Source organism: Flavobacterium sp., from assembly GCF_043773265.1.
Lineage (GTDB): Bacteria > Bacteroidota > Bacteroidia > Flavobacteriales > Flavobacteriaceae > Flavobacterium.
This window is the reverse complement of the sequence record NZ_JAYVFH010000015.1, coordinates 1-47383: the sequence shown is the minus strand read 5'-3', so window position 1 is coordinate 47383 and position 47383 is coordinate 1. Positions and strand designations below refer to the sequence as shown.

The window sequence follows — 47383 nt, the reverse complement described above, 5'->3', positions numbered from 1 at the left end:
CAAGAATATTTTATGGCAGTCGCAATGGCAAAAGTGTCAACATCTGCTTATGAAGCTTTCGATTTAGGGATTCTTCAAAAAGGAAAAGATGTAGTAGTAGTCAACAAAGACAGACAAATTGCAGAAGCTAAAAAACACGCTTTGTTAATGGCAGAAGCTGGCTACACACAACCAGTTCAAAGAAAAGATGTAAAAGTTTTAGGAAAACAAGCATTGGGAATGTTTTTAGTAGGAACTAACCAAATGGTTGCTGGAAAATACATTTCAGAACACGATTTAAAAATTGCCAATAAACTAGCATATGTTATGGCTGGAGGCGATTTATCAGAACCAACTTTAGTTAGTGAACAATATTTATTGGATATTGAAAGAGAAGCGTTTTTATCACTTTGTACTGAAAGAAAAACATTGGAGAGAATTCAGTTTATGTTGACTAAAGGGAAACCATTGAGGAATTAGTATTAAGACTGGAGTATTAAGAATTAAGACTTTAAAAAGATTTCAGATTTTGGTATTAAGTATTAAGACTTTTTATAATACCACAAAATAAAAATTTAATTATATTAATGTAAAACTTGATTGGGTGTCTTAATACTTAATACAACAATCTTAATACAATAAAGATTATGCACAATTTTGAAAAATTAAAAATTTGGCAAAAAGCAATGGACATAGCTGTTTCGGTTTATGAAGTTTCCTTGTTATTGCCGAATGATGAAAAATTTAATTTAATTCATCAAATAAAAAAATGTGCAGTTTCTATACCTTCTAATATAGCTGAAGGTTCAGGCCGAAATCATAATAAAGAATTTGTCCAATTTTTAGGAATAGCAAATGGATCTACTTTCGAATTGATAACGCAATTAATTTTGGCTAAAAGATTAAAACTTATAAATGAAGAAATAGTTCAACCAATAATAAGTCAATTAGTAGAAGTTTCAAATATGAATTTCTCCTTTCAAAAAACATTAAAAGTATAATCAAACGATTGGTAAGTCTTAATACTTGATACTCCAATCTTAATACAATAAATATGAAAACAGCATATATAGTATCCGGATTTAGAACAGCAGTTGGAAAAGCACCAAAAGGAGTTTTTCGTTTTAAACGTCCCGATGAATTAGCAGCAGAAACCATTGAACATCTAATGTCTCAATTTCCAGATTTCGACAAAAAAAGAATTGACGACGTAATGGTTGGAAACGCAATGCCAGAAGCCGAACAAGGTCTAAACGTAGGTCGTTTAATTTCCTTAATGGGATTAAAAGTAACCGATGTTCCAGGTGTAACAGTAAATAGATATTGCGCTTCTGGACTAGAAACTATCGGAATGGCAACAGCCAAAATTCAAAGCGGAATGGCAGATTGTATTATCGCTGGTGGTGCCGAAAGTATGAGTTTTATTCCAATGGGTGGTTATAAACCAACACCTGATTATGCTGTCGCAAAAGAAGGAAACGAAGATTACTATTGGGGAATGGGTTTAACGGCAGAAGCTGTTGCCAAACAATTTAATATTTCTCGAGAAGATCAAGATGAGTTTGCTTTCCATTCGCATCAAAAAGCATTAAAAGCACAAGCCGAAGGTAAATTTGACAAACAAATTGTTCCTATTACTGTTGAGCAAACGTATATCAATGAAAATGGTAAAAAGGAAACAAAATCATACGTTGTAAGTAAAGACGAAGGTCCAAGAGCTGATACTAATATTGCTGCTTTAAATAAATTACGACCAGTTTTCGCCGCAGATGGAAGTGTAACTGCTGGAAATTCGTCTCAAATGAGTGATGGTGCAGCGTTTGTTTTAATTATGAGTGAAGAATTAGTAAAAGAATTAAACATTACTCCTATTGCTCGATTAGTAAATTTTGCATCAGCTGGTGTTGAACCAAGAATTATGGGAATTGGACCAGTTAAAGCAATTCCGAAAGCATTAAAACAAGCTGGATTGACTTTAAATGAAATAGGATTAATAGAATTGAACGAAGCTTTTGCAAGTCAAGCATTGGCGGTAACTCGTGAATTAAATTTAAATCCAGAAATCATCAACGTAAATGGTGGTGCTATTGCATTGGGTCATCCATTAGGTTGTACTGGAGCAAAATTATCCGTACAATTATTTGACGAAATGAAACGTCGTGGCGATAAATACGGAATTGTTAGTATGTGTGTTGGAACAGGACAAGGTTCTGCTGGTGTATTTGAACTTTTATAACAAATAAAAATATTAAGAACACAGATTTGAGAAATTTGAAAAATCTAAGAAATGATTAAAATTTCTCTAATTTCTTAAATCTGCGTTCAAAAAACTATTAAAAATAAAAAAATAAATTATGGAAGATATAACAAGAGGTGGACAATTTTTGGTAAAAGAAACCAAATGTGAAAATGTCTTTACTCCAGAAGATTTCTCAGAAGAGCAAATAATGATGCGTGATTCGGTTAAAGAATTTGTTGACAAAGAAATTTGGCCTAACAAAAACCGCTTTGAAGCCAAAGATTACAAATTTACAGAAGAAGTAATGCGTAAAGCTGGCGATATGGGCTTTTTGAGCGTTGCTGTTCCTGAAAATTATGGTGGAATGGGAATGGGATTTGTAGATACTTGTTTAGTTTGCGACTATATTTCGGGTGCAACTGGATCGTTTTCAACAGCTTTTGGTGCTCATACCGGAATTGGAACAATGCCAATAACTCTATACGGAACCGAAGAACAAAAAATAAAATATGTACCAAAATTAGCTTCTGGCGAATGGTTTGGTGCGTATTGTTTAACAGAACCAGGTGCAGGAAGTGACGCCAATTCTGGAAAAACAAAAGCGGTTTTATCCGAAGATGGAAAAACCTATTCTATTACTGGACAAAAAATGTGGATTTCCAATGCTGGATTTTGTTCGGTATTCATCGTTTTTGCTCGAATTGGTGATGATAAAAACATTACAGGTTTCATAGTTGAAAATGATCCTTCAAATGGAATTACAATGAATGAAGAAGAACATAAATTAGGAATTCGTGCTTCTTCAACTCGTCAAGTTTTCTTTAATGAAACCAAAGTTCCAGTAGAAAATATGCTTTCTGAAAGAGGAAACGGATTTAAAATTGCAATGAATTCACTAAACGTTGGACGTATAAAATTGGCAGCAGCTTGTTTAGATGCACAACGTAGAGTAACTTCTGGAGCTATAAAATATGCTAACGAGAGAATTCAATTTGATGTGCCAATTTCAAGTTTTGGTGCAATAAGATACAAATTAGCAGAAATGGCAACTTCTGCTTATGCTGGCGAAAGTGCTACTTACAGAGCAGCAAAAGATATTGAAAACCGAATTAAATTGCGTGAAGAAGAAGGAAATTCGCATCAAGAAGCTGAATTAAAAGGAGTCGAAGAATTTGCTATTGAATGTTCGATTTTAAAAGTAGCAGTTTCTGAAGATATTCAAAATTGTGCCGATGAAGGTATTCAAATTTTTGGTGGAATGGGATTTTCAGAAGATACACCAATGGAAAGCGCTTGGCGTGATGCAAGAATTGCTCGTATTTATGAAGGTACCAACGAAATTAACCGAATGTTATCTGTAGGAATGTTGATTAAAAAAGCAATGAAAGGTCACGTTGATTTACTTGGACCAGCTTCAAAAGTGCAAGAAGAGTTAATGGGAATTCCATCATTTGAAACTCCAGATTATTCTGAATTATTTGCAGAAGAAAAAGAATTAATTGGAAAACTGAAAAAAGCTTTCCTTATGGTTGCTGGTGGTGCAGTTCAAAAATTTGGTCCAGATTTAGAAGGTCACCAACAGTTATTAATAGCTGCAGCCGATATGTTAATCGAAATTTACATGGCAGAAAGCACGATTTTACGCACTGAAAAATTAGTGAATTTAAAAGGTAAAGATGCAGTGAAAGAACAAGTTGCAATGGCTGAATTATACTTATACAAAGCTGTTGACATTATTGCTCTAAGAGGAAAAGAAAGTATAATTTCTTTTGCCGAAGGCGATGAACAACGTATGATGCTCATGGGTTTACGCCGTTTTACAAAATATACCAACATGCCAAACATTGTTGGATTGAGAGAAACTATTACTGCCAAATTAATTGCCGAAAACGAATATTGTTATTAAGATTTTTAGTTAAGTTAAATGTTAGGAAAAGCCACTTGAGAAATTGAGTGGTTTTTTTTATATTTTAGCAACAATTAAAAGCAATACTATATATGAATATCAAACTTCTCACTATTGGCAAAACAGACAATAAAAACCTTCAATTGTTGATTGACGAATACAGCAAGCGATTATCATTTTATATAAAATTTGATTTAGAAATAATTCCTGATATCAAAAATGTAAAAAATCTTTCTGAAAACCAACAAAAAGAAAAAGAAGGTGAATTAATTTTATCAAAACTAGCAACAACTGATCAATTAATTTTATTAGATGAAAATGGAAATGCCTTTTCAAGCATAGGATTTTCTGATTATTTACAAAAAAAAATGAATGCCGGAATAAAAACTCTTGTCTTTGTTATTGGTGGACCATATGGTTTTAGTGAAGAAATTTATAAAAAAGCAAACGGAAAAATTTCTTTATCCGAAATGACTTTTTCGCATCAAATGGTTAGATTATTTGTAATTGAACAAATTTATCGTGGATTTACTATATTAAAAAATGAACCATATCATCATCAATAGTTGTTAATTTTCAATCAATTTTTGATACAATTTTACACATTCAACAGCTTCTTTTACATCGTGAACTCTAAGTATTTTAGTCCCTTTCATTAATGCAATTGTATTTAAAGAAGTTGTTCCGTTTAGAGAATTTTCTATATCAGTTTCTAATGTATTATAAATCATTGATTTTCTAGAAACACCTGTTAATATTCGTAATTCTAACATTTGAAACAATTGTAATTTATTTAAAACTTCAAAATTTTGTTCTTTTGTCTTGGCAAATCCAAAGCCAGCATCTATAATTAAATCATTTATTCCTAAACTTCTTGCAAGTGCAACTTTTTCTGAAAAATAAAATAACATTTCTTTTATAATATTTTCATATTGAGCTAAAGTTTGCATAGTGTTAGAATTTCCTTTCATGTGCATCATAATGTATGGAACTTGAAGATTTGCAACTGTTTCCATCATCAATTTATCTAACATTCCTGCAGAAATATCATTAACAATTGAAGCGCCATTTTCTACACTTTGTTTCGCAACATTACTTCTAAAAGTATCAATTGAAATAATTGCTTCAGGAAATTGATTTACAACGATTTGAATAATTGGAATTACTCTTTTTAATTCTTCATCTTCAGATACAAACTCTGAATTTGGCTTACTCGAATAACCACCAATATCAATAAAAGTTGCACCTTCAAGAATCATTTTTTCAACTTGATTTAGTAACGCAACATCTGAATTAAATTTTCCTCCGTCAAAAAAAGAGTTTGGAGTACAATTTAAAATTCCCATAACTTTTGGGTTAGATAAATCGACTAATTTTCCGTTGCAATTGATTGTCATATAAAAGTTTATAGTATGTTATTGGCAGATTATAGATTGCTAACTTTGAACTTCAATCTTAATTCTTTACTTTTGAAAAAAATTCATACAAATATACATTTAATGAAGAAAACTTCGCAAGAATATGACAAAGTAATTGGTATTTGCCGAGAATTATTTGTCAAAAAAATGACAGATTACGGAAGTGCTTGGCGCATTTTACGTTTACCATCGCTTACAGACCAAATATTTATAAAAGCACAACGAATTCGTAGTTTACAAGAAAATGAAATAAGAAAAGTAGACGAAGATGAAACTGGAGAATTCATTGGAATAATCAATTATTGCATCATGGCTTTGATTCAAATAGATCATGGAATTGCAGACCAACCAGATTTTAATGTTACAGAAGCAACACGTTTTTATGATGAAAAGATCACTTTGACTAAACAGTTGATGGAAGATAAAAATCATGATTATGGCGAAGCTTGGCGCGAAATGAGAGTGAGTTCATTAACCGATTTAATTCTTCAAAAACTGCTTAGAGTAAAACAAATTGAAGATAATAAAGGAAAAACTTTAGTGTCTGAAGGAATTGATGCCAATTATCAAGACATGATAAATTATTCGGTATTTGCATTAATATTAATGAAATTTGGTCAATAACAATTCATTAACAACAACCATTTTATTGATTTTTTACCTTTGAAAAAAATAAAACTATGAAAAACAAAATCACACAGTTCTCGAGAATATTCGTTGGAATACTATTTATTATTTCTGGATTAATAAAATTGAATGATCCAGTTGGATTTTCATACAAACTAGCAGAATATTTTAGCGAACCAGTTTTTAATATGCCTTTTTTTATTCCTTTTTCATTAGCTTTTGCTATATTTTTGGTACTATTAGAAGTGGTTTTAGGAGTTATGTTGTTAATTGGCTATAAATCTAAATTTACAATTTGGAGTTTACTTATTCTTATAGTTTTATTCACTTTTCTTACCTTTTATTCGGCCTATTTTAATGTAGTAAAAGATTGTGGATGCTTTGGTGACGCCTTAAAACTAAAACCTTGGGAATCATTTACTAAAGATATAATTCTATTGTTTTTTATTTTGATTTTATTTTTCAACATGAAATTAGTAAGACCACTATTTAATACTAAAATTCAAAATATTTTGGCTTTAGCTAGTATTGGATTATCGGCATTTATGGGATATTGGGTATTAAATCACTTACCAATAAAAGATTTTAGACCATATAAAGTTGGAAATAATATTCAAAAAGGAATGGAAATTCCTGCAAATGCAGAAAAAAGCATTGTTGATATGATTTTTATTTATAAAATAAAAGGTGTGCCAACAGAATTTTTGGAAGCAGATGTTATGGCAGGAAAAATTCCAGCTGATGCAGAATTTGTTGAAAGAAAAGATAAAGTTATTAAAGAAGGTTTTGTGCCACCAATACACGATTTTGCATTAGAATTAGACGGTTCTGATTATAAAGATGAATTATTATTAGAGCCAAAACTTATGATTTTCACTACATATGATTTAGACAAATCGGATGCTGATGGCTTAAAAAAATTAGAAAAACTAAATCAAGAAGCTAAAACAAAAGGATATAAAGTAATTGGATTAACAGCTTCTGTGAAAGAAAAAAGTAATGCAATAAAAAAGCAATATGGTCAAACATTTGATTATTATTTCTGTGATGCAATTGCTATTAAAACTATTGAAAGAGCAAATCCGAGTATCATTATTCTTGAAAAAGGTACAATCAAACAAAAAGTACATTTTAATGATATTGACAAGTTAAAATTATAATATTTTTTAAAATTAATACAATTTTAGGAGCCAATTAATTTTATAAAAATTAAATTTGTTAAAAATAACATTAATATTATGAAAAAAATAATTTCAATTATTTCAGTAATAGCAACTACAATATCTTGCAGTAATGCTCAACAAACAGAATTTTCTAAAGAAACATTAGAATATCAATTAACTACAAAAGATAATAATAAAGTTTCTTTTAATTCTATTTTAGAAAAAAACAAAGGCAAAAAAATTGTTATAGAAATTTGGGCTGGTTGGTGTAGTGATTGTGTAAAAGCAATGCCAAAAGTAAAAGAAATGCAAGCAACAAACCCAAATGTTGCATATGTTTTTATTTCAATGGATAAGCAATTTGACAAATGGAATACTGCTATAGAAAAACATGAAATAATAGGAGAACATTATTGGGTAAATGATGAAAAAATGATGAAAGGTGAATTTGGAAAATCATTAGATATTGATTGGATACCACGATATATTGTAGTTAATAAGTTAGGTAAAATTGAATTATATAGAGCAATTGAAACCGATTTTGAAAAAATAGATAAAGTACTAAAAACTAAATAATGAGAAAAAAAATTGTTGCAGGAAACTGGAAAATGAATAAAAATGCAGAAGAAACAGAAGATTTAATCAATGAATTAATTGAAAAATTGCCTGACGATATTGAAGCCGAAATAATCATTGCTCCAACATTTGTAAATTTAGCTTCGGCAGTTGACCATGTAGAATTTACAAATATTACAATTGCTGCACAAAACATGCACAATGCAGAAAATGGTGCTTTTACTGGCGAAATTTCGGCTGATATGCTTCAAAGTATTGGTGTAGAAACTGTAATTCTTGGTCATTCTGAAAGAAGAGCATATTTTCATGAAACCGATTCTCAATTAGCATTTAAAGTTGACACTGCAATAAAACATAATATGAAAGTTATTTTTTGCTTTGGCGAAGAATTAAAAGATAGACAAGACAAACAACATTTTAATGTTGTCGAAAACCAACTTCGTGATGGATTATTTCATATAAATAATGAAGCTTGGGAAAATATAATTTTGGCATACGAACCAGTTTGGGCGATTGGTACAGGCGAAACTGCAACTCCAGATCAAGCTCAAGAAATGCACGAATTTATTAGAGAAACAGTAAGAACAAGATTTGGAACAATTGCAGACGATGTTTCAATTCTTTATGGAGGAAGTGTAAAACCTGATAATGCCAAAGAAATTTTTGGAAAACCAGACGTTGATGGTGGATTAATTGGTGGCGCAGCATTAAAAGCTGATGATTTTGTTGCGATTGTAAATGGTTTAAAATAAAATTATTTTTATAAAAATATTAATCCTCAACTTGTAAAATAGTTGAGGATTTTTTTAAAAATTTTATAAAAAATTATTTATTAAAACTATATTCTCTTTCTATTAAAGCAATTCTAACTGTATAGTTTTCATACCAAGTGCTAATTCCTTTAGTTTGAGCTTCAAGATGATCTAAGTTTTGCTTCCAGTTTTTTATTGATTCTAAATCTTTCCAATATGAAACTGTAATTCCAATTTCATTTCTTGCAGATTCAACACCTAGAAATCCGTCTTGTAATTTGGCTAAATTTTCCATTTTAGTTGCCATAATTGCATAATCATCATCAATATTAGTTCTAATCGAAGTGAAGATTACTGCATAATATGGTGGTTTCATAATTATTCTTTTTTATTCAAAAATAAATAATATACTGGAATTCCTAATCCAACAATAAACAATCCTAAACTAGTACTTTTTGTGTCATATATCAATAATGTAATACAAATTAATGCAGTAACAATTATGTAAAGCATTGGAATTATTGGATAACCAAAAGCTTTGTAAGGTCGTTCTGCATTTGGTTCTTTTTTTCTTAAAATAAAAATTCCATAAATAGTTAAAATATAAAATAATAAGGATGCAAAAGTAGCATAGGTCAATAAATCTCCATATCTACCAGAAATACAAAGTATACAAGCCCAAAAACATTGCAACCAAAGTGCTTTTGCAGGAACATCATTATTATTTAAATCTTGAGCTTCTTTAAAAAACAATTTATCCTTTGCCATGGCATAAAATAATCTTCCACCAGACAAAATTAATCCGCTATTGCAACCAAATGTTGATACCATTATTAATCCAGCCATTACAAAAACTCCAATATTTCCCATGATAACATTGGCAGCTGCAGCTCCGACTCTATCTTGATTGGCAAACATGATTCCGTTATCAATTACTGAAGTTGCAGTTGGTGATCCTTGTATTGGAAGCAAAGCTAAATAGGCAATGTTTGCCAAAATATAAATTATTGTAACTATTAATGTTCCAAGAAATAAACTTCTCGGAATATTTTTCTTTGGTTCTTTAATTTCTCCTGCAATAAAAGTTACATTGTTCCATGCATCACTAGAAAATAAAGAATTTATTATTGTTGCGCCCATTGCTCCAAGCAAAGCTATTCCTGCCAGTTTTGTTACAGTTATGCTACCATCTGGGTTTAAAACAGTTTTAGATGCATCCCACATATTGGCAAAATTATTAGATAAAACATCTGTTTTTAAACCAACATATAATCCTAAAATTATTATTGCAAAGAGTGCAATAAGTTTTGTTGAAGTAAAAAACAATTGAATAGATTTTCCTGTTTTTACACCTTTAGTATTAATGTAAGTTAGTAAAACAATACTTGCCATTGCAAGAATTTGTTTATTAGTAAAGATAAAACTATCTCCTATTTTAATTAATTCTGTGTCTAAAACCGGAAAAAAAACTGCTGCATATTTAGCAAAAGCTACTGCAACTGCGGCAATAACTCCTGTTTGAATTACAGTAAAAACAGTCCAACCATAAAGAAAAGAAGCTAGTTTTCCGTAAGCACGCTGAATATAAACAAATTGTCCACCAGCATTGGGCATCATTCCAGCCAATTCGCCATAACTTAATGCTGCTGACATTGTTAATAATCCTGTTACTAACCAAATTACTAAAAGCCATGCTGCCGAACCAACATCTTTTGCCATTTGAGCAGTAACAATAAATATTCCTGAGCCAATCATTGAACCTGCAACTATACTTGTAGCATCAATTAATCCTAATGAGCGTTTTAATTCGTGTTTTTCTTCCATTTTTTTGGTTTGTGGTTTTTCAAATATAGTTAATTTTTGATAAAATATTTTTCGTTTTCTTTTTGGATAAAAATTACAATTTCTTAGCTTCTTCCCAAAAAACATCCATTTCTGCTAGTGTCATATCCATTAATGGTTTTCCGAGTTCACCAGCTTTACTCTCAAGATATTGAAATCGTTTAATGAATTTTTTATTGGTTCGTTCTAATGCGTCTTCTGGATTAACGTTTAAAAATCGTGCATAATTTATCATCGAGAATAAAACATCTCCAAATTCGGCTTCAATTTTATCTTGATTTCCAGCTTTAACTTCAACCTGCAATTCTAGTATTTCTTCTTGAACTTTATCCCAAACTTGATGTGATTCTTCCCAATCAAATCCAACTCCTTTTACTTTATCTTGTATTCTACTTGCTTTGACCAATGCAGGCAATCCTTTTGGAACTCCTTCTAAAACTGATTTTTTTCCTTCTTTAAGTTTTAACTTTTCCCAATTTTGTTTTACTTCTTCTTCATCTGTAACCGTAACATCACCATAAATATGAGGATGACGATGTATTAATTTTTCGCAAATTTCATTACATACATCAGCTATATCAAAACCTTTAGTGAGTGATGTCGAACTGTCTTGTGTTTCACTTCCAATTTTGGCATAAAAAACAATATGCAATAATAAATCTCCAAGTTCTTTTTTAATTTCTTGCAAATCATTATTTAATATTGCGTCACCTAATTCATAGGTTTCTTCGATGGTTAAATGTCTTAGGGATTCTAGAGTTTGCTTTTTATCCCACGGACATTTTTCACGCAATTCGTCCATTATATCTAGTAATCTGCTAAACGCATCAAGTTGTTGTTGGCGAGAATTCATGTTTTTTTTTGATTTATGTAAAATTAAAAAATCCTATTACATTACTAATGCAATAGGATTTATTTTTATAAAAAAGTAATTAACTATTTTTTAGCTTTTGCTTTTGGCTTTTGCTCTTTTTCATCTTTTTTATTTACTTTTTCTATTTTAGCTTCTTTCTTTGCTTTAACTTCTTTTACAACTTCTTCCTTAACCACTTCGGCATCAGCAACTTTTGGTTCTTCTTTAGAAACCATTCCTTTTTGTTGAAGCATATTGTACCAATTTAATACTTTTTTAATATCTGATGGATAAACTCTATCTTCATCATAATCTGGTAAAACTTCTTTAAAATAAGCAATCAGTTTTGCATTATCTTCTTTGTGTGAAATTGCTTGACCTTCGTTTTCTTTTACTGCAATTGCACGCATAATATCTACTAAAGGTTTTTCTTCAGTATAAGTATACATAGATATTTCAGATAATAAACTCACGTTACTTCGCAAACTTACAGTAATTTTTTTTCCATCTATCATTGATTCTGCAACAAATCCAGAACGTGTTTGAACTTTTAATTCATATAATCCAGGTTTTCCCGAAATGGCTAATATTTTTTCTACAGTCATTTATTTGAAATTTTTATATTTTTAAAATTATTTTTTAATATTGTTTTTTGATTTGAAAACTATCTTCCTTTTTTATTGGCAAATCTCATTCTATAATCTGGCTTGGCTTTTCCATCCATTATATTTTGTAACTTTTTCTTTATTAACGTCTTTTTTAGTGTAGATATTTTATCTGTAAATAAAATTCCTTCAATATGATCATATTCATGTTGTATTACTCTAGCAATCAAGCCATCATAAACTTCAGTTTTTTTATTAAAATTCTCATCATAATATTCAATTGTAATTTTTTCGTTGCGATAAACATCTTCACGAACATCCGGAATACTCAAGCAACCTTCATTAAAACTCCATTCTTCTCCTTCTTCTTTCAACATATTGGCGTTGATAAAAGTTTGTTTAAAACCTTTTAATTGTTCTTGTTCTTCTTTAGTTAAATCTTCACTATCACTAAATGGCTCAGTGTCAATAACAAATATACGAATTGCAACACCAACTTGTGGCGCAGCTAATCCAACACCATAAGCATTATACATTGTGTCATACATATTAGTTAAAACTTCTTTTAGATTTGGATATTCTATTGAAATTTCATCGCAAATTATTCTTAAAACTGGATCGCCGTAGCCAACAATTGGTAATATCATTATAGTATAAAATTTTAGATTTCAAATGGTATATTTTGAAATCGAGATGCAAAAGTAAACAAAAAAATAAATTAGCGTTACAACTTTAAGTTTTTGCTTGTAATTTCTCTAATTTTTATTAATAATTCTAGATTAGAATTCAACGATTGACCAAAAGATGGAATCATTTTTATTAATTTTTCTTGCCAAATTATATCTGTCATTTTATCGTGAAAACATTTATTTAAAACATCAATCATAATAGAAACAGCAGTTGAAGCACCAGGAGAAGCGCCAAGAAGACAAGCCAAAGTTCCATCATTAGTGGTAATGATTTCTGTTCCAAATTCTAGTATTCCTCCTTCTTCTTCATCTTTTTTTATTACTTGAACTCTTTGTCCTGCATCAAGCAGCGCCCAATCTTCTTGTTTTGCATTAGGAAAATATTCTTGAAGAGCTTCTATTCTTTTTTCATCAGATTGCATTACTTGCTCAATTAAATATTTGGTTAACGGAAGGTTATTCCAACCTGCATATAGCATTGGTTTAATATTGTCAAATTCTAATGATTTTATTAAATCTAAGTAAGAACCATTCTTTAAAAACTTGGTAGAAAAACCAGCAAACGGACCAAAAAGTAATTCTTTTTTGCCGTTGATAATTCTTGTGTCGAGATGAGGAACAGACATTGGTGGTGAACCAACAGCAGCTTTTCCATAAACTTTGGCATGATGTTTTTTAATAACTTCTTGGTTATTACATTTTAGCCATTGACCTCCTACTGGAAAACCTCCATAACCTTCACCTTCTTTAATATTTGCTTTTTCTAATAGCAATAATGATGCTCCACCGGCACCAATAAAAACAAATTTTGCTTTAGATTTTATAGTTTTATCATTATTTAAATCATCAATTTTTAGTTTCCAGGAACTATCTTTTTTTTGTTTAATTTTTCTTACTTCGTGATTGTAAAAAATTGTTACACCTTTTTGGTTAGATAAATATTCGAGCATGTTTTTAGTTAACTCACCAAAATTTACATCTGTTCCTTCATTCATATAAGTCGCAGCAATTTTGTCTTCTCTGCTTCTGTTTTCCATAGTTAAAGGCATCCAAGATAACAGTTCGTCAAAATCGGTACTGAATTTCATTTGTAAAAAAAGTGGATTTTTAACTAATGCTTCGTGTCTTTTTTTAAGATAATTTACATTTTCATTTCCCCAAACAAAACTTAAATGTGGTATTGAATTTATAAAATTTTCTGGATTCGAAATTTTATTATTAGCGACCAAATAACTCCAAAACTGTCTTGATACTTGATAACTTTCGGCAATAGTTATGGCTTTTTTTACATCAATCGTTCCATCTTCATTTTGTGGTGTATAGTTCAATTCGCAAAAAGCGGAATGACCTGTTCCTGCATTATTCCATACATGAGAACTTTCTAGTGCCGGTTTGTCTAATCGTTCATAAATTTCGATAGTGATTTCTGGTTGCAATTCTTTAAGTAAAACGGCTAAAGTTGCACTCATAATTCCAGCACCAATAAGAAGTAAATCAGGATTATTATTTTCAGATTTCATAAAATAGTAAATTTATCAGCAAATAGATTTTCTTAATAAATAGTCTTGTAACATTATTGTTGCTGCAATTTCATCTACTAATGCTTTATTTTTTCTTTGATTTTTTTTCAATCCGCTGTCAATCATGGTTTGAAAAGCCATTTTAGAAGTGAATCTTTCGTCTGATCGTTCTACTTTTATTTCTGGAAATTCAGTTTTAAACTTTGAAACAAATTTTTCGATAACTTCTGTACTTTCAGATGGTTGACCATTCATTTGTTTTGGTTCGCCGATAAGAACTTTTATTACATTTTCTTTAGAAAAATAATCTTTAAGAAAACTAATAGCGGTTTCTGATGGAATTGTTGTTAAACCAGATGCAATTATTTGCAAATCGTCTGTAACAGCAATTCCAGTGCGCTTAATTCCGTAATCTATAGAAAGAATTCTTGGCATCTTATTTTTTAGTAAAGATATAAAATAACCTAACTTGTTTTATATTTGTAAAAAAATATTGATATAATGACCAATTTACAAACTACGATTGAAAATGCTTGGGATAACCGAGATTTATTGAAAGATGAAACTACTTTAAAAACTATTAGAGAAGTAATTGCTTTGCTTGACCAAGGAAAAATTCGTGTTGCAGAACCTACAGAAAAAGGTTGGCAAGTGAATGAATGGGTTAAAAAAGCAGTGGTAATGTATTTTCCTATTCAAAAAATGGAAACTTGGGAAAGTGGAATTTTTGAATATCATGATAAAATGTTATTGAAAACTGGTTATGCCGAAAAAGGAATTCGTGTTGTGCCACCAGCAGTTGCAAGATATGGTGCCTATATTAGTAAAGGTGTAATTTTAATGCCAAGTTATGTAAATATTGGTGCTTATGTAGATGAAGGAACGATGGTAGATACATGGGCAACTGTTGGAAGCTGCGCTCAAATTGGTAAAAATGTTCATCTAAGTGGTGGAGTTGGTATTGGTGGAGTTCTTGAACCGTTGCAAGCTGCGCCAGTTATTATTGAAGATGGTGCTTTTATTGGTTCTAGATGTATTGTTGTTGAAGGTGTTAGAGTTGAAAAAGAAGCTGTTCTTGGTGCCAATGTTTGCCTTACTGCTTCTACAAAAATTATTGATGTTACTGGTAATGAACCTATTGAATATAAAAGATTTGTACCTGCAAGAAGTGTTGTAATTCCGGGAAGTTATACTAAAAAGTTTGCTGCAGGAGATTTTCAAGTACCTTGTGCTTTGATTATTGGACAAAGAAAGCCAAGTACAGATTTAAAAACTTCTTTGAACGATGCACTTAGAGAATATGATGTTGCAGTTTAAAAATTTTATTTAAAAAATATAAAATAATAAATGAAAGTACTGGTAATTCAGAATAAAATGATTGGCGATGTGCTTGCCAGTACTGTTATTTGTGAAGCTTTGAAAAAGCAACACAACGATTGGGAAATTCATTATATGATTCAACCCAATACGTTGCCTGTAATTGAAAACAATAAGTTTATTGATAAAATTATTTTATTTGAAGCTAAAAAAAACAAAGGTTTTAGAAAATTAATTGAATATGGATTGGTTTTAAAAAAAGAAAAATATGATGCTGTTATTGATGCTTATGGCAAATGGCAAAGTAGTATTCCAAGTTATTTTAGTGGTGCAAAAATTAGAATTGGTTTTAAAAAATGGTATACTTCTTTTTTATATTCAGATACTGTTATTCCTAAAAAAAATGTTGATGGTGAAGCTATTTACCACAGATTACAATTGGCAAATGTTTTAAGCAAAGACATTGACAAAGAACTATTTCCTAAAATTTATCTCACGCTTGATGAAATTGAAATTGCCAAAAAAAGTATTTCTAAAAGTTTTAATTCTGCAATTCCAATGATAATGATTAGTGTTCTTGGTAGCGATTATAATAAAAGTTTTCCTGCGAAATATATGTCCCAAATTCTTGACAATATTGTAGAGCAAATGCAAGAAGTGCAATTACTTTTTAATTTTATGCCCAATCAAGAAGCTGAAGCAAGAGCAATTTATAACATTTGTAAACCAGAAACCCAAAAGAAAATTAGTATTGATTTTTATACTAAAAGTTTACGTAGTTTTTTAGCAGTTTTGTCTCAATGTGATGCTTTAATTGGTAATGAAGGTGGAGCAGTTAATATGTCTAAAGCATTAAATATTAATACGTTTACAATTTTTTCTCCTTGGATAAATAAATCATCTTGGAATATAAAAAATGATGATAAAAATCATGTTGCTGTTCATCTAGAAGATTATTTTCCTGAAATATACAATGGTAAACATCCAAAAAAGTTTAAAAAAGATGCTTTAAAATTATATGAAAAATTAAATCCAAATTTGTTTTTAGAAAAACTAAATTCTTTTATTTCAAGAATAAAAATCTAAACCGTTAGGTGTTTTTATAGTTTTATTTTGACGTGTATTTTTTCTTATTTCTAAGTTTTTGCTAAGCGCTTCTTGATTTACATATCCACGTTTATGATCAAGGTGAACACATATTGCATTGTATCTAATTTGCTTTGATTTTAATCCTAAATTAATTAAACGTTCACCAAATTCTCTATCTTCGCCACCATATTGCATTGAATTATTAAAACCATTTATTGCTAAAATATCTTCTTTAAAAGCAGATGAATTATGACCGTTCCAGCTTGCATTTGTTGGTGTTATAAAATTTAAAACCTTGGCTAAAAATCCATTAGATGTTAATTTTATATTTTTAATAGATTTTTTTAATCCGTTTTTTACTAACCATTTTTTAGAAAAACAGTTTTGATTAATTATATCTTGATTCGAAATTAATTGAGAAATAGTCATTGACAATTTAAAATATCCACCAGATAAAAAGCATCCTTTTTCTTTAAATTTTAAATGTGTTGACACAAAATCTTTTCTTGGAATACAATCGCCGTCAGTAAAAATTAAATAATTTGATGAAGTTGCTAAAATTGCTTTATTTAGAATCAATGTTTTTTGAAAACCTTTGTCTTCGTGCCAAACATGAATAATAGGTTGAGTAATAAGCTGTCTTAATTTTTCTATTAAAATTCGAGTTTTATCAGTAGAACCATCATCGGCAATTATTATTTCAAATTGTTGTTCGTCTTGAACACTAAACCCAAAAATAACTTTTTCAAGCCATTCTTCGGCATTGTAAGTGCTCATTATTATTGATGCTTTAATTGGATTTGATTCTGTTTTCAAAATTTTAATTTAGACTTTAATCGTTTTTTTCTAAAAAATTTATACTGAAATTCGCTTGTGTATTGCCACATTTTATCAAATACTTCTTGATATTCTTTACTATAAAGATTGGCATATTCTTCACTCATTATGGCAATCATTTCTTTCTTTGGAGTTAATCTGCACAGGTTTTTCATTCTAGTTTCAAAATTCATTTCGCTGTGAAATTTCATTCTGTTTAAATCAACTAAAAAGAAATTATATTTAGAATTTTCAACTTTTTTAATCAAGGTGTTTCCTGGCGAATGGTCAAGAAATTCTATTCCTTTTTCGTGCAAATTGAAACAAAATTGAGTAAACTGACGCAAGATAATTTCATTTTCAGGATAATCAGGAACTTCAACTAATTCTTTAAATGTTAGTTCAACAACTAAATGTTCACTAACATAATAACTTGAAGTTAAACCAATTAAATTATAGTTTTCTAAAAAAGCAATGGGTTGCGGAGTTCCTATATTTTTTTCTTTTAAAATTGTAGCATATTCAAATGAACGTTTGGCTTTAGAATTTCTAAAATACTTATATATTACTTGATTTAAAAGATTTGGAATTTTGAACGATTTAATATTTATTGTAGAATCATCTAGAGTAAATAATTTTATTTTATTACGCTTTCCATCTGCAAATAATTTTCCTGAAGTTTCAAAATTCTTGATACAATTGAAAACTTCTGTTTCATTAGTATTTAATGCTTTATATAATTCAAATTTCATAACAATTAGTTCTCATTTATATCCACAAAATATTCTTTAAACTTTTCTTTACCTTCATTAGTTTGTAAATATTTTGGAAAATCTAAATTGTTTTTTTGAACTTCAAATTCCATATTCCTACCAAATAAATCTTTACCAGATTTAATGTTTTCAAGTATTGCAGCTTCGTCTTTATATTGTTTTAAATTAAATTCTGTATGTGAAAATGCTTCAAGCTTTTCGATAATTTTTTTTACACCACCAAGATAAGTAAAGTGCCAACCTGCATTTGGAATTATTTTATAAACTTCACCTCTACGCTTAGTTCGCATAATAATTCGTCTAAATCTAAATCTTTGTGGTTTTTTGTCTAAAAGTTTATAGGGTAATAATGCTGTGCAATGCCAAATTCCGGTTTTAGATTCTTCTTTAGTCATATTGCTTCCACCATCAAAAACCAATTTATTATTTAAAAAATACATATACATATCCATTTTTAAACCATAAACTTTATCAATTCCTTTTTCTAATTGTTTTTTTAATACATTAGTGTTCGGAATTTCATCTACATCAGAAATCATAATAATATCATCTGGCTTGCAATTTTTTAAACCTTTTACAACCGAATTTCTTTGAAAATATTCAAGTTTCCAAGCAGAAAAAGGATTAATAACAGGAATAAATAATGGATATCTAGTAAGCTTTATATGAATGATTTTATCTAAGAATTTAGAAAATCTTTGTTTGTTTTCTTCAAATATAAAAGGTTTTGGTGAATTTTGAAAAGTTCTATCAGCTTCTACAAGTACAAACTTGTCAACCACATCGTTAAGTTCATTTAGCCGAATCTCCAATAAATCTAATTCATTGAAAAAAATAAAACAATCGTATACCATATATTATTTTTCACAAATATATAAAAAAATAGTAACTTGCAAGAGTCAAAAAACAACTATGAAAGTCGATATTAAATGCTCACTTATTACGCCAACTTACAATTGGAATGAAGCTTTAGAATTGTTATTACTGAGCGTTTTAAACCAAACTGTTTTACCAAATGAAGTTATAATTGCTGATGATGGTTCTAAAAATGACACTAAAATATTAATAGAAAAATTTCAAAAAAATTTTCCAATTCCATTGATTCATATTTGGCACGAAGACTTAAAAAACAGAAAACCAAAAATAATGAATCAAGCCATTGCAAAGTCTAACTATGAATATATTATAGAAATTGATGGTGATATAATTATGAACAAACATTTTGTAGAAGATCATTTAAATTTTGCTCAAAAAGGATATTATCTTTATGGTTCACGTGTAAACATTAAAGAATCAATACTTTCTACAATTTTTTCTAAAAAAATAATTCATTTTAACCTTTTTTCATCTGGAATAAAAAAACGAGCTCGAACAATTCGACTTCCTTTTATGATGAAATTTACTGAAATTGTTGCTACACGTTCTTCAAAACTTAGAGGTTGTAATATGTCTTTTTGGAAGTCAGATTTTATAAAAATAAATGGTTTTAATGAAAGTTTAGTTGGTTGGGGAATTGATGATTCTGAAATGATAGAACGTTTGCACAACATTGGAATTAAAGGAAAAAGATTGAAATTTGCAGGAATTGTATATCACATTTATCATAAAGAACAAGATAAAAATCATATAGAAATTAACAATGAAATAGAACGTTTAACCAAAGAAAAAAAGTTGACTTTTATTGAAAATGGAATTAATCAATACTTATAAAATGTTTGATATAGCAGTTATTTTAATCAATTACAATTCAAGTTTGCACAGTATAAATTGTATAAAAACCATTTATGAAAAAACTTCAAAAGCTACTAATTTTCAAATAATAATTACTGATAATTGTTCAAAGGTTGAAGATTATAATCAATTAAAATCGTTTTGTGATAGTTCAAATTTTCCTAATTTACAATTGCATAGAAACACAGTAAATTCTGGTTTTGGTGGCGGAAATATGTATGGCCATCAATTTGCAAATGCTAAGTACTTGGCGTTTTTAAACAATGACACACTGTTATTAAATGATTGTTTAACAATTTTAAAAGATAATTTAGACATAAATCCAACAATTGGAATTGCTGGTGCACAAGCATATAAAGAAAATGGCGATTTTTTAATATCATTAGATCATTTTGCATCACCAACTAGAGAAATTTTAGGAAGAGGTTTTTTAGAATTAATTAACCCAAAAAAATATCCAAAAAGAAAGAAAAAATATACCAATCCTGTGCAAGTAAATTTTGTTCCAGGAAGTTTTATGTTTGTTAGAAAAGAAGATTTTGATAAAATTGACGGATTTGATTTAAACATTTTTTTATATTATGAGGAAACCGATTTGTGTTTGAGATTAAATAAAATTAACAAATTTGCTTATTTAATACCTGAAGCCGAATTTATTCATTTTCACGGAGTTAGTACTCAAAAATCTATTGCTATAAAAAAAGAACTAAAAATTTCATTATTATACATTATGAAAAAACATTATGGTAATTTTGGATATTTTATAGTTAGAATTTTTTTACTTATAAAATATGGATTAAGCAGTATAATTAAATCTAAAAACAGACCACTTTTTTCATTAATTTATCGTGGCGCACCAATGGGCGAATCATTAAAATTTAAATAGAAAATAAAGAAATGCAAGATATAAATCAAGAAATTCAAAAAGCATTTGAAGTAATTCTAAACGGAGGAATAATTCTATATCCAACAGATACCGTATGGGGAATTGGCTGCGATGCTACTAATGTTGAGGCAGTTGCAAAAATTTATGCCTTAAAAAAACGTGCCGAAACTCAAAGTATGATTGTGCTTATGAATGGCGAAAAAATGATGTATAATGTTTTTAAAGACATTCCAGAAGTAGCTTGGCAAATTATGGATTTATCAGAAAATCCTACTACATTAATTCTTGATAATCCAAGAAATGTTGCTGCTAATTTAATTGCTGCAGATAAATCACTTGGAATTAGAGTTGTAAAAGAACCTTTTTGTTTTAAACTATTAGAACGAATGAAAAAACCGTTGGTTTCTACATCTGCAAATATTTCTGGTCAACCAACTCCTATTGCTTTTAAAGATATTAATCCCGAAATTGTGAAAGGTGTTGACTATGTTGTAAATTTGCATCGCGAAAGAATTGCTGGAAAACCATCTACAATTATTAAATTGACTAATGATTCTCAGGTTAAAGTTTTAAGAAAATAAATGAATTACAATAAAGCATTAAACAATCCAATATTTAAAATAATTGCACAAGCAAGTCAAGAACTTAACGTTGAAAGTTATGTTATTGGTGGCTTTGTTCGCGATTTTATATTAGAAAAAGAATCTAAAAAAGACATAGATATTGTTGCCGTTGGTTCTGGAATTGAATTGGCGCAAAAAGTTTCTTTACTGCTTCCTAAAAAACCTAAAGTTCAAGTATTTAAAACTTATGGCACAGCAATGTTAAGGTTTCAAGATATTGATATTGAATTTGTTGGAGCAAGAAAGGAATCCTACAATAAAGAAAGTAGAAACCCTATTGTAGAGAACGGAACGCTTGAAGACGATCAAAATCGAAGAGATTTTACTATAAATGCAATGGCTTTTTCATTAAATGAAAAAAATTATGGTGAATTGGTTGATCCATTTGATGGTTTTACAGATTTGAAAAATAAAATAATAAAAACACCATTAAATCCTGACATTACTTATTCTGATGATCCTTTACGAATGTTACGAGGTATTCGATTTGCTGCACAATTAAAGTTTACAATTGAAGAAAATTCATTAAACTCAATTACAAAAAATGCTCATCGAATTAAAATAATTTCTGGAGAACGAATTGTAGAAGAATTAAATAAAATTTTATTAACCGAAAAACCTTCTATTGGATTTTTACTTTTATACAAAACTGGACTTTTAGATATTATTTTACCAGAATTAACTGCTTTAAATAATGTTGAAGAAATTGAAGGTCATACACATAAAAATAATTTTTATCATACTCTAGAAGTTGTAGATAATATTTGTCCGACAACCGATGATGTATGGTTGCGATGGTCAGCATTATTGCACGACATTGGAAAAGCACCAACCAAAAAATTCAATAATAAACAAGGTTGGACATTTCACGGACACGAATTTCTTGGCGGAAAAATGGCAAAAAAAATCTTTGAACGTTTGCACATGCCATTGAATAACAAAATGAAATTTGTGCAAAAAATGGTTACAATGAGTTCTAGACCAATAATTTTGGCAGAAGATGTTGTTACTGATTCGGCTGTTCGAAGATTGATTTTTGATGCAGGAGAAGATGTTGATAATTTAATGACACTTTGCGAAGCCGATATTACTACTAAAAATCCTAAAAAATTTAAAAAATACCATGATAATTTTGATATTGTTCGCAAGAAAATTATTGAAGTTGAAGAACGCGATCATGTTAGAAATTTTCAACCTCCAATTACCGGAGAACAAATTATGGAATTATTTAATTTAAAACCATCAAGAGAAATTGGAGTTTTAAAAGAAGCTGTAAAAGAAGCAATTCTTGATGGAAAAATTCCTAACGATTATCAAGCTGCATATGATTTAGTAGTGAAACGTGCCGAAAAAATGGGATTGAAAATTCAGCAATAATTACCATAATAATTGCAAACCTTCAGTTCTGTATGGACTCATATTTACATCATTAGAAATTAATGTAAAATTATTTTTTATGGCTTGCCAAATTAAAATTCTATCAAAAAGATCTTTATGATAAACTAATTTCAATTCCCAAAAAGAAGCTGTATCATCAACATTTAATGGCAATGATTTATAACCTTGTTCTTTAAATATTTGTGGTAGTTCTGAAACATTTAATTTATTTAAATCAAGCTTATTTAAAGAATATTTTATAGAAATTTCCCAAAAACTTACAGCGCTAATATAAATTTCGTTATCTAAATTTTTAATTTTCTGCAAAGTTGAATTTGGAATTTTATCAACATCAAATAACAACCACAAAACTACATGTGTGTCTAATAAAAAATTACTCATATTGGTAAATCGTTTATTGGAAACTCATCTTCAGTTGTTTCACAAAAATTTTCAGCCATGTAATATCCTTCCATTTTATCAAACAATCCAACACTTCTTTCTAGTTTTAAAGCTTTCACTTTGGGTTTAAAATATCCAATAATTTCTTTTTTCTTACCATACGTAACTGCAATTTCTTCACCTTTTTTAACTTGTTCAATTACCTCAGAAAAATGAGTTTTAAATTCGCCAACTGTCATCGTTTTCATAACTTTAATCTTTTATTACAACAAATATAAATTTTATTTGACAACTTGACAAGAAAATAAATAAATCATTAACAAATGTTATTCTGTATATCTTAATTTTATACTTAATTTTACAAAAAATAAATAGGATTAGACGTTTAAAAATGAAAAAATACTTTACAAAATCTGCAAAAACATCTTTAGTTTTGGTCTATTTAGTAATAATTGCAGGAGCTTTAGTTAGAATGACTGGTTCTGGAATGGGTTGTCCAGATTGGCCAAAATGTTTTGGATATTATATTCCGCCAACACAAGAAAAAGAATTATTATTTGCTGTTGGAAAAGAGTATAACAAAGGACAAGTAATTATAAAAGATAAAACTTTGCTTGTAGCAAAAAAAGATTTTATTGCATCCAAAAACTTCGAAATAATTAATTGGGAGAAATATACAAAACATGATTATGCAGTTTTCAATCCGTTTCATACTTGGGTTGAATATATAAATAGATTGTTTGGAGCACTTGCCGGAATAGCTTGTTTTATAACATTTATTATCTCTTTTTGGTTTTGGAAAGAAAATAAAAAACTTCTAATTCTAGCTTTTTTAATTTGTGTTTTAATGGGTTTTCAAGCTTGGTTAGGAAAAACAGTAGTTGATTCTGTATTAAATCCATTTAAGATTACAACTCACATGCTTGTTGCATTAATAATTGTAGCATTTCAGTTAATTCTAATTTATTCTGCTAGAAAGATTAAAAAAATAATGATTTATGATAATAAATTTAATTTAATATTAATTTTTGCATTAATATTCACCATCATTCAAATAATTTTGGGAACTACAGTTCGAGAATATGTTGATACTATTTCAGAAACTGGATTGCCTAAAATTTTATGGCTTCAAAACCCAAGTGTATCATTTTATATTCATCGCAGTTTTTCGATTGTAGTTTTTCTAACAATTATTTATCTTTATTTAAGAAATAGAAAACTAAATTTAGGTTTCAATAAAATGAATTGGGTGTTGATTTTATTAATTCTTGAAATTATATCTGGAATTTCAATGTATTATTTAGATTTTCCTTTTGGAACACAAACAATTCATATTGTAATAGCAACATTGTTATTTGGATTTCAATTTTATATGATTTTAGAATCTAAAAGTAAAAAAACACAATTATAACTATATTTGCCATCAGACTATATTGTCGCAGTTACACTCACTAACTTTAAATGTCAAAACTTGCTGCTCAAGATAAATTTCTTGACTTATCGGATTATGGAAGACCTTTTGGAAAAATTCTTGCTAATTCTTTAAAAAACACACGCTTCACTCCTATTCATGTTACGTTGCTTTTTGGAATTTCTGGTTTGATAGCAATTTATTTCATCTTAAATACTCACTATTTATTAGCCGGATTTTTTATTATTTTAAAATCTGGAATTGATGCTGCCGATGGCGAATTGGCTAGATTAAAAAACAAACCTTCTTATTCTGGAAGATATTTAGATAGTATATTTGATATTATTCTGAATTTATTGTTTTTATTGGCAATTTGGTATGTTTCTAAAACTACAATTTGGATGACATTATTAGCATTTGTTGGACTTCAATTGCAAGGAACGCTTTATAATTATTACTATGTAATTCTAAGAAATAAATCAGTTGGTGGAGATTCAACAAGTAAAATTTTTGAATATAAAACTCCAAAAGCATTACATGGTGAAAATCAAAAATTAGTCAATATTTTGTTTAAAATTTATAAATTAGTTTATGGGATTTTTGATAAAATAATTCACTTTTTAGATCAAGATGCCTATAAAGTAAAAACATTTCCAAACTGGTTTATGACACTGCTTTCAGTATATGGCCTAGTATTTCAATTGTTAATAATTGCTATTATGTTGCCTTTGGGATATATCGAATTTATAATTCCATTTTTTATAATTTATACAGCTTTGATAATTATTATAATTGGTATTAGAAAACAATTTATCGTTTAATTATGTAATTTTTTATCTAAATTTTAAAACTATTGTTTCTTCTAATTCACGAAATTTGAATTAAAATAAAATACATTATTAATTTAATTTTAAAGTCATGCCAAATTCAACTGAAATTAAGGGAAACTGGGAACAGCTAAAAGGAAAAATGAAACAAAAATTTGCAGAATTAACTGACGATGATTTGATGTTTTAAGAAGGAAAAGAGCAAGAAATGTGGGGTAAATTGCAAGAAAAATTGGGTAAAACCGAAAAAGAAATTAAATCATTATTTGAATAACAAATTCAAAAAAAATGAAAAAAAACCATCAAAATATAAATCGTTTGATGGTTTTTTTTATCCCAACCAAGTTTTAAAATCGGTAACTTTTTCTCTTGAAACAATTACATCATCTTCTTTATAGGATGGTAATACAACTTTTAAACGAGAATTAGAATGCATTTGAATTTCTTTAATTGATTTCATTGGTATAATAAATTTTCTAGAAACTCTGTAAAAATCTTTTGGATCTAATTCTGCTTCCAATTGCTCTAATGTATTGTCTAACAAGTAGTTTCTGTTTTCAAAAGTATGTAAATATGTTCCTTTATTTTCGCTATAAAAACATTCTACATCTTCAATATTTATCATTTTTAATTGTTGCCCCAATTTTATTGTAAAACGTTTTTTAAAATGCGTTTCTGTAGGATTGGCAAACATTTTTTTTATTTGATCTATATCTAGTTGAATGGTTTCTTTCTTTGGTAAACGTTCTTTGAATTTTGAAACAGCAACTTGCAATTCTTCTTCGTCAATTGGTTTTAATAAATAATCAATGCTGTTTAGTTTAAAAGCTTGCAAAGCATATTCATCATAGGCAGTTGTAAAAATTACAGCACTTTTAATGTTTATTTTTTCGAAAATCTCAAATGATAATCCATCAGATAATTGAATGTCTAGAAAAATTAAATCTGGATGAATATTAGTAGAAAACCAGTTGATAGATTCTTCTACAGAATGAAGCATTACCTCAACATTTATATTTAATTTTTCGAGTTTACGTTGCAATAATCGTGCAGCAGGTTTTTCGTCTTCTATAATAATTATATTCATTTTGCAATTTTATGTTTTTTAGACCAAATAAAGATTAAAGGAACTATTAAAACTGAAGGTAAAAGCCAAGCAATTACTGGTGGCAAATAAGTATTGTTTACAACAAGAAAAGCAGTTGTAGCAGCTATAAATGCTCCTGTCATTCTTTGAATATGAACTAATAACCAAACATTTTTATCTTTACTTTTTCCTTTATAATTTTTAAAATCTGATAAAACCATCAATACACTTATTAATCCAAATGTTAGTAAAACAAAGCCAAAAGTATTAGATTTTAAAAATAAAAGAATACTATAAATTATAAATCCAATTCCGAAGAATAACATTGTAAAACTTAAAAACCAATCTATTTTTAGAACTTTTTGACCTTTTGAAACTCCTTTTAAAGATAAATAACGTTGACCTGTTGCAACCATATAAACTGTAAAAATTCCAATTATAAACAAAAATAAATTTGGATGAATTATGGTCATAATCATTCCGAAAACTCCATTTATTATCATACTAAAAAAGAAAAATTTTCCAATTAATTTATGCTTTTTATCTCCTTTTTTTCTTATAATATTTAGTGTGCCAGTTACTAAGCCAATTGCTCCTGCAAAAACATGAACAAAAAGTAAAATTTTAAAAAGTAATTCCATGTTTTAAAAATAGTATTAATTTATAATTATTCCCATTTATTATTTTTCTCTTTTTCCATCATTTCATTAATTTTTTTCTCTTCCCAATTTTTACCAAAAATCATTCCTGGCACAAAAGTAGAAAGTGCATGTGCAATTAAACCAATTCCCCAAAAGAAAGCTGTCATAAAATTTTCTAATTTAAAATAGCTTTCACCATCATTTAGGTTTTGAATATTTACAATTACAATCATTATATTTATTACCAAATAAACAATTAAATGTGTGTAAAATCCTTTTATTTTTTTTACTCGTTTTAGTGCTTCACTGTAACGAATTTCGTCGTTAGATTTATTTATTGTTTCCATAATTAACTCCATTTATTGGTTACATTATTTTCTTTATTTATGATTTCTTGAATCTTCTTTTCTTCCCAAGATTTTCCGTATCCAAAAGTTTCTAAAGCATGAAAAGCAACACCCATTCCCCAACCCAACATAGGAAACCAAAACCATTGAAAGCTAGACGAATTAAGATTTATTATTATTAAAATTGGTATTACAAAACAGTAGGAAATTAAATTTCCATAAAAACCTTTTAGTTTTTCTACACGTTCTTTTGCTCTCACAAAAGCCCTATTTTCATTGTAAACATTTTTAGTTTCCATAAATGCAACTTGTTTGGTTAAAATTGGAATCAATACTCTAAAATAAGATTCCTTTTCTTCTATTAAAACTTTTCTTTCTGATAATAATTTATATCGTTCTACTATATTTTGTAAACCAACTCCTCTTCTATTTTGCAAAACTTCTTTCTTTTGAAAATTGTTTTCTACAACTAGAAAATTGTCTTTTACAAAAATTTTAATTTGCAATGGTTTTTGTTCGCTTACAACGTTGTGTTTAATGGTATTTTCTAATAATAATTGTAACGAAAGTGGAACTACTTTTGCTTCTGTATTATCATAATTTTCAGGTAATTCGAAGCTTATACTGTTTTCAAACCGCATTTTTAATAAATTCATATACGTTTTTGCAAAATTCAATTCTTCTTGAACGCTAACCAATTCTTTATCTTTTTGTTCAAGAACATATCTGTAAATTTTAGATAAGGAAGTGGTGAATTTTTGAGCATTCTCGGGATTTTCCTCTATTAATGAACTCAACACATTTAAACTATTAAAAAGAAAATGTGGATCGATTTGATTTTTTAAACTTTCAAATTTAGCATTTGCTGTTCCAGCAATTATCTTTTGTTCTTTTACTTTGTTTTCATTGTAAGCTTTATAGAAATAAAAAGCATGAAAAGATATCGTTACAAAAAATGTTATAAGAATGGAAACTACATAGTTAGCCATAGTTTCTTTACTTAAAAATTCTATTAAAGTTTTATTCTCAATAATCACATCTTCAAAAATTCTTAATAAGAAAATTACAAAAACAGAAATAAAAAATGAAGATAAAAAACCAATTAATATTCTCTTTTGAGTAAATCGTTCTGTTTTAAAAATTTTATCTAAATATATAAATACTAATGCATTAGCATAATATAAAGAAAGACCATAGAGCATTGAATATCCAAAATTAATTAACAAACCATTATTTAATTCAATTTTAACTCCTGTCATCATTCTTATTATCAACAATACAATAAAAATTGATATTGAAATAAAAATAGCTCTTGGTAATTCTTTTATAAGTCTATTCATTTTTTCTTGTTTTTTAATTTAAAACAAAATTATTTTCCGCAGGTTTTTAATGTTTCTTGAGCTCTATTTAAACCCCAACTTGGATGAAATGGTGTTTCTGGTTTAAATTTAGCAAATAATTCAATAGATTTTGCAACTTGTTCACACATTGGTTTGGTATCTGTTCCCCAATATTGGGCTCCACCAATTTCAAAATCTGCTTTACCGAAAACTGCTCTTGGGTTTTCTGGAGCTAATGCTAAAGCTTTTTCATATAGTTCAATTGTTGGAGCCGAAAGTTTCATTCCGTTTGTCATTGGATCTTGAACTATCCAAGCTGTATTTATCATGGCTTGCATAATAAAAATTTCTGGATTGTTTTGTGTTAATAAGGTTGCAGAATCTAATGCTGTTTGTGCTTTGTTGATTAAAGCCGAAGCATTTTTACTGTTTGATGGATTAAAAGCTTCAGTAGTATTTACTAAAGCTACATAATAATTTGGTAACCAATTTGTTTTTTCGGCTGCTGCTATTCTTTCAAATAAAGCTGATGCTTCTGTAGCGTTTCCTTCTTTCCAAGTAGCTAATGCTTTTCCCATTCCTTGTTCAAATTGTTGTGCATTTACAGATAAAACTGTTGCTACTAATAATACGAATGTTGTGATAATTTTAGTATTCATAATTTTAATTGGTTTTTGGTTTTCGCGAATATTTGATTTCATGATTTTTAAATTTTAAATTAATATTTTTTTATTATTTTATTTAGTTTTCTATTTTAATTCTGATGTAAATTTAGTTTGATAAAAATTGCTACAAAACTTTTACTTACTGAATTGTAAATTTTTATGGATGAAATGTAACAATTAGATTTATTATTTTATTCTAGTACAATTACAAATTCTTTAACTGATTGTCTTTTTTGTTATCACTAATTGTCCAAAAGAAACCTACAAAGAAAAATCTATCGGCGGTTGGTGTAATTTCCTTTCTTTGAAAAACATTATTTGTGTCTGGCGAATTAGCATATTCATATCCAAAAACATTTTGTGTACCAAGAATATTATTTACAGAAAAATATATAATTTTTTGTGGTGATAATAAATAAGCCCAATTGAAACTTAAATTGTTATACATCTTAGTTTTAGAATTCATAAAAACCATTTCATTAGGATTATCATAAGGTCTTCCTGAATTGAACGAATGTGCGAATCCAATTTGAGATTTCCAATCACTTATCCAATATTTAGTTACAATCGAAAGGTTGTTTTTTGCTACAAAACTGGGTGTAACATTGCTTGAATAATTTTTGTAATCACGTTTTGTATCGATGTATGAATAGGAAACCCAATATTCTATATTCTTAAATGATTTTCCATCTCTCCAAAAAATGTCTAAACCTTTAGCATATCCAAATCCATTGTTATTATAATTGCTATTAAACATTGAAGTTTCTGTATCATATTTTACTAAATCTTTATAATTTTTTAAATAAATTTCACTTCTAAATGTTCGTTTATCTTTATTGTATTGATAATTTAAAATATAATGTGATGCCTTTTCGTTTATAAAATTAGAATTATACTTTAAATAATCGGCTTTTGGTGCTTGTTCAAACTCGCCATAACCAAAAGAAAACTGACTAGATTTACTAACTTTATAAGCAATTGATGCTCTTGGAGAAATTGCAGTTTCGTTTAACAAATTATTATTAAAAACTCTAAATCCGGTTTTTATTGCTAATTTTTTAGAAAAGAAAATATCTGCTTCTGCAAATGCTGCAATAATATTCGAATTATATCCACTAATGAATGTTGAATTGAAGTTTTCATTAAATTTTGTATTAAAATAATCGGCTCCAAAAGACAATTTAATTTTGTCGTTAATTGTTTTTCTTAATTTCAATTTCAAGTGAGATGCATGTTCTGAATTGTTTACTTTGTCAGAATCTAAACCAATTTTGTTGTTTCCAATTCCGTAACTCAAACCAGATGTTAATTGCCAATTGGTACCAAAACTTCCTTTATATGATGTGTTAAAATAAAAATTATTGTTTTTTAAATCTACTCTTGTTTTAGCAATAGAATTTATGCTTTCTTGGTTTAAATCAAATCTTGATGCGTCAAATGCTGCATAAACTTTTATCAATCCACGATTTGTTTTATAACGATAAACGGTTTCTCCAGATAATGATTGAAATGGTTTGTTCCAATCTACATTTTGAGGAATTAGCAATTGATATGGCGATAAATCTATGTAAGCTGTGTTTACTGTTAGAGAACTTTTATTCCATTTTTGAGTATTTGCAAATCCCAATCCAACTGTCATTAAGGAGATATCTGTTTTCTCTTCTGTAGTTTCGTCTGTAGTTTTTAATAAAAGTACGCTAGAAAGTGCTTCGCCATATTCGGCAGAATATCCTCCAGTAGAAAAAGACATTCCGCTAAATAAAAACGGAGAAAATCGTCCTCGAGTTGGCAAATTTTGGGTTGAAGAACCATAAGGTTGCGCTACTCTAATTCCGTCTATATAAGTTTGCACTTCATCAGATTCTCCACCACGAACATACAATCGTCCACTTTCGCCAACAGTTTGAGTTCCTGGCAAAGTTTGCAATGCAGCAACAATATCGCCATTAGAACCAGCAGTTGTTACTATATCTAATGGTTTTAAAACGGTAACTTTGGCTTTATCACTTGCGTCAAAAGTTCCTGCATTTATAACAACAACATCGAGTGTGTTTATACTTTCTTTAATTTTAAATGCTTTAGATTGATAACTTTCTATATCAATTACTGCTTTTATTGTTTCGTAAGAAAGAAAACTAATAATTAAAACTTTACTTCCTTTTTCGGTGGTTGTAAAAGTAAATTCGCCTTTGTCATTTGAAGTAGAACCATCATAAGTTCCTTCAATAAAAACATTTGCTCCAATTACTGGAATGTTTTTTTCATTGATAACTTTTCCTGAAATTTTAGTTTGAGAAAATCCAAAAATAGATTGTAATAATAATAAAAATGCAATTAAAGCTTTCATAACAGTTTGTTTTTGATGAAGTAAAATTATTACACTATTTTTCAAATTAAAATTTGTTTTTACTGAATTGTCATTTTTTAAGGATGAACTGAAAAAATGATTAAAAATCTTATTAACAAATCTAAAATCTAAAATTAAAATCTAAAATTAAATTTTACCTTTGACGCTTTATTAAAATTTAGATTATGGTTTATAAATTTAGAGTAATTCTCGATGCAGAAGAAGACATATTTAGAGATATTGCTATCTTGGAAAACGACACTTTAGAAGATTTACACAATGCAATTGTTAATGCATTTGGATTTGATGGTTTAGAAGTTGCTTCATTTTATACTTGCGATGATACTTGGAATCAAGAAGATGAAATTCCAATGTTTGATGCTGGAGATATTCCTGGAGAAAATAAAATCATGAGCGATTATCAATTAATTGATATTCTTGATACAGAAAACACTAAAATAATTTATGTTTATGATTTTATCAATATGTGGACATTTCTTGTAGAACTTGCTGCTGTTGAAGAAACTTTAGAAACTGGTGTAATTTACCCTAGTTTACTGTTTTCTCACGGAGAAATGCCTGCCGAAGCTATGGAAAAACATTTTCAAGCCGATTTGGAAGAAGAAGAAAACTATAACGAATTTGAAGATGATTTAGACGAAGATGATTTGGATGCTTTTGGTACCGATGACAGCTTTGAGGATTATGGATTTGAAGAAAATTGGAATTAGCTTAGAGAAAAGAAAATAGAGAAAAGAAAAAAGACTTCATAATAATAATAGAGATTTGCAGCAATATCAAGAACTTTCTATGTTCTTTATTCTATTTTCTTTATTCTAAAAAAAATCACAAAATGATTAACCTATTCAACGCACATATAGAAAATTTATCCATCCATAGAGTTGGAAATAAAAGCCGAAACGAATCTATTTATTTATCTGATAACTCATATAGTTTAAACGATGAAATTGTTCCGTTATTGAAAGAATATTTCTTTAAATCATTTCGTGAAAAAGAAGAAAATTATTATCAATTTGCACATGAAGTAGATTTAGAATATAACGAAATGTTTAAATTTGCATCACAAGTATTTGAAAACCCTAGTAATGTTCATGCTATTTCAAAAGAAATTACAAAACATCTTTTTGAGCAATCCAATCATCCACATATCAAGAATGGTGAAGTTTATATTACTTACTTAACAAATGTTTCAATAGATAACAACATTGTTGATGCAGTTGGAATTTTTAAAAGTGAATTGCGAACTGATTTTTTACAATTTGAAGAAAAAAACAATAACTTAGAAATGATTCTTCAAGAAGGAATAAATTTGAACAAGCTTGATAAAGGTTGTTTAATTTTTAATTATAAAAAAGAAGAAGGATATAAAATATTGACTGTAGATAGTAACAGGTATGATGCTCGTTATTGGTTAGAACATTTTTTATCTGTAGATGCTTTTCAGGATGAAAATTTTATGACAAAAAAGTATTTAAAATTTTGTCAAGAATTTGCCAAAGAAGTAGTTTTTCCTGCCGAAGACAAAAAGCAAGAAGTTATGTTTATGAATCGTGCAGTAAACCATTTTGCCAAAAATGACGAATTTGAAGAAACTGCTTTCTTGAATGATGTCATGGAAAACCCAGACCTAATTCCTGAATTTAAAAGTTACAAAGCCGATAGAGGTGAAAAATATAGTATAGAAGATGTAACTAGTTTTCCTATTGCAAATGCTGCTGTTACTGATGCTCGAAGATCAATAAAAAACGTTATAAATCTTGATACTCACATTCAAATAAAATTAGATTTTATAAATCCAGAAAGTGCTGAAAAATATGTAGAAAAAGGTTGGGACGAAGAAAAGCAAATGTATTATTATCTTGTTTATTTTAATAAAGAACAAAAAAGTTAATATTATTTTTTTATAAAATATTAATCCTCAATTGTTAATTCAATTGAGGATTTTTTATGAAATAATTTTAAAACATAATTCATAAAAGATATAATAGCATTTAAATGAAATATAGTATCTTTCACAAACAAAATAAAACTTAGATGTTTAATAAAAATTTACTTTTTTTTTTACTTTTTATATGCTTTTGCAGTACAATTACTGCACAAGATAAGCCTGCAAAAAAAGATTCAACCAAAGTTTATCAAAATATTGAGGATTATTCTAAAAAAAGAAAATTTACAAAATTTGTTCACAAATTATTGTTTAGAACACCAAAAAAAGCTAAAGCTGCATTAAAAAATAAAAAAAATCCAGATTTAATAAAACGTTCCTTTGATTTAAATGAAGGAAAAATCATTAGAAAAATAGAAGTCGAAACTCTAGATCCATTTGGTTATTCTATATTAAGTAAAAATGATGTTCCTGATAATGGAGTTGAAAAATTTGGAAATCATTTACATTTAAAAACTAAAAACTTTACAATAAGAAATCTTTTATTATTCAAAAAAAACAATCCTTTAGATTCATTACTAGTAAAAGAGTCAGAACGACTTATAAGAAAACAACGCTATGTTAGAAGCGTAATTATCAAACCTATTGAAATTGAAAATAGTAAAGATTCTATTGATATTTCTATACGAGTTCTAGATTCTTGGTCGTTAATTCCAACAGGATCAATATCTGGTTCTAAAGCAAATTTTGAAATTACTGAAAGGAATTTTTTGGGGCTTGGTCACGAATTAGAAAATAATTTTTCAACAAGATTTGATGATAAAGCCAAAGGAAATAGTATCAAATATACTATCAATAATGTATCTAATAGTTTTATAAATACTTCTTTTTATTATGAAAATGATTTTTATAATAATACAAGAAAAAATGCAAAAATAGAACGAATATTTTATTCTCCATTAACACATTGGGCTGGTGGAGTTTTTTTTGAAAATAGATTTTATAGAGATTCTTTGCCAAGTAACTTTGGTGTTTATCAAATACAAAGATTTAAATTAGATACTCAAAATTATTGGGTTGGTTTTGCATCTAAACTATTTCCTGGTAAATCTATAAATTATAGAACAACCAATTTTGTTACAACTTTAAGGTTTCAAAATATAAATTATTCCGAAAAACCAAATATAGTTTTTGATGAATCACAATTTTTTAATTCAGAAAAAATTTATTTAACAAGCATTGGAATAACAACTAGAAAATTTGCAGAAGAAAAATATCTATTCAATTTTGGCACAATAGAAGATGTTCCTCTTGGTCAAGTTTACTCATTAACAACTGGTTTTCAAGACAAAAGCAATAGAAAAAGAGCTTATTTTGGTGCTCGATTTGCTTACGGAAACTACTTTAGTTTTGGATATTTAGCAGCAAATATTGAATATGGTAGTTTTATCAATAACGGAATTAGTGAAGAAACAACTATGCGAATTGAATCTAATTATTTTACAAATATTTTTCATTTTGGAAACTGGAAAATTAGACAATTTATAAAACCAACAGTAGTTTTTGGTACTCATAGAGATAAAAGCATCAAGGATAGACTAAATATTAATGAAACGAATGGATTAGGTGGTTTTAATAGTAGTTCACTTATTGGTACAAAAAAATGGATAGCATCATTTCAAACTCAAACTTATTCTCCAGGAAATTGGAAAGGTTTTCACTTTAATCCATTTTTTAATGTATCAATTGGAATGGTAGGAAATGATAATAATTTACTTTTTGACAAAAAAATGTATACAAGTATAGGTTTAGGTATTTTAATAAATAACGATTATTTAGTTTTTAATAGTTTTCAATTATCGTTTTCATTTTATCCTTCTGTTCCCAATGAAGGAAATAATATTTTTAAAACAAACTCTTTTAAAAACAATGATATATCGGTTCCTGATTATCAAATTGGAATGCCTACAATTGTTCCTTTTAATTAGTTTAAAAACTATTTTTTATTAAAAAGTAACAAAACCATTGCTTGTACGTCTTACATTATATAAAATCAAAATCTTGTGGAAACTATCTTATCAATAAAAAACTTGAACAAAAATTATGGCAAACTTCAAGCTGTAAAAAATGTATCACTCGAAATTCATAAAGGAAATGTTTATGGTATTCTTGGTCCAAATGGTTCAGGAAAATCAACAACTCTTGGTATTGTACTTAATGTTGTAAATAAAACCTCTGGCGATTATAGTTGGTTTGGTGGCAAATTGAAAACACATGATGCTTTAAAAAAAGTTGGTGCAATCATTGAACGACCAAATTTTTATCCATACATGACTGCCAAGGAAAATCTTGAATTGGTGTGCAAAATTAAAGGAATAAATTATTCTAAAGTTCAAGAAAAACTAGAAATTGTTGGATTGACAGATAGAAAAGACAGCAATTTTAGAACCTTTTCTTTAGGAATGAAACAAAGATTGGCAATTGCATCGGCATTATTAAATGATCCCGAAATACTAATTCTTGATGAACCAACCAATGGTTTAGATCCACAAGGAATTCATCAAATTCGAGATATTATTCGGCTCATAGCTTCACAAGGAACAACCATACTTTTGGCATCACATTTACTAGACGAAGTAGAAAAAGTGTGTTCGCATGTGTTGGTTTTAAGAAAAGGTGAAATTCTATATTCAGGAACTGTTGACGGAATGTCATCGACAAATGGAATTATCGAATTAAAATCTAACGACAATAAATCTCTAATAAATATTCTTCAGAAATATCCAAATATTGATAAAATTAAAGAAGAAGATGGAAAAGTTATAATTATATCAAAAACTAATATTGAACCTAGTGAACTCAATAAATATTTAGCTCAAAATGCAGTTTATTTAACTCATTTAGTAAAAAGAAATCATTCGCTAGAAGAACAATTTTTGCAATTGACTGGAAAATAATAGTAAAAAAAAAATCTTCAAAAAACCTTAAACCATAACAATGAAAAGATTACTCTCTATAGAATTACAAAAAATTTGGAAAAATAAAGCAAGTAAAGTATTGACTTCTACTTATTTTATTTTATTAACTTTCCTATCATTAATTGCAACTATAAAATTTGATTTAGGTCCATTTCATATTGATGCAGCCGAACAAGGAATTTTCAATTTTCCATATATTTGGCACTTTAACACTTATTTTGCTTCGTGGTTTAAAATATTTTTAGCAGTTGTAATTGTATCAATGATGGCAAACGAATACAGTTATGGAACATTAAAACAAAATTTAATTGATGGTATGAGTAAAAAAGAATTCATACTTTCAAAATTTCTAACCGTAACTTTATTTGCAGCAATCTCAGCAATATTTGTGTTTTTTGTTTCTTTAATTTTAGGATTTATTTATTCTTCATTTAATGAACCTAGCATTGTTTTTTCTGAAATGGAATACCTTTTGGGCTATTTTGTTAAATTATTAGGTTTCTTTTCTTTTTGTTTATTTTTAGGAATATTAGTAAAAAAATCAGCTTTTGCTTTAGGTTTCTTATTTGTATGGAATATTATTGAAGGAATAATAATTGGTGTTTTAAATTTTAGAGTTTTTCCAAAAAGTGATACCGCTAGAAATTTCACTCAATTTTTGCCTTTAGAATCTATGAGCAATTTAATTGTAGAACCTGTTTCAAGATTAGCAATTATAAAGTCAATAGGAACTCAAGTAGGAATACAAAACTTAAAAGACTATAGTGTTCATTGGTATTCTATTTTAATAGTTTTAGTATGGACAGCTATTTTTATTTTCTTATCCTATTATATTATTAAAAAACGAGATTTATAGTATCTTTGCAGATGCTATGAAAATTCGAAAAATTATTTTATTTTTATTGTTTCTACTATTATCTAATACTGAAATTTTAGCACAAAATATTGCTGTAGATGATACTTACACCGCTCAACAATTAGTAGAAAATGTTTTAGTAAATAGTCCATGTGCAACAGTTTCAAATTTTTTAGTAAATGGCGACACTTTTAGTGCTGGTCAAGAAAGCTATGGCTATTTTTCTTATTCTGGAACAGATTTTCCATTTGCAAACGGAATAGTTTTAAGCACTTCTAGAGCCAACAGAACTGCTGGACCAAATGACAATTTAATTGATGAAGGTTCTATTTTATGGCAAGGTGATGCAACTTTAGAACAAGCATTGGGAATTACAGGAACATTTAATGCAACATCACTAGAATTTGATTTTACACCATTAACTAGCCAAATAAGTTTTGATTATATTTTTGCCTCCGAAGAATACCAAGGAACAGCACCTTGTCGTTACTCTGACGGTTTTGCATTTTTATTAAAAGTTGCAGGAAGTTCTGATAATTATCAAAACTTAGCACTAATTCCAGCAACTACAACACCAGTAAAAGTAACTTCTGTTCATCCAATTATTACTGGTACAAATGGTTGTTCGGCTCAAAATGAAGAATATTTTGGTAGTTATAACAGTTCTGTCCATCCAATAAATTTTAATGGACAAACTGTTGTTATGACAGCACATGCTGCTGTAACTCCTGGATTAACCTATCATATAAAATTGGTAATTGCAGACGAAGAAAATATTAGATATGATTCGGCAATTTTTCTAGCAGGAAGCAGTTTTGATGTTGGTACAGATTTAGGCGAAGACCGATTAAATGATACAAACAACCCAGTATGTGAAGGTCAAAATGTAATTTTAGACGCAACCGAACCAGGAATTAACACTTATACTTGGTTTAAAGATGGATTTATCATTCCAGGCGAAACAACTGCAACTTATACAGTAACTTCTCAAGGATTTTATGAAGTTGAAGTTACTATAAACGGAACAACATGTGTTGCAAATGGAGAAATTAATATTGAATATTCAAACATACCAACATTATTTGATCAAACATTAATTCAATGTGATGATGATAATGATGGTGTAACAACTTACAATTTATCACAACTAGATTCACTAATTACTGGAGGAAATTCTCAAATATCAAACCCAATTTATTATGAAAGTTTAGCCAATGCTCAAGCAGATAATAATCCGATATTAAATCCTTCAAATTATTTAAATAATAGTACAAACCAATTATTTGCAAAAGCTCAAAATACTTATGGATGTTCTAGTTATGCAACTATAAATTTAGAAATTCCTAATAATTCAATTTCTGCAATTAATCCAATTTTTATTTGTGATAGTGATGATACACAAGACGGAATTACAATATTTGATTTAGATACATTAGTGTCAAATCCATTATTAAGCAGTTTACCTTCTGGTTTAACATTAGCATATTATTTATCTGAAAATGATGCTATCGCTTCAAACTATCCAATAAATATAAATTACACAACTACAACGCCATATCTTGAAACTATTTATGTAAAAATTCTTGACGGAATTAATTGTTATGGTATTCTTCCAATTGAATTAAATGTAAACACATTTGATCCGCCAAATTTTGAAGATTCAATTTTATATTTATGCAATTTATCACCTATAAATTTAGAAATTGCAACTGGTTTTTCTAGCTATAATTGGACAAATGGTGATAATGATAATAGTACAACTATAACAGTTCCAGGAATATATTTAGTAACTGTAACTGATGCCAATGGTTGTGAAAAAACAAAAAGATTTGAAGTTTTAGCTTCTGGAATTGCAACAATAACCTCGATAAATGTTATTGATTTCAATGGATTAAATAATTCAGCTGAAGTAATTTTATCAGGTTTAGGTGATTATGAATATTCTATTGATGGAGTTAATTATCAAGCAAATTCTGTTTTTACTTCTCTTTTTCCTGCCGAATATATTATTTATGTTAAAGATATTCATTTTTGTGGAATTGTTCAACAATCATTCATAATTCTTGATTATCCAAGGTATTTTACTCCAAATGGTGACGGAATAAATGACTTTTGGAAAATTGAAAATCTTATCAATTTAAGCAATTCTAAACTTTCTATATTTGATAGATTTGGAAAGCTAATCATTTCATATACAGAATATTCACAAGGTTGGAATGGTACATTAAACGAACTTGAATTACCATCAACAGATTATTGGTTTGTACTTACTTTAAACAATGGTAAAACAATTAAAGGAAATTTTTCATTAAAAAGATAAAATTGTAATTTTTTTACTAATTTTATACAATGAAAAAGAATACCTTATTATTAATACTAATAGCTTCACTGTCAATTAATTGCTTTTCACAGTTTAGTAAAACGCACTATATCCCACCAGTTGGAGGAGCAGATGCTGTGCAAGCAGAAGAACAACTTTTATACATTTCAACTCCAAGTGTTACACCGGTAAATTTTGTAATAAAACAACTTGGTGGAGCAACTATTAGTGGAGTTGTATCTAGAGATATTCCCTATGTTCATGATATTGGCTTTGGTCTTTTTACACAATTTCACGTTACCGAAGCAGAAATGAATTCAATATTAACCAACAGAGGATATATTATTGAAGCAGAAGATGTTGTTTATGTAACCGCAAGAGTAATTGCAGGAAACGGAAATCAAGCTGGTCAAATAACTTCTAAAGGTTTGGCAGCATTGGGAACACATTTTAGAATTGGAGGTTTTATCAATACTCTTGCAACTTCGTTTAGTCCAAATAATTTAACTTTTGTTTCAATTTTAGCAACAGAAAATAATACAACTGTAGCTTTTGATGACATAAAAACTGGTGCCGTTTTAATAAATAATGCAGCAGCAGGAAATACACCTTCAAATATTGTTTTAAATGCAGGTGAAAGTTTTGTAATGGCAGTAACCGGACCAACAGCCGCAAATCGTGATGCGCTTATTGGCTCATTAGTAACATCTGATAAACCAATTGCAGTAAATTGTGGTTCTTATGGTGGTACAAATGGCGAAATGTCTAATTTAGATTTAGGTTTTGATCAAATTGTATCAGCAGAAAGAACAGGTTCTGAATATATTTTTATTAAAAGTACAGGATTACCAAATGTTGAAAGAATTCTATTAATTGCAGACCAAGACAATACCGAAATTTTCTTAAACGGAAGCACTACATTAAGTTACACATTAAATGCTGGAGAATATGTAGGATTAGTTGGAACCGATTATTCTGCCAACGGAAATTTATATGTAACAGCTTCAAAAGATATTTTTGCATTTCAAAGTGTTGGAGATAACATTAGGACAGATCAAGCAAATCAAGAAATGTTTTTTGTTCCGCCACTAAGTTGTCAAACTCCAAAAGTTATAGATAATATTCCTTATATAGAAAAAATAGGAACAAGAAACTTTACCGGAAGAGTTACAATTACTACCGAAACTGCGTCGGTTTTAACTTTTATGATAAACTCAGTTTCTTATACTTTAGCAACTTTGCCTGCAGGAATTGTAACTTTTGGCCCAACTGCTGTTATAGGAAATGCAAACTATGAATGTTATACAATTTCTGGATTTACAGGAAATGTTTCTGTTTTTTCAACAGGTCAACTATATTTAACTGCTTATGGAAGTGACGGTGCAGCAACTTTTGGTGGATATTATTCTGGATTTGTGTTTAAACCCGAAGTAACTTTTCAACAAGTAGATATTTCTCAGTCAAATTGTATTCCTAATGTGCAATTAGAAGTAAGTACATTGAGTGGTTTTGACATTTATCAATGGTTTTTTAATAATGTTGCAATTTCTGGAGCAACATCTGCAACCTATTCTCCAACACTTCCAGGATATTACAAAGTAAAAGCAACACTTACTGCTTGCGGAATAAATCTTTTTTCTGATGACATTCCTGTAAGTGTTTGTGCATCAGACAATGATAATGATACAGTAAATGACAATATAGATTTAGATAATGACAATGATGGAATTATAAATTGTGTTGAGTCTTATGGAAATCAGAATATAAATTTACTGAATTTTAATTCTGGAATAGTTGCAGATGGAACCTATAACAATGCATTTACAGGAACAGTAACAACTTCTACATCAGCAAGTCCAATTCCATTTATTGGTGCAAGCGATGGAAGTTTTGTATCTGAAGTTGCTCCAGGAAAAGATAATTTTGTAAAATATACTTTAAACTTTTCACAACCAATAAGTATCGGACTTGATTATGTTTTAACTGCAAATCCTTTAGATTTAATAAATGATACTGCCAAATATATTGTTGGTTCACCAATAAATAAAACAATTACAGTATTAAATCCAGACAATCAGTTATTGATTGACACCAATTATGACGGAATCTACGAAAGTGGAGTAACTCAATTTTCATCCTTTGAAGTTCGATTTATTCTTAACAATACAACTCCATTACCAGCAGGAACAGGAACTTTTAAATTTTTAACTAATCTATCAACATCCATTAGTTTTACTCATATAAATCTTTTAGATAGTGATGCAAACAGAGTGAGTTTGAAGTTTTTTGCAAGTTGTGTTCCAAAAAATAGCGATACAGATGGAGTTCCAGATCAATTAGATTTAGATTCAGATAATGATGGAATTCAAGACTATTATGAAGCTCAAGGTTCAACTTTTACAGCAATTTCAAACTCTGATACCAATTTAGATGGTATTGATAATTCATTTGTAAATGGAATAAATCCAGTAGATTCTGATGGTGATGGCGTTTTAGATTATCTAGATTTGGATAGTGATAACGACGGAATTTTTGATTTGGCAGAATCAGGAAGTGGCGCAAACGATACCAACAATAACGGAATTGTTGACGGTACAAATTTTGGCACAAATGGATATTCTAACTCATTAGAAACCACATTAGACAATGGAATTTCAAATTACACACTTTCTAATATAGATGCCGATTTATTAAACAATTATATAGATTTAGAAACTGATAATGATGGATGTAATGATGTTATTGAAGCTGGTTTTTTAGATCCAAACAATGATGGGATTTTAGGAAATTTACCCGTTATTGTAAATTCAAATGGATTGGTTACAAGTGGTGCAGGTTATACAACTCCTAATCCTAATTATATTATTTTTGCACCAATTATAATAAATAATCAACCACAAAATATTACTACTTGCGAACTACAAAACGCAGCTTTTACCGTAGTTACAAATCCTGTAAATGGTTACCAGTGGCAAATTTCTACCGATGGTGGATCAGTTTGGTCAAATCTTACAAATAATGCTACTTACTCTGGAGTAACAACAATTACTTTAACAATATCAACTGTTTCACCAACAATGAGTGGACATAAATTTAGAGTAGTTTTAAATAAAAACGGAAATTCTTGCGGATTAACTTCTGCAGATGCAATTTTAACAACCTATGCATTACCAGTTATAACATCACCAATAACTTTAGTGCAATGTGACGATGATACTGATGGTATTTCAACATTCAATTTAACTCAAAAAAATAATGTAATCTCTTCAAATTATTTATTAGAAACTTTTACATATTATACAAATCTTGCCGCTGCAAATAATGAAAATCCAATTTTTTTAATTGCAGCTCCAATTGCTTTTACAACTCCAAATACAACAGTATATGCAAGAGTAGAAAATTCAAATGGTTGTTACAGAGTATGTACTATGAATTTAATTGTTTCAGTAACACAAATCCCAAACAGTGTTCAAGTTTCAGATTTTGTTAAATGTGATGACTATTTAGATGCAATTAATGATGATAGAGACGGAATTTCTTCTTTCGATTTTAGTTCTGTTACTCCTTTCCTACTAGCAGCGCTTCCTCCAGGTTCATATAGTTTAAATTATTATAAAAACGAAGCCGATTTTCTTGCAGAAACTGATGCTTCTGGAAATTCATTGGCAATTCCGGCAGCTCAAATTTCAAATTATAGAAATATTGGATATCCAAATTTACAAGTAATTTATGCACGTGTTGAAAGTACTTCAACCAATGATTGCTTTGGTTTTAGAACATTTAATTTAATTGTAGAAGAATTACCAACAATTTATGCAGTTGGAACAGCAAATGTTATTAGAGAATGTGATGATGATCACGATGGAATATTTGTTTTTAATACTTCTTCACTCGAAGCAACAATTTTAAATGGTCAAACTAATAAAACAATATCTTATGTTGACCAATCTGGTAATCCAATTACATCACCATTTCCACCAACATATTCGGTTACAACTTCACAAATAATTACAGTAACAATAAAAAATAATGAAACCGATGCTGTTGACGCACCATGTAAAGAAACAGGAACTTTTCAATTTATTGTTGATGATTTACCAGAAGTGTTTCCGTTAGACTTAAGTTTAGTTAATGTATGTGATGATGAAACTAATCCATTAGACCAAGACACATTTATAAATTTTGACACAACAACTTTTACTTCATTATTATTAAATGGTCAAACTGGATTAGAAATAAAATATACACTAGAAGATGGAACAATTTATAATACATCGCTTCCAAATCCTTTTACCACTTCCAATCAAAACGTTTTAGTTACAATTACAAATCCAATAAACACAACATGTTTTGCAAGCTATACAATTCCTTTTATTGTATTTCCAGTTCCAAAAATTGAATTAACTGGCGAAGAATTAGTTTGTACCAATCTTCCAACTTTTACAGTAACTATAGATGCTGGAATTCTTGACGGAACACCAACTACTGATTATAATTATCAATGGTTTTTAGATTCTACTCTAATTGCTGGTGAAACATCATATTCTTTAACAGTAAATACTGGCGGAACTTATACTGTAACTGTAACTAACAGTAATGGATGCTTTAGAACAAAAACTATAGAAGTTATAGCTTCAGATATTGCACACATTCAAAATATAGAGATTATAGATTTAGTTGATATCAACACTGTTGAAGTAATTGTTACCGGAGTTGGCGATTATGTTTATAGTTTAGATTATGAAGAAGGTTTTCAAACCTCTAATTTTTTCACTAATGTTCCTATGGGAATTCACACCGTTTTTATTAAAGACATGAATGAATGTGGTGTTGTATCTCAAGAAATCTCTGTGCTTGGTGTTCCAGTATATTTTACTCCAAACGGTGATGGATACAATGACACATGGAATATAAAAGGTGCAAATGAAAAAATTTATTCAGATTCTATAATTTATATTTTTGATAGATTCGGAAAATTAATAAAACAAATATCCCCAATTGGAAACGGTTGGGATGGAACTTTTAATGGCAACTTTGCTCCTGCTGATGATTATTGGTTCAACATAAAATTTGATGATGGCAGAAGCGCCAAAGGACATTTTAGTTTGAAGAGATAAACTTAAAATTCATATAAAAAAAACCATCAACTTTCATTGATGGTTTTTTTATACTTAAAAATTTATATAAATTGAATTTATAATTTATATCTTTTTCTATCAGTTTCGTTCAAATAGATTTTTCTTAAACGAATAGATTTTGGAGTAACCTCTACATATTCATCTTTTTGAATGTACTCTAAAGCTTCTTCTAAAGAGAAAATAATTGGAGGAATAATTCTTGCTTTTTCATCATTTCCTGATGAACGCACGTTAGATTGTTTCTTAGCTTTAGTAACATTAATACACATATCATCGCTTCGAGAGTTCTCACCAATTACCTGACCTTCATATATTTCTTCGTTTGGATTAACGAAAAACTTACCTCTGTCTTGTAATTTATCGATAGAATAAGGAATTGCTTTTCCGTTTTCCATAGATATTAACGAACCATTGTTACGTCCTGGAATTTCACCTTTAAAAGGTTCATATCCAATATATCGATGAGACATAATTGCTTCTCCAGCAGTTGCCGTTAACAATTGATTTCTTAAACCAATAATTCCACGAGATGGAATATTGAATTTTACAATCATACGCTCACCTTTTCCTTCCATTGATAACATTTCTCCTTTACGAATTGAGACAAACTCAACAGCTCTTCCTGATAAATGTTCAGGTAAATCTATTGTTAACTCTTCGATAGGTTCACATTTTTTACCATCAATTTCTTTAATAATAACTTGTGGTTGACCAATTTGCAATTCATAACCTTCTCTTCTCATAGTTTCAATTAAAACTGACAAGTGAAGAACTCCACGACCAAAAACCATAAATTTATCAGCAGAATCAGTTTCTCCTAATTTCATTGCAAGATTTTTCTCTAATTCTTTAGTCAATCTATCTCTAATATGTCTTGAAGTTACAAATTTTCCTTCTTTACCAAAGAAAGGCGAATCATTAATTGTAAACAACATACTCATAGTTGGTTCGTCAATTGCAATAGTTTGCAATGCTTCTGGGTTTTCAAAATCAGCAATAGTATCACCAATTTCAAATCCTTCAACACCAACTATAGCACAAATATCTCCAGCTATTACTTCTTGTACTTTTTTACGACCTAAACCTTCAAAAGTATGTAATTCTTTAATTCTAGATTTTAATACTTTGCCATCTCTTTTTACCAAAGATATTGGCATTCCTTCTCTTAAAACACCTCTTTCAAGACGTCCAATAGCAATTCTACCAGTAAAAGAAGAGAAATCTAAAGAGGTAATTAACATTTGTGGCGTTCCTTCAGAAACCTTTGGAGCTGGAACATTTGCAATTACCATATCCAATAATGGTTCGATATTAGTTGTAATATTTCTAAAATCGTCAGACATCCAATTGTTTTTAGCAGAACCATAAACTGTTGGAAAATCTAGTTGCCATTCTTCAGCACCAAGTTCAAACATTAAGTCGAAAACTTTTTCATGAACTTCCTCTGGAGTACAATTTTCTTTATCAACTTTATTAATAACTACACAAGGTTTTAAACCTAAATCAATTGCCTTTTGTAAAACAAATCGTGTTTGAGGCATTGGACCTTCAAATGCATCTACAAGAAGACAAACACCATCTGCCATGTTTAAAACTCTTTCTACTTCACCACCAAAATCGGCGTGACCTGGTGTATCAATAATATTAATTTTGGTTCCTTTATAATTAACCGAAACATTTTTAGATGTAATAGTTATACCTCTTTCACGCTCAAGGTCGTTGTTGTCAAGAATTAAGTCACCTGTGTTTTCATTGTCACGAAAAAGTTGACAATGATACATGATTTTGTCTACCAAGGTAGTCTTACCGTGGTCAACGTGTGCAATAATTGCAATGTTTCTAATAGATTCCATGTGATTTTTTTAGGAGGTGCAAAGGTACACTTTATTTCTTAAAAAAAACCATTAAATCAATAGTTTACTATTAAATAACTTATAATCAAATTATAAAATAAAAAAGTGATTTTTTTTATATAATTATGATTGTTTTACTATTTTATTTTTTTATTTTTGAGTAATGAAAAATAAATCGAATAACATAATTCTAGCTTATTTTCTGTTTATACTTTTATTGGTTCTTTTTGGCCAATATTTTCTTATAAAATATTTTGAACAAAAAATTGGATTTGTAAAATTTATAATTATTCTTTTACTATCCATTTCAATTTTTACACTGTTTTTTAGATATTTATTAAACATAAACAACAATAATAATTTTAAAAATTTAAAAAAATTGACTTTAATAAATGAAGATTTATTAAAGTCCAATGAAAAATATAATATTGTTGAAAAAGCAACAAGTGATACCATTTGGGATTGGGATATAAAAACAAAAAAA

General features: G+C 28.6%; 44 protein-coding genes and 1 pseudogene. 25 read left to right on the top strand and 20 right to left on the bottom strand.

The genetic code is table 11. The features are described 5' to 3' along the window. The 5 genes and pseudogenes from ACH2BO_RS00775 to rlmH all read left to right on the top strand — a co-directional run. Positions 1 to 459 (top strand): annotated as a pseudogene (locus ACH2BO_RS00775) (3-hydroxyacyl-CoA dehydrogenase); the annotation flags it as partial. Between the two features lie 167 nt (positions 460 to 626). After that, positions 627 to 980, top strand: a complete 354-nt coding sequence (locus tag ACH2BO_RS00770; RefSeq protein WP_395042852.1) for a four helix bundle protein — start codon at positions 627 to 629, stop codon at positions 978 to 980. Positions 981 to 1033: 53 nt separating this feature from the next. Further along, the gene (locus ACH2BO_RS00765; protein WP_395042851.1) at positions 1034 to 2215 is read left to right on the top strand and encodes an acetyl-CoA C-acyltransferase; all 1182 of its coding nucleotides are present in this window, start codon (positions 1034 to 1036) and stop codon (positions 2213 to 2215) included. A gap of 118 nt (positions 2216 to 2333) precedes the next feature. Further along, on the top strand, positions 2334 to 4124 hold the full coding sequence (locus ACH2BO_RS00760) for an acyl-CoA dehydrogenase family protein (protein ID WP_395042850.1): 1791 nt from the start codon (positions 2334 to 2336) through the stop codon (positions 4122 to 4124). Positions 4125 to 4216: 92 nt separating this feature from the next. Continuing rightward, on the top strand, positions 4217 to 4690 hold the full coding sequence (gene rlmH, locus ACH2BO_RS00755) for a 23S rRNA (pseudouridine(1915)-N(3))-methyltransferase RlmH (protein WP_395042849.1): 474 nt from the start codon (positions 4217 to 4219) through the stop codon (positions 4688 to 4690). 3 nt (positions 4691 to 4693) lie between these two features. Here the strand turns inward: rlmH and folP are convergent, their stop codons facing one another. Further along, entirely contained in the window at positions 4694 to 5521 is an 828-nt protein-coding gene (folP, locus tag ACH2BO_RS00750) for a dihydropteroate synthase (protein ID WP_395042848.1), read from the bottom strand. Positions 5522 to 5623: 102 nt separating this feature from the next. Here folP and ACH2BO_RS00745 point away from each other — a divergent pair, with 102 nt between their 5' ends. The 4 genes from ACH2BO_RS00745 (at position 5624) to tpiA (ending at position 8660) form a co-directional block, all read left to right on the top strand. After that, positions 5624 to 6166 (top strand): DUF1599 domain-containing protein, encoded by a 543-nt coding sequence (locus ACH2BO_RS00745; RefSeq protein ID WP_395042847.1) that lies wholly within the window; start codon positions 5624 to 5626, stop codon positions 6164 to 6166. Between the two features lie 56 nt (positions 6167 to 6222). Then, positions 6223 to 7329 (top strand): BT_3928 family protein, encoded by a 1107-nt coding sequence (locus ACH2BO_RS00740; protein ID WP_395042846.1) that lies wholly within the window; start codon positions 6223 to 6225, stop codon positions 7327 to 7329. A gap of 78 nt (positions 7330 to 7407) precedes the next feature. Continuing rightward, a complete protein-coding gene (locus tag ACH2BO_RS00735) occupies positions 7408 to 7908 on the top strand; it encodes a TlpA family protein disulfide reductase (RefSeq protein ID WP_395042845.1) in 501 nt (166 codons plus the stop codon). Next, positions 7908 to 8660, top strand: coding sequence for a triose-phosphate isomerase (gene tpiA / locus ACH2BO_RS00730; RefSeq protein WP_395042844.1), 753 nt, complete (start codon positions 7908 to 7910; stop codon positions 8658 to 8660). Before ACH2BO_RS00735 ends, tpiA begins: the two co-directional genes overlap by 1 nt. Before the next feature lie 73 nt (positions 8661 to 8733). Here the strand turns inward: tpiA and ACH2BO_RS00725 are convergent, their stop codons facing one another. The 7 genes from ACH2BO_RS00725 to ruvX all read right to left on the bottom strand — a co-directional run bounded on the left by ACH2BO_RS00725 (position 8734) and on the right by ruvX (position 14604). After that, the gene (locus ACH2BO_RS00725) at positions 8734 to 9036 is read right to left on the bottom strand and encodes an antibiotic biosynthesis monooxygenase family protein (RefSeq protein ID WP_395042843.1); all 303 of its coding nucleotides are present in this window, start codon (positions 9034 to 9036) and stop codon (positions 8734 to 8736) included. A 2-nt stretch (positions 9037 to 9038) separates the two neighbouring features. Next, positions 9039 to 10484, bottom strand: coding sequence for an APC family permease (locus ACH2BO_RS00720; RefSeq protein WP_395042842.1), 1446 nt, complete (start codon positions 10482 to 10484; stop codon positions 9039 to 9041). A 73-nt stretch (positions 10485 to 10557) separates the two neighbouring features. After that, positions 10558 to 11355, bottom strand: a complete 798-nt coding sequence (gene mazG, locus ACH2BO_RS00715) for a nucleoside triphosphate pyrophosphohydrolase (RefSeq protein WP_395042841.1) — start codon at positions 11353 to 11355, stop codon at positions 10558 to 10560. Between the two features lie 83 nt (positions 11356 to 11438). Beyond that, positions 11439 to 11960, bottom strand: a complete 522-nt coding sequence (locus ACH2BO_RS00710; RefSeq protein WP_395042840.1) for a DUF5606 domain-containing protein — start codon at positions 11958 to 11960, stop codon at positions 11439 to 11441. Positions 11961 to 12019: 59 nt separating this feature from the next. Then, a complete protein-coding gene (gene def, locus ACH2BO_RS00705) occupies positions 12020 to 12607 on the bottom strand; it encodes a peptide deformylase (protein ID WP_395042839.1) in 588 nt (195 codons plus the stop codon). A gap of 77 nt (positions 12608 to 12684) precedes the next feature. After that, a complete protein-coding gene (locus tag ACH2BO_RS00700; protein WP_395042838.1) occupies positions 12685 to 14169 on the bottom strand; it encodes a malate:quinone oxidoreductase in 1485 nt (494 codons plus the stop codon). A 15-nt stretch (positions 14170 to 14184) separates the two neighbouring features. Then, on the bottom strand, positions 14185 to 14604 hold the full coding sequence (gene ruvX / locus ACH2BO_RS00695) for a Holliday junction resolvase RuvX (RefSeq protein ID WP_395042837.1): 420 nt from the start codon (positions 14602 to 14604) through the stop codon (positions 14185 to 14187). 66 nt (positions 14605 to 14670) lie between these two features. Between ruvX and ACH2BO_RS00690 the strand changes: the two genes are divergently transcribed. Both ACH2BO_RS00690 and ACH2BO_RS00685 read left to right on the top strand, forming a co-directional pair. Continuing rightward, on the top strand, positions 14671 to 15486 hold the full coding sequence (locus tag ACH2BO_RS00690; RefSeq protein ID WP_395042836.1) for a 2,3,4,5-tetrahydropyridine-2,6-dicarboxylate N-succinyltransferase: 816 nt from the start codon (positions 14671 to 14673) through the stop codon (positions 15484 to 15486). A 30-nt stretch (positions 15487 to 15516) separates the two neighbouring features. Next, positions 15517 to 16572: a glycosyltransferase family 9 protein gene (locus ACH2BO_RS00685; protein WP_395042835.1), complete on the top strand. Its 1056-nt coding sequence runs from the start codon at positions 15517 to 15519 to the stop codon at positions 16570 to 16572. Here ACH2BO_RS00685 and ACH2BO_RS00680 read toward each other — a convergent pair. From ACH2BO_RS00680 to ACH2BO_RS00670, 3 genes are read right to left on the bottom strand one after another with little or no spacing between them, the layout of a single operon-like run. Beyond that, entirely contained in the window at positions 16555 to 17391 is an 837-nt protein-coding gene (locus tag ACH2BO_RS00680) for a glycosyltransferase family 2 protein (RefSeq protein ID WP_395042834.1), read from the bottom strand. The genes ACH2BO_RS00685 and ACH2BO_RS00680 overlap by 18 nt on opposite strands. Beyond that, on the bottom strand, positions 17388 to 18143 hold the full coding sequence (locus tag ACH2BO_RS00675) for a Kdo domain containing protein (protein ID WP_395042833.1): 756 nt from the start codon (positions 18141 to 18143) through the stop codon (positions 17388 to 17390). The genes ACH2BO_RS00680 and ACH2BO_RS00675 overlap by 4 nt, the downstream gene beginning before the upstream one ends. 5 nt (positions 18144 to 18148) lie before the next feature. After that, complete coding sequence (locus ACH2BO_RS00670; protein ID WP_395042832.1) at positions 18149 to 19018, bottom strand: hypothetical protein; 870 nt, start codon at positions 19016 to 19018, stop codon at positions 18149 to 18151. Between the two features lie 58 nt (positions 19019 to 19076). Here ACH2BO_RS00670 and ACH2BO_RS00665 point away from each other — a divergent pair, with 58 nt between their 5' ends. The 4 genes from ACH2BO_RS00665 to ACH2BO_RS00650 are packed head-to-tail and all read left to right on the top strand — an operon-like array spanning position 19077 to position 22781. Further along, entirely contained in the window at positions 19077 to 19874 is a 798-nt protein-coding gene (locus tag ACH2BO_RS00665) for a glycosyltransferase family 2 protein (protein ID WP_395042831.1), read from the top strand. Then, positions 19852 to 20781 (top strand): glycosyltransferase family 2 protein, encoded by a 930-nt coding sequence (locus tag ACH2BO_RS00660; RefSeq protein ID WP_395042830.1) that lies wholly within the window; start codon positions 19852 to 19854, stop codon positions 20779 to 20781. Before ACH2BO_RS00665 ends, ACH2BO_RS00660 begins: the two co-directional genes overlap by 23 nt. Positions 20782 to 20792: 11 nt before the next feature. Continuing rightward, complete coding sequence (locus ACH2BO_RS00655) at positions 20793 to 21362, top strand: L-threonylcarbamoyladenylate synthase (RefSeq protein WP_395042829.1); 570 nt, start codon at positions 20793 to 20795, stop codon at positions 21360 to 21362. Next, positions 21363 to 22781, top strand: coding sequence for a CCA tRNA nucleotidyltransferase (locus ACH2BO_RS00650; protein WP_395042828.1), 1419 nt, complete (start codon positions 21363 to 21365; stop codon positions 22779 to 22781). It begins immediately after the preceding gene. Here ACH2BO_RS00650 and ACH2BO_RS00645 read toward each other — a convergent pair whose 3' ends face one another. Together ACH2BO_RS00645 and ACH2BO_RS00640 are read right to left on the bottom strand one after the other, a co-directional pair. Further along, positions 22782 to 23183, bottom strand: coding sequence for a type II toxin-antitoxin system VapC family toxin (locus ACH2BO_RS00645; RefSeq protein WP_395042827.1), 402 nt, complete (start codon positions 23181 to 23183; stop codon positions 22782 to 22784). Then, positions 23180 to 23431: a type II toxin-antitoxin system Phd/YefM family antitoxin gene (locus ACH2BO_RS00640; RefSeq protein ID WP_395042826.1), complete on the bottom strand. Its 252-nt coding sequence runs from the start codon at positions 23429 to 23431 to the stop codon at positions 23180 to 23182. Before ACH2BO_RS00640 ends, ACH2BO_RS00645 begins: the two co-directional genes overlap by 4 nt. Before the next feature lie 143 nt (positions 23432 to 23574). Between ACH2BO_RS00640 and ACH2BO_RS00635 the strand changes: the two genes are divergently transcribed. The 3 genes from ACH2BO_RS00635 to ACH2BO_RS00625 all read left to right on the top strand — a co-directional run bounded on the left by ACH2BO_RS00635 (position 23575) and on the right by ACH2BO_RS00625 (position 25611). After that, positions 23575 to 24594 (top strand): heme A synthase, encoded by a 1020-nt coding sequence (locus tag ACH2BO_RS00635; protein WP_395042825.1) that lies wholly within the window; start codon positions 23575 to 23577, stop codon positions 24592 to 24594. 50 nt (positions 24595 to 24644) lie between these two features. Beyond that, the gene (locus ACH2BO_RS00630; protein ID WP_395042824.1) at positions 24645 to 25415 is read left to right on the top strand and encodes a CDP-alcohol phosphatidyltransferase family protein; all 771 of its coding nucleotides are present in this window, start codon (positions 24645 to 24647) and stop codon (positions 25413 to 25415) included. Between the two features lie 97 nt (positions 25416 to 25512). Continuing rightward, positions 25513 to 25611, top strand: a complete 99-nt coding sequence (locus ACH2BO_RS00625) for a CsbD family protein (RefSeq protein ID WP_395042823.1) — start codon at positions 25513 to 25515, stop codon at positions 25609 to 25611. A gap of 141 nt (positions 25612 to 25752) precedes the next feature. Here the strand turns inward: ACH2BO_RS00625 and ACH2BO_RS00620 are convergent, their stop codons facing one another. The 6 genes from ACH2BO_RS00620 to ACH2BO_RS00595 form a co-directional block, all read right to left on the bottom strand. Beyond that, positions 25753 to 26508 carry a LytR/AlgR family response regulator transcription factor gene (locus ACH2BO_RS00620; protein WP_395042822.1) on the bottom strand — a complete coding sequence of 252 codons (756 nt, stop codon included), beginning with the start codon at positions 26506 to 26508 and terminating at the stop codon, positions 25753 to 25755. After that, the gene (locus tag ACH2BO_RS00615; RefSeq protein ID WP_395042821.1) at positions 26505 to 27149 is read right to left on the bottom strand and encodes a hypothetical protein; all 645 of its coding nucleotides are present in this window, start codon (positions 27147 to 27149) and stop codon (positions 26505 to 26507) included. Before ACH2BO_RS00615 ends, ACH2BO_RS00620 begins: the two co-directional genes overlap by 4 nt. A gap of 26 nt (positions 27150 to 27175) precedes the next feature. After that, positions 27176 to 27496 (bottom strand): 2TM domain-containing protein, encoded by a 321-nt coding sequence (locus ACH2BO_RS00610; protein WP_395042820.1) that lies wholly within the window; start codon positions 27494 to 27496, stop codon positions 27176 to 27178. 2 nt (positions 27497 to 27498) lie between these two features. Continuing rightward, positions 27499 to 28836, bottom strand: a complete 1338-nt coding sequence (locus ACH2BO_RS00605) for a 2TM domain-containing protein (protein ID WP_395042819.1) — start codon at positions 28834 to 28836, stop codon at positions 27499 to 27501. A 29-nt stretch (positions 28837 to 28865) separates the two neighbouring features. Further along, positions 28866 to 29537, bottom strand: coding sequence for a tetratricopeptide repeat protein (locus tag ACH2BO_RS00600; RefSeq protein ID WP_395042818.1), 672 nt, complete (start codon positions 29535 to 29537; stop codon positions 28866 to 28868). 169 nt (positions 29538 to 29706) lie between these two features. Further along, positions 29707 to 31848, bottom strand: a complete 2142-nt coding sequence (locus ACH2BO_RS00595) for a TonB-dependent receptor domain-containing protein (RefSeq protein WP_395042817.1) — start codon at positions 31846 to 31848, stop codon at positions 29707 to 29709. Positions 31849 to 32033: 185 nt separating this feature from the next. Between ACH2BO_RS00595 and ACH2BO_RS00590 the strand changes: the two genes are divergently transcribed. The 7 genes from ACH2BO_RS00590 (at position 32034) to ACH2BO_RS00560 (ending at position 45025) form a co-directional block, all read left to right on the top strand. Continuing rightward, positions 32034 to 32579: a hypothetical protein gene (locus ACH2BO_RS00590; protein ID WP_395042816.1), complete on the top strand. Its 546-nt coding sequence runs from the start codon at positions 32034 to 32036 to the stop codon at positions 32577 to 32579. Positions 32580 to 32701: 122 nt separating this feature from the next. Continuing rightward, positions 32702 to 33760, top strand: coding sequence for a nucleoid-associated protein (locus ACH2BO_RS00585; RefSeq protein WP_395042815.1), 1059 nt, complete (start codon positions 32702 to 32704; stop codon positions 33758 to 33760). A gap of 143 nt (positions 33761 to 33903) precedes the next feature. Further along, positions 33904 to 35742, top strand: a complete 1839-nt coding sequence (locus ACH2BO_RS00580) for a hypothetical protein (RefSeq protein ID WP_395042814.1) — start codon at positions 33904 to 33906, stop codon at positions 35740 to 35742. 75 nt (positions 35743 to 35817) lie between these two features. Then, complete coding sequence (locus ACH2BO_RS00575) at positions 35818 to 36711, top strand: ABC transporter ATP-binding protein (protein WP_395042813.1); 894 nt, start codon at positions 35818 to 35820, stop codon at positions 36709 to 36711. A gap of 40 nt (positions 36712 to 36751) precedes the next feature. Then, positions 36752 to 37588 (top strand): ABC transporter permease, encoded by an 837-nt coding sequence (locus tag ACH2BO_RS00570; RefSeq protein WP_395042812.1) that lies wholly within the window; start codon positions 36752 to 36754, stop codon positions 37586 to 37588. A 16-nt stretch (positions 37589 to 37604) separates the two neighbouring features. Then, positions 37605 to 39908 carry a choice-of-anchor L domain-containing protein gene (locus tag ACH2BO_RS00565; protein WP_395042811.1) on the top strand — a complete coding sequence of 768 codons (2304 nt, stop codon included), beginning with the start codon at positions 37605 to 37607 and terminating at the stop codon, positions 39906 to 39908. Positions 39909 to 39937: 29 nt separating this feature from the next. Beyond that, complete coding sequence (locus ACH2BO_RS00560; protein WP_395042810.1) at positions 39938 to 45025, top strand: T9SS type B sorting domain-containing protein; 5088 nt, start codon at positions 39938 to 39940, stop codon at positions 45023 to 45025. Positions 45026 to 45102: 77 nt separating this feature from the next. Here the strand turns inward: ACH2BO_RS00560 and typA are convergent, their stop codons facing one another. After that, positions 45103 to 46899 (bottom strand): translational GTPase TypA, encoded by a 1797-nt coding sequence (gene typA / locus ACH2BO_RS00555; RefSeq protein ID WP_395042809.1) that lies wholly within the window; start codon positions 46897 to 46899, stop codon positions 45103 to 45105. Positions 46900 to 47383: the final 484 nt, after the last annotated feature.

Excerpts from the sequence above, each read along its gene's own strand:
- ACH2BO_RS00770 (WP_395042852.1), top strand. The coding sequence starts at position 627 with ATGCACAATTTTGAAAAATTAAAAATTTGGCAAAAAGCAATGGACATA.
- ACH2BO_RS00765 (WP_395042851.1), top strand. The coding sequence starts at position 1,034 with ATGAAAACAGCATATATAGTATCCGGATTTAGAACAGCAGTTGGAAAA.
- ACH2BO_RS00760 (WP_395042850.1), top strand. The coding sequence starts at position 2,334 with ATGGAAGATATAACAAGAGGTGGACAATTTTTGGTAAAAGAAACCAAA.
- rlmH (WP_395042849.1), top strand. The coding sequence starts at position 4,217 with ATGAATATCAAACTTCTCACTATTGGCAAAACAGACAATAAAAACCTT.
- folP (WP_395042848.1), bottom strand. The coding sequence starts at position 5,521 with ATGACAATCAATTGCAACGGAAAATTAGTCGATTTATCTAACCCAAAA.
- ACH2BO_RS00745 (WP_395042847.1), top strand. The coding sequence starts at position 5,624 with ATGAAGAAAACTTCGCAAGAATATGACAAAGTAATTGGTATTTGCCGA.
- ACH2BO_RS00740 (WP_395042846.1), top strand. The coding sequence starts at position 6,223 with ATGAAAAACAAAATCACACAGTTCTCGAGAATATTCGTTGGAATACTA.
- ACH2BO_RS00735 (WP_395042845.1), top strand. The coding sequence starts at position 7,408 with ATGAAAAAAATAATTTCAATTATTTCAGTAATAGCAACTACAATATCT.
- tpiA (WP_395042844.1), top strand. The coding sequence starts at position 7,908 with ATGAGAAAAAAAATTGTTGCAGGAAACTGGAAAATGAATAAAAATGCA.
- ACH2BO_RS00725 (WP_395042843.1), bottom strand. The coding sequence starts at position 9,036 with ATGAAACCACCATATTATGCAGTAATCTTCACTTCGATTAGAACTAAT.
- ACH2BO_RS00720 (WP_395042842.1), bottom strand. The coding sequence starts at position 10,484 with ATGGAAGAAAAACACGAATTAAAACGCTCATTAGGATTAATTGATGCT.
- mazG (WP_395042841.1), bottom strand. The coding sequence starts at position 11,355 with ATGAATTCTCGCCAACAACAACTTGATGCGTTTAGCAGATTACTAGAT.
- ACH2BO_RS00710 (WP_395042840.1), bottom strand. The coding sequence starts at position 11,960 with ATGACTGTAGAAAAAATATTAGCCATTTCGGGAAAACCTGGATTATAT.
- def (WP_395042839.1), bottom strand. The coding sequence starts at position 12,607 with ATGATATTACCAATTGTTGGCTACGGCGATCCAGTTTTAAGAATAATT.
- ACH2BO_RS00700 (WP_395042838.1), bottom strand. The coding sequence starts at position 14,169 with ATGAAATCTGAAAATAATAATCCTGATTTACTTCTTATTGGTGCTGGA.
- ruvX (WP_395042837.1), bottom strand. The coding sequence starts at position 14,604 with ATGCCAAGAATTCTTTCTATAGATTACGGAATTAAGCGCACTGGAATT.
- ACH2BO_RS00690 (WP_395042836.1), top strand. The coding sequence starts at position 14,671 with ATGACCAATTTACAAACTACGATTGAAAATGCTTGGGATAACCGAGAT.
- ACH2BO_RS00685 (WP_395042835.1), top strand. The coding sequence starts at position 15,517 with ATGAAAGTACTGGTAATTCAGAATAAAATGATTGGCGATGTGCTTGCC.
- ACH2BO_RS00675 (WP_395042833.1), bottom strand. The coding sequence starts at position 18,143 with ATGAAATTTGAATTATATAAAGCATTAAATACTAATGAAACAGAAGTT.
- ACH2BO_RS00670 (WP_395042832.1), bottom strand. The coding sequence starts at position 19,018 with ATGGTATACGATTGTTTTATTTTTTTCAATGAATTAGATTTATTGGAG.
- ACH2BO_RS00665 (WP_395042831.1), top strand. The coding sequence starts at position 19,077 with ATGAAAGTCGATATTAAATGCTCACTTATTACGCCAACTTACAATTGG.
- ACH2BO_RS00660 (WP_395042830.1), top strand. The coding sequence starts at position 19,852 with ATGGAATTAATCAATACTTATAAAATGTTTGATATAGCAGTTATTTTA.
- ACH2BO_RS00655 (WP_395042829.1), top strand. The coding sequence starts at position 20,793 with ATGCAAGATATAAATCAAGAAATTCAAAAAGCATTTGAAGTAATTCTA.
- ACH2BO_RS00650 (WP_395042828.1), top strand. The coding sequence starts at position 21,363 with ATGAATTACAATAAAGCATTAAACAATCCAATATTTAAAATAATTGCA.
- ACH2BO_RS00645 (WP_395042827.1), bottom strand. The coding sequence starts at position 23,183 with ATGAGTAATTTTTTATTAGACACACATGTAGTTTTGTGGTTGTTATTT.
- ACH2BO_RS00640 (WP_395042826.1), bottom strand. The coding sequence starts at position 23,431 with ATGAAAACGATGACAGTTGGCGAATTTAAAACTCATTTTTCTGAGGTA.
- ACH2BO_RS00635 (WP_395042825.1), top strand. The coding sequence starts at position 23,575 with ATGAAAAAATACTTTACAAAATCTGCAAAAACATCTTTAGTTTTGGTC.
- ACH2BO_RS00630 (WP_395042824.1), top strand. The coding sequence starts at position 24,645 with ATGTCAAAACTTGCTGCTCAAGATAAATTTCTTGACTTATCGGATTAT.
- ACH2BO_RS00625 (WP_395042823.1), top strand. The coding sequence starts at position 25,513 with ATGCCAAATTCAACTGAAATTAAGGGAAACTGGGAACAGCTAAAAGGA.
- ACH2BO_RS00620 (WP_395042822.1), bottom strand. The coding sequence starts at position 26,508 with ATGAATATAATTATTATAGAAGACGAAAAACCTGCTGCACGATTATTG.
- ACH2BO_RS00615 (WP_395042821.1), bottom strand. The coding sequence starts at position 27,149 with ATGGAATTACTTTTTAAAATTTTACTTTTTGTTCATGTTTTTGCAGGA.
- ACH2BO_RS00610 (WP_395042820.1), bottom strand. The coding sequence starts at position 27,496 with ATGGAAACAATAAATAAATCTAACGACGAAATTCGTTACAGTGAAGCA.
- ACH2BO_RS00605 (WP_395042819.1), bottom strand. The coding sequence starts at position 28,836 with ATGAATAGACTTATAAAAGAATTACCAAGAGCTATTTTTATTTCAATA.
- ACH2BO_RS00600 (WP_395042818.1), bottom strand. The coding sequence starts at position 29,537 with ATGAAATCAAATATTCGCGAAAACCAAAAACCAATTAAAATTATGAAT.
- ACH2BO_RS00595 (WP_395042817.1), bottom strand. The coding sequence starts at position 31,848 with ATGAAAGCTTTAATTGCATTTTTATTATTATTACAATCTATTTTTGGA.
- ACH2BO_RS00590 (WP_395042816.1), top strand. The coding sequence starts at position 32,034 with ATGGTTTATAAATTTAGAGTAATTCTCGATGCAGAAGAAGACATATTT.
- ACH2BO_RS00585 (WP_395042815.1), top strand. The coding sequence starts at position 32,702 with ATGATTAACCTATTCAACGCACATATAGAAAATTTATCCATCCATAGA.
- ACH2BO_RS00580 (WP_395042814.1), top strand. The coding sequence starts at position 33,904 with ATGTTTAATAAAAATTTACTTTTTTTTTTACTTTTTATATGCTTTTGC.
- ACH2BO_RS00570 (WP_395042812.1), top strand. The coding sequence starts at position 36,752 with ATGAAAAGATTACTCTCTATAGAATTACAAAAAATTTGGAAAAATAAA.
- ACH2BO_RS00565 (WP_395042811.1), top strand. The coding sequence starts at position 37,605 with ATGAAAATTCGAAAAATTATTTTATTTTTATTGTTTCTACTATTATCT.
- ACH2BO_RS00560 (WP_395042810.1), top strand. The coding sequence starts at position 39,938 with ATGAAAAAGAATACCTTATTATTAATACTAATAGCTTCACTGTCAATT.
- typA (WP_395042809.1), bottom strand. The coding sequence starts at position 46,899 with ATGGAATCTATTAGAAACATTGCAATTATTGCACACGTTGACCACGGT.